At 68.3% G+C, this 57,671-nt stretch carries 41 protein-coding genes and 4 pseudogenes (1 of these 45 running past the window's edge); 24 read left to right on the top strand and 21 right to left on the bottom strand.

The genetic code is table 11. The features are described 5' to 3' along the window. The 4 genes from CcI156_RS16360 to CcI156_RS16345 form a co-directional block, all read left to right on the top strand. Positions 1-956, top strand: the 3' portion of a protein-coding gene (locus CcI156_RS16360) for a 3-hydroxyacyl-CoA dehydrogenase family protein (RefSeq protein ID WP_076806641.1). Its footprint begins 823 nt before the window's first position; the window shows 956 of its 1,779 coding nt (coding positions 824-1,779); its start codon lies beyond the left edge, outside the window; it ends in the stop codon at positions 954-956. A 40-nt stretch (positions 957-996) separates the two neighbouring features. Continuing rightward, positions 997-2,334 (top strand): crotonyl-CoA carboxylase/reductase, encoded by a 1,338-nt coding sequence (ccrA, locus tag CcI156_RS16355; protein WP_076806639.1) that lies wholly within the window; start codon positions 997-999, stop codon positions 2,332-2,334. Between the two features lie 291 nt (positions 2,335-2,625). Continuing rightward, positions 2,626-3,147, top strand: a complete 522-nt coding sequence (locus tag CcI156_RS16350) for a lipocalin-like domain-containing protein (RefSeq protein ID WP_076806636.1) — start codon at positions 2,626-2,628, stop codon at positions 3,145-3,147. A gap of 31 nt (positions 3,148-3,178) precedes the next feature. Further along, complete coding sequence (locus CcI156_RS16345; RefSeq protein WP_083718595.1) at positions 3,179-4,030, top strand: alpha/beta fold hydrolase; 852 nt, start codon at positions 3,179-3,181, stop codon at positions 4,028-4,030. Positions 4,031-5,325: 1,295 nt separating this feature from the next. Here the strand turns inward: CcI156_RS16345 and CcI156_RS16340 are convergent. From CcI156_RS16340 to CcI156_RS16330, 3 genes are all read right to left on the bottom strand, one after another. Further along, entirely contained in the window at positions 5,326-6,684 is a 1,359-nt protein-coding gene (locus tag CcI156_RS16340; protein WP_076806632.1) for a cation:proton antiporter, read from the bottom strand. Between the two features lie 158 nt (positions 6,685-6,842). Next, the gene (locus CcI156_RS16335) at positions 6,843-7,817 is read right to left on the bottom strand and encodes a RimK family alpha-L-glutamate ligase (RefSeq protein WP_076806630.1); all 975 of its coding nucleotides are present in this window, start codon (positions 7,815-7,817) and stop codon (positions 6,843-6,845) included. After that, complete coding sequence (locus tag CcI156_RS16330; RefSeq protein WP_076806628.1) at positions 7,814-9,904, bottom strand: NAD(P)/FAD-dependent oxidoreductase; 2,091 nt, start codon at positions 9,902-9,904, stop codon at positions 7,814-7,816. Before CcI156_RS16330 ends, CcI156_RS16335 begins: the two co-directional genes overlap by 4 nt. A 383-nt stretch (positions 9,905-10,287) precedes the next feature. On the opposite strand from CcI156_RS16330, the gene CcI156_RS26275 reads away from it, so the two are divergent. The 6 genes and pseudogenes from CcI156_RS26275 to CcI156_RS25760 all read left to right on the top strand — a co-directional run bounded on the left by CcI156_RS26275 (position 10,288) and on the right by CcI156_RS25760 (position 23,859). Beyond that, positions 10,288-12,726, top strand: coding sequence for a LuxR C-terminal-related transcriptional regulator (locus tag CcI156_RS26275; RefSeq protein WP_139341524.1), 2,439 nt, complete (start codon positions 10,288-10,290; stop codon positions 12,724-12,726). A 250-nt stretch (positions 12,727-12,976) separates the two neighbouring features. After that, complete coding sequence (locus tag CcI156_RS16320; protein ID WP_076806623.1) at positions 12,977-16,207, top strand: type I polyketide synthase; 3,231 nt, start codon at positions 12,977-12,979, stop codon at positions 16,205-16,207. A gap of 24 nt (positions 16,208-16,231) precedes the next feature. After that, positions 16,232-17,215 (top strand): 3-oxoacyl-ACP synthase III family protein, encoded by a 984-nt coding sequence (locus CcI156_RS16315; protein WP_254847468.1) that lies wholly within the window; start codon positions 16,232-16,234, stop codon positions 17,213-17,215. Positions 17,216-17,360: 145 nt separating this feature from the next. Next, a pseudogene (locus CcI156_RS27830) lies at positions 17,361-22,837 on the top strand (carboxyl transferase domain-containing protein). A 427-nt stretch (positions 22,838-23,264) separates the two neighbouring features. Continuing rightward, positions 23,265-23,702: a helix-turn-helix transcriptional regulator gene (locus CcI156_RS16300; RefSeq protein WP_076806620.1), complete on the top strand. Its 438-nt coding sequence runs from the start codon at positions 23,265-23,267 to the stop codon at positions 23,700-23,702. A 16-nt stretch (positions 23,703-23,718) separates the two neighbouring features. Further along, complete coding sequence (locus CcI156_RS25760) at positions 23,719-23,859, top strand: hypothetical protein (RefSeq protein ID WP_157902460.1); 141 nt, start codon at positions 23,719-23,721, stop codon at positions 23,857-23,859. Positions 23,860-24,044: 185 nt separating this feature from the next. On the opposite strand, the gene CcI156_RS16295 is transcribed toward CcI156_RS25760, so the two are convergent. Then, positions 24,045-25,121: a hypothetical protein gene (locus tag CcI156_RS16295; protein WP_139341523.1), complete on the bottom strand. Its 1,077-nt coding sequence runs from the start codon at positions 25,119-25,121 to the stop codon at positions 24,045-24,047. A 205-nt stretch (positions 25,122-25,326) separates the two neighbouring features. Between CcI156_RS16295 and CcI156_RS16290 the strand changes: the two genes are divergently transcribed. From CcI156_RS16290 to CcI156_RS25755, 3 genes are all read left to right on the top strand, one after another. Further along, complete coding sequence (locus tag CcI156_RS16290; RefSeq protein WP_076806618.1) at positions 25,327-25,638, top strand: hypothetical protein; 312 nt, start codon at positions 25,327-25,329, stop codon at positions 25,636-25,638. An 844-nt stretch (positions 25,639-26,482) separates the two neighbouring features. Beyond that, the gene (locus tag CcI156_RS16280) at positions 26,483-27,286 is read left to right on the top strand and encodes a metalloregulator ArsR/SmtB family transcription factor (RefSeq protein WP_011435437.1); all 804 of its coding nucleotides are present in this window, start codon (positions 26,483-26,485) and stop codon (positions 27,284-27,286) included. An 11-nt stretch (positions 27,287-27,297) separates the two neighbouring features. Further along, positions 27,298-27,453, top strand: coding sequence for a hypothetical protein (locus CcI156_RS25755; RefSeq protein WP_160323931.1), 156 nt, complete (start codon positions 27,298-27,300; stop codon positions 27,451-27,453). A 155-nt stretch (positions 27,454-27,608) separates the two neighbouring features. On the opposite strand, the gene CcI156_RS16275 is transcribed toward CcI156_RS25755, so the two are convergent. Continuing rightward, positions 27,609-29,084, bottom strand: coding sequence for a glycosyltransferase 87 family protein (locus tag CcI156_RS16275; RefSeq protein ID WP_076806612.1), 1,476 nt, complete (start codon positions 29,082-29,084; stop codon positions 27,609-27,611). A gap of 247 nt (positions 29,085-29,331) precedes the next feature. Between CcI156_RS16275 and CcI156_RS16270 the strand changes: the two genes are divergently transcribed. Together CcI156_RS16270 and CcI156_RS16265 are read left to right on the top strand one after the other, a co-directional pair. Continuing rightward, positions 29,332-30,480, top strand: coding sequence for a molybdopterin-dependent oxidoreductase (locus tag CcI156_RS16270; RefSeq protein ID WP_254847467.1), 1,149 nt, complete (start codon positions 29,332-29,334; stop codon positions 30,478-30,480). Beyond that, positions 30,477-30,962 carry a hypothetical protein gene (locus CcI156_RS16265; RefSeq protein ID WP_254847466.1) on the top strand — a complete coding sequence of 162 codons (486 nt, stop codon included), beginning with the start codon at positions 30,477-30,479 and terminating at the stop codon, positions 30,960-30,962. The genes CcI156_RS16270 and CcI156_RS16265 overlap by 4 nt, the downstream gene beginning before the upstream one ends. Here CcI156_RS16265 and CcI156_RS16260 read toward each other — a convergent pair. The 3 genes from CcI156_RS16260 to CcI156_RS16250 are packed head-to-tail and all read right to left on the bottom strand — an operon-like array spanning position 30,895 to position 33,013. Further along, positions 30,895-31,620 carry a methyltransferase domain-containing protein gene (locus tag CcI156_RS16260; protein ID WP_011435433.1) on the bottom strand — a complete coding sequence of 242 codons (726 nt, stop codon included), beginning with the start codon at positions 31,618-31,620 and terminating at the stop codon, positions 30,895-30,897. The genes CcI156_RS16265 and CcI156_RS16260 overlap by 68 nt on opposite strands. Beyond that, on the bottom strand, positions 31,614-32,321 hold the full coding sequence (locus CcI156_RS16255) for a DUF2064 domain-containing protein (protein ID WP_076806656.1): 708 nt from the start codon (positions 32,319-32,321) through the stop codon (positions 31,614-31,616). The genes CcI156_RS16260 and CcI156_RS16255 overlap by 7 nt, the downstream gene beginning before the upstream one ends. An 11-nt stretch (positions 32,322-32,332) precedes the next feature. Next, positions 32,333-33,013 carry a glycosyltransferase family 2 protein gene (locus CcI156_RS16250; protein WP_011435431.1) on the bottom strand — a complete coding sequence of 227 codons (681 nt, stop codon included), beginning with the start codon at positions 33,011-33,013 and terminating at the stop codon, positions 32,333-32,335. Positions 33,014-33,201: 188 nt separating this feature from the next. Between CcI156_RS16250 and CcI156_RS16245 the strand changes: the two genes are divergently transcribed. The 7 genes from CcI156_RS16245 (at position 33,202) to CcI156_RS16215 (ending at position 41,217) form a co-directional block, all read left to right on the top strand. Continuing rightward, entirely contained in the window at positions 33,202-33,987 is a 786-nt protein-coding gene (locus tag CcI156_RS16245) for a response regulator transcription factor (RefSeq protein ID WP_076806608.1), read from the top strand. Between the two features lie 64 nt (positions 33,988-34,051). Continuing rightward, complete coding sequence (locus CcI156_RS16240) at positions 34,052-35,191, top strand: sensor histidine kinase KdpD (RefSeq protein ID WP_011435429.1); 1,140 nt, start codon at positions 34,052-34,054, stop codon at positions 35,189-35,191. A gap of 105 nt (positions 35,192-35,296) precedes the next feature. Then, positions 35,297-36,340, top strand: coding sequence for an SDR family NAD(P)-dependent oxidoreductase (locus CcI156_RS16235; RefSeq protein WP_076806606.1), 1,044 nt, complete (start codon positions 35,297-35,299; stop codon positions 36,338-36,340). 650 nt (positions 36,341-36,990) lie between these two features. Beyond that, on the top strand, positions 36,991-38,493 hold the full coding sequence (locus CcI156_RS16230) for an NAD(P)/FAD-dependent oxidoreductase (protein WP_011435427.1): 1,503 nt from the start codon (positions 36,991-36,993) through the stop codon (positions 38,491-38,493). A gap of 183 nt (positions 38,494-38,676) precedes the next feature. Further along, entirely contained in the window at positions 38,677-39,195 is a 519-nt protein-coding gene (locus tag CcI156_RS16225; protein WP_011435426.1) for a DUF5666 domain-containing protein, read from the top strand. 824 nt (positions 39,196-40,019) lie between these two features. After that, on the top strand, positions 40,020-40,820 hold the full coding sequence (locus CcI156_RS16220; RefSeq protein ID WP_076806603.1) for a class I SAM-dependent methyltransferase: 801 nt from the start codon (positions 40,020-40,022) through the stop codon (positions 40,818-40,820). A 13-nt stretch (positions 40,821-40,833) separates the two neighbouring features. Next, entirely contained in the window at positions 40,834-41,217 is a 384-nt protein-coding gene (locus CcI156_RS16215) for a hypothetical protein (protein WP_076806601.1), read from the top strand. Positions 41,218-41,269: 52 nt separating this feature from the next. On the opposite strand, the gene CcI156_RS16210 is transcribed toward CcI156_RS16215, so the two are convergent. The 10 genes and pseudogenes from CcI156_RS16210 to CcI156_RS16175 form a co-directional block, all read right to left on the bottom strand. Next, the gene (locus CcI156_RS16210) at positions 41,270-41,821 is read right to left on the bottom strand and encodes an FHA domain-containing protein (protein ID WP_011435423.1); all 552 of its coding nucleotides are present in this window, start codon (positions 41,819-41,821) and stop codon (positions 41,270-41,272) included. A 60-nt stretch (positions 41,822-41,881) separates the two neighbouring features. Continuing rightward, complete coding sequence (locus CcI156_RS16205; protein WP_076806597.1) at positions 41,882-42,364, bottom strand: Rieske (2Fe-2S) protein; 483 nt, start codon at positions 42,362-42,364, stop codon at positions 41,882-41,884. A 22-nt stretch (positions 42,365-42,386) separates the two neighbouring features. After that, positions 42,387-42,959, bottom strand: coding sequence for a DUF6529 family protein (locus CcI156_RS16200; protein WP_076806595.1), 573 nt, complete (start codon positions 42,957-42,959; stop codon positions 42,387-42,389). Positions 42,960-43,130: 171 nt separating this feature from the next. Then, complete coding sequence (pepN, locus tag CcI156_RS16195; RefSeq protein WP_076806593.1) at positions 43,131-45,803, bottom strand: aminopeptidase N; 2,673 nt, start codon at positions 45,801-45,803, stop codon at positions 43,131-43,133. Between the two features lie 81 nt (positions 45,804-45,884). Next, complete coding sequence (locus CcI156_RS25750) at positions 45,885-46,070, bottom strand: hypothetical protein (protein ID WP_035730953.1); 186 nt, start codon at positions 46,068-46,070, stop codon at positions 45,885-45,887. Positions 46,071-46,110: 40 nt separating this feature from the next. After that, positions 46,111-46,248, bottom strand: a pseudogene (locus CcI156_RS27040) (DUF5996 family protein); the annotation flags it as partial. A gap of 53 nt (positions 46,249-46,301) precedes the next feature. Beyond that, the gene (locus tag CcI156_RS16185; protein WP_076806591.1) at positions 46,302-47,984 is read right to left on the bottom strand and encodes a glycosyltransferase family 39 protein; all 1,683 of its coding nucleotides are present in this window, start codon (positions 47,982-47,984) and stop codon (positions 46,302-46,304) included. Beyond that, positions 47,981-49,699 (bottom strand): glycosyltransferase family 2 protein, encoded by a 1,719-nt coding sequence (locus tag CcI156_RS16180; protein ID WP_254847464.1) that lies wholly within the window; start codon positions 49,697-49,699, stop codon positions 47,981-47,983. The genes CcI156_RS16185 and CcI156_RS16180 overlap by 4 nt, the downstream gene beginning before the upstream one ends. Positions 49,700-50,062: 363 nt before the next feature. Then, a complete protein-coding gene (locus tag CcI156_RS25745) occupies positions 50,063-50,239 on the bottom strand; it encodes a hypothetical protein (RefSeq protein WP_023841309.1) in 177 nt (58 codons plus the stop codon). Further along, a complete protein-coding gene (locus CcI156_RS16175) occupies positions 50,226-51,647 on the bottom strand; it encodes a glycosyltransferase family 2 protein (protein WP_023841310.1) in 1,422 nt (473 codons plus the stop codon). Before CcI156_RS16175 ends, CcI156_RS25745 begins: the two co-directional genes overlap by 14 nt. A gap of 551 nt (positions 51,648-52,198) precedes the next feature. Between CcI156_RS16175 and CcI156_RS16170 the strand changes: the two genes are divergently transcribed. Then, positions 52,199-52,888, top strand: a complete 690-nt coding sequence (locus CcI156_RS16170) for a hypothetical protein (protein ID WP_011435415.1) — start codon at positions 52,199-52,201, stop codon at positions 52,886-52,888. Between the two features lie 14 nt (positions 52,889-52,902). On the opposite strand, the gene CcI156_RS16165 is transcribed toward CcI156_RS16170, so the two are convergent. The 3 genes and pseudogenes from CcI156_RS16165 to CcI156_RS16160 all read right to left on the bottom strand — a co-directional run bounded on the left by CcI156_RS16165 (position 52,903) and on the right by CcI156_RS16160 (position 56,935). Further along, positions 52,903-55,923, bottom strand: coding sequence for an FAD-binding and (Fe-S)-binding domain-containing protein (locus CcI156_RS16165; protein WP_076806652.1), 3,021 nt, complete (start codon positions 55,921-55,923; stop codon positions 52,903-52,905). A gap of 170 nt (positions 55,924-56,093) precedes the next feature. Then, a pseudogene (locus tag CcI156_RS27825) lies at positions 56,094-56,225 on the bottom strand (IS30 family transposase); the annotation flags it as partial. Continuing rightward, positions 56,186-56,935: an IS5/IS1182 family transposase gene (locus tag CcI156_RS16160; protein ID WP_011435413.1), complete on the bottom strand. Its 750-nt coding sequence runs from the start codon at positions 56,933-56,935 to the stop codon at positions 56,186-56,188. The gene CcI156_RS16160 and the pseudogene CcI156_RS27825, both read right to left, overlap by 40 nt. Positions 56,936-57,143: 208 nt before the next feature. Between CcI156_RS16160 and CcI156_RS16155 the strand changes: the two are divergent. Beyond that, a pseudogene (locus CcI156_RS16155) lies at positions 57,144-57,443 on the top strand (IS5/IS1182 family transposase); the annotation flags it as partial. Between the last annotated feature and the right edge of the window lie 228 nt (positions 57,444-57,671).

Genomic DNA, 57,671 nt, shown 5'->3' with positions numbered 1-57,671 from the left:
TCGGCCGCAAGACCGGGCGGGGTTTCTACACCTATGCCGCCCCTTACTCCTCCGAGATCGTCGACAYGGTCGAACCACCCCAACTCGGCTTCTTCGCGGTCCCAGGACGGCCGGTGCACACGATCGGCGTGGTCGGCACCGGCACCATGGCCAGCGGAATCATCGAGGTCTGTGCCCACCATGGCTACAAGGTGGTGTTCCGTGCACGGAGCGAGAAGAAAATCGCCGCTGTCCGGACGAAGATCGAGCGGTCACTGGACAAAGCGGTCGAACGGGGAAAGATCTCATCGGACGAGCGTACTTCGACACTGGCACGGGTTCGAGCTTCGACCGATCTGTCCGTCCTCGCCGAGTGTGACCTCATCATCGAAGCGGTCGTTGAGGACTTGGACGTCAAACGGGCGCTGTTCGCTGAACTCGACACGGTTGCACGCCCGGGAGCGGTCCTCGCGACGACCACGTCCTCGCTGCCRGTGATCGAGTGTGCCACCGCCACGTCCCGCCCGCAGGATGTGGTCGGTATGCACTGGTTCAACCCAGCGAAGAAGATGCGCCTGGTCGAGATCGTGCCGACCATCGTAACCGCGGACGACGTGACCGCGACTGTCTTCGACGTGGCCAGGACGGCGGGCAAGTACCCGGTCCGGTGTGCCGACCGCGCCGGCTTCATCGTCAACACCCTACTGTTCCCATATCTCAATGACGCGGTGAAGATGCTKGAGTCCCATTACGTGGATATCGATGTGATCGATACAGCCATGAAGGTCGCCTGCGCACACCCGATGGGGCCGTTCGAACTCGCCGATGTCATCGGCCTGGACGTGACACTCGCCATCCAGCGCGCCCTGTACCGGGAGTTCCGCGAACCCGGGTACACCCCGACGCTCCTGCTGGAAGACCTCGTCAGGTCCGGATGTCTGGGGTACAAGACCGGGCGGGGTTTCCGGGTCTACTGAACATCTGCTCGATGYCGGCATCGTATAGGAGAGTTCGACCGTGAAAGAAATAAGGTCAGCTATTCTCGCCGGTGACACGCCCAAGGAGGCCTTTACATCCCTCCGGGTGCCGGAGACCTACCGGGGAGTGGTCGTCCGAAAGGAAGACGTCAACATTTTCAGTGGGCTCGCATCCCGCGACAAAGACCCCCGACRTTCACTGCACCTGGACGAGGTCGCGACACCGGAGATCGGCCCCGGTGAGGCGCTGGTCGCCGTGATGGCGTCCTCGATCAACTACAACACGGTGTGGACGTCGGTCTTCGAACCCCTGCCGACGTTCGGTTTCCTGGAGCGCTACGGCCGTCTCTCCCCGCTCAGCAAGCGACACGACCTGCCTTATCACGTCGTAGGGTCCGATCTCGCCGGTGTCGTGCTGCGCACTGGGCCGGGGGTACACGCCTGGTCGCCAGGTGACGAGGTGGTGGCCCACTGCCTGTCGGTCGAGCTGGAACGGCCGGAGGGCCACAACGACACGATACTGGATCCGGAGCAGCGCATCTGGGGTTTCGAGACCAACTTCGGTGGCCTCGCCGAACTGGCTCTGGTCAAGGCGAACCAGCTCATGCCGAAACCGGCGCATCTGAGCTGGGAGGAGGCCGCGGCATCGGGCCTGGTGAACTCCACCGCATACCGTCAGCTGGTGTCGCGCAACGGCGCGGACATGAAGCAGGGAGATATCGTGCTGATCTGGGGCGCGAGCGGGGGTCTGGGCTCCTACGCCACGCAGCTGGCGGTGCGCGGCGGTGCCATCCCAGTCTGCGTTGTCTCTTCTTCCGAGAAAGCCGAAATTGCCCACAGGATGGGCGCCGAGCTGGTGATCGACCGGACGTCGGAAGGCTACCGGTTCTGGACGGATGAGCACACCCAGAACCCGAAGGAATGGCAGCGCTTTGGCAAGAAGATCCGGCAGCTCACCGGCGGGGAGGATCCGGACATCGTTTTCGAGCATCCCGGACAGGAGACCTTCGGCGCCTCGGTCTATGTGRCCCGCCGCGGCGGAACGATCGTCACCTGCGCCTCCACCAGCGGCTTCGTCCACTCCTACGACAACCGCTATCTCTGGATGAATCTGAAAAAGATAGTGGGGTCGCATTTCGCGAACTACCGCGAGGCCTGGGAGGCCAACCGATTGATCACCAAGGGGCTGGTTCATCCGACCGTGTCACGGGTGTATCCACTGGACGAGACCGGCCAGGCCGTCTACGAGGTGCACCGCAACCTGCACCAGGGCAAGGTCGCGGTCCTGTGCCTCGCGCCGCAGGAGGGCCTCGGCGTGCGCGACAACGCGATACGGACCCGCCATCTGGAAGCGATCAACCGCTTCCGCGAGACGTGATCATGAATTTTGGATTTTCCGCGGGAATAGCGGAGGTCGGAATTCGCCAGCCWCCCCGGCCCTGCCGCCACCAAGACGGACGTGTACCGCGGTGTTGTTGCACGCGGCCTCCACCTCCTACGGATCGCGAGGATCATCGGCGGGGGATCACCCCCGCATCAGGGAAGGGGCTCCTGTACCGCCATCACCGGACGCTGAAGGGAGGGGATGTGGCGTGGCCTCCGAACTGTCGACCTCGGACTAGCAAGTCAACAATCTAAGCTAATCCAACATCAATGGAGGTTTGCCTTCATGAGCGGCGTAACCAGTTCGGATTTTTCGGACCACCTCGATACGCATGGACCTTTGCTAGTCGGAGCATGGAAGCTTGTCTCGTTCATCGTTACTGACCGCAATGGAATAATTCTCAGCATGCCCATGGGCACCCAACCGAGCGGTCTAGTGATCTACGCGGCCGACGGCCACATGTCCGCACACCTGCGCGACCCTCAGCGTCGCACCTCAAGCGCATCCGTCTCCGAATTCATGAATAGCTCGCAGGTCGACGCCGAATCGATCGCTATGAACCATCCCTACATCGGATACTGCGGAACCTATTGCCTAGAGGATGATCAAGTCATCCATCATGTGCAGGTGGCGTCTGTTCCCGAATGGATTGGAGGGAACCAGGTTCGCAATTTCGCGTTGAGAGAGAATGTGTTGACGCTGTGTTGTCCGGCGAAGTGGGACGGCTCTGGCATCCGGCTTCCGTACCTGACGTGGGAGCGGATCCGGCCCGCGGAATCGCCAGYTGGTGCGACCGTAGCACCATAGCGGCCACCGCTGACGAAGAAAAGAGCCTGCCATGACGGGCGCACACGCTGGCCGTGCCAATTTTGGCTGGCACGCACGATTCATTGATCTGCCTGCCGGCCGATTCAGCTATCGGGTCTGGAGTGAAGATCGAGATGAACGAATGCGGGTCGTGTTGCTGCATGCCAACGCGGGATCGGCTGCAAGCTGGTCTCGTGTCGGCCCCGCGCTGGGGGATAGGTACCAGGTGTTCGCGCTCGATCTGCGAGGACATGGTGCCAGTGTTCGAGCACCCATCGGGTCGTACGGCCTACGCAAGGCCGCTGATGATGTGGTGTCCTTCCTGACCGCCCTGGKGGTCGAGGAGCCGATGCTGGTCGGCCACTCGTGGGGAGCCGCCGTGGCCCTGGTCACCGCGACCGGTGCCGAGTCGGAGCAGCTTYCCCCGACGGTGTCGAGTCTTGTTCTTGAAGACCCCCCGGTGATGATGTCACCAAAGCTGYAGCGCGAACAGATCAACGATCTGATCAAGGCCATCGCACTGCCCGAAATAGAACTGCGGGAAATCCTCGCCATGGTTCATCCCAGCTGGCACCCCGATGATGTGGACAGTCTGCTGGAGGGTTTCCGGTACGCCGACCCTGCCATCGTCGAGAGCCTGGTGCGCGATGGATCCTGTACGGGCTCGCTACTCCCGCTCCTAGGTCAGCTCACTGTTCGGRCCCTTCTCATCCGCGCCAACCCGCTGCGGGGCGGACTGTGGTCCGACGAGGAATGGGCGCACGCACGCCGCATCCTGCCCGCCTGCTRCACCACCGTCGAGTTGCACAACGCATCACACGACGTGCACCGTAGCCAGTTCAACCAGTTCATCCAGGCCGTTCGCGAATTCGCAGAGATCTGAGAAGGTGTTTGAGATTGTCGGTCAGAAGGGGTTTGAGAATGGAGGTTGATAACGGTATGTGACCCGCCGGCGTGCGGGACGATGGCACCCAGACCCGCTGCCTGGACACGACGGCGAGCCGGGCCGCGTTCGGCCCGTCGGGCACCGCCGACGACCCGCCCCACCTACTTGTGCGCGCCGCGCTCATGACCACCTACGCGTCGCGAGCGACGCTCGGGGCCGCGATCGACGGCTCCCACGTCGGCGAGCAGACGCTGGCCGCCCGATCCTCGCCGAGCAGCCGGGGGTGTTCAACGCCCTGCGGACCTGCCTCGAACCGGAGTGGCAACGGTTCAACCAGCTTCCACAACTCGTCCGGGACCGGACGTAGAGCAAGCCGCTCTCCATCACATCCATGATCGTTTATCTACCGGGAACCGCCGCGTGAGACACGCTCTTAAAGTACTTCCATTGAGCTCACACCTGATCATCAATGGCACCAGCAAGGTTCGGAAGAGGCGGGCTGGTTTACCCGCCGAAGGTACTGATGTGATCACCGGAAGGACGCTTCAGGATCTTTTTGACCTCGCGGACGGGTGGAAAACCCGGCCTCTCGGGTAGGTGGAAAAGTTGCGCATAGGGCAGTAGACTACTGAATCATTATGGACACCATACATTCCTTCCAATCCCGATGGCCCCGGACGCCGAGGCACCGTGGCCGTCGAGCCATGGTGACGGTGCTTGGCGCCCTCGTCATCCCATCGACTCTGTTCCTCAGCGGTTGCGGCCAGAACTCCAAGCAGGACAACGGCGGCGCCGTACCCGTACCACGGGCCAGTATCGAGAGTCCGCAAAGTGCGACACCCCGGCCGGCGCCAGCCGGGGCCACCAGCCACGTTGCGGTCATAGCCCAGACAGCGGTCYCAACCCCTCCCGGAGGAAAATTCTAAGAACCTATTTTAGATCTTGCCCTAACCTCGGACGCATGCTGGGCGCCAGAGGATCGGACTCCGGCGCTCGGCGTGCCAACCGGTCGACAGCCCGCTTTATCGGGTCGGGATATGGGACCAGGGTAATTCCAAAACAGCTTCTTGGGTCGGGTGGCCCAGGGRATTCGCACTCCTGGGCTGGTAGGGGCAGGGCGACTCCGAAGGGTCAAAATCCTTCATCTGCCACGCAGTCGTTGGCCTGTCCGTGGTCTTCCCGACGGGCTGACGAGCGGGAGTGAGCCGGTCGGGTCGCGCGGGTCGAGCACACCCCGACCCCACCCACACCACACCCGATCGAGTTACGAAACAGCCTTTTGCAGRATGCGGTTATTTGACGTCCATGYCGGCGCTAGCGTCGGGCACCGGAATGTGCGCTTTCGGTGTCRCCGGGGGGTCCAGTCGCCGTAGTGTCTCGTCCGCGGTGTGCTCCACCCGTCRCATCGTGAGGTGCAGGATCGGCGGAGTTATCATGGTGGTGATGAGTGCCACGAGGACCACCACCGTGTAGGCCGCCGTGTTCAACACGCCGAGGCGCAGCCCCACTCMGGCGACGACCAGACCGATGACCCCGCGGGCGTTCAGCCCGGCGCCGAGCGCGAGGGCCTCCCAGTGGCCAAGCCGGCTGGCCCGGGCTCCGAGGTAGGCGCCGGCGAACTTGCCCGCGACGGCAAGCAGCAGGACCACCAGGCCGGCGGCGAGGACCGACAGGTCGGTGAGCTTGCCGAGATCGACCCGTAGCCCGGCGGTGGCGAAGAAGATCGGCGCCAGCACGGTGAGCACCACCGTCCGCAGCGGCGCGACCCGGTCGGGAGCGAAACCCCGGCTGGACCCGATGACGACGCCGGCGATGAACGCGCCGAAGATCGCCTCAAGCTTCAGTGCCTCCGTGGCCGCCGCCGCGGCCAGGATCAGTACGGTGACGACCACGATGTGGCCACCGCCGTCGCGCGCCGTGCTGGCGTATCGAAGTGCCCGTCGGACCGTCGGAGGACCGACCACCAGGGCGGCCAGCACGGTGCCGAGCACGCTGACCACCGGCACGGCGATGTCACTGCCACGCACGCCCGTGGTCGCCATCGCCGACACTATGGAGAGTGCGAACCACCCGGCCACGTCGTCGACTGCGGCCGCGGCCAGGGTGAGCTGGCCGACGTTGCGGTCCAACAGGTTCATGTCGATGAGGATCTTCGCGGCTACCGGGATCGCGCTGACCCCGAGCGCTACGCCGAGGAACACCGCGAACACCAGCCGATGGGCGCCGTCCGCGACGAGAGAGTCAGGCAGCAGTAGACCCGCCGAGACGCCGAGGCCCACCGGAACCAGCAGCCCGGCGAGGCCGACCCGGGCGGCGGCCAGACCCCGGCGCCGCACCATCTGGATGTCCATCTCTATGCCGATGAATCCGACCAGCAGAATCACGCCGAGCTGGCCGACGGCGTCGAGGAGATGGAACTGGTCGGCCCGTGCGGGCAACAGCCAGCCGGCGAAGCCAGGCGCGAGCGCGCCAAGCAGAGATGGCCCGAGGATCACGCCGGTGAGGAGTTCACCCACCACTGCCGGCATTCCCAGCCGCGTTGCCGCCCGCCCGAGGAGATAAGCTAGCCCGAGCAGGAAAGCGATCTGGAGCAGGAAAACGAGAAGCGCATGGGGCGACAGCGCGGCTACMGGACCGGATGCGTTGACCATCACTACTCCTGGGAAGGTCAGGCGGACGTCTAAACCGACGGTGACGCCGAGCACGAGCGAGAGTGGCAGGATGAGGTAAACCGCCGGTAGATCCGATGCGCTGCGTGCGTAACCGTTACTCCCCGGGGCCGGCGAGCGTTTCTCGGTAGGTCATCGGGTCAGCCGCCAACCGCCCGCGCGATGGTCTTTGCGTACGTGTCGTAGGCGTTGCCCTCGGTCAGGAGCAGACGGGGGATGACGAGCTCACATTCCAGTAGCCGCAGCACACGGTGTTCGTCCCGCAAGCCGTCAACCCGGCCGAAGATCAACGGTCCGTATCGGTTCTCTAGTGCTTCATATACACAGTACGCCCACTCACGCTCGGCTGGTGTCGGCTGGATCACTTCATTCCGGCCACCGAACCGTTCGTGTGCCCACCAGCCGCCGTCCCGGGCGACTCTTTTGCGGACCGCGTGGCTCAACTTTCCGCCTAGGAAGACGAAGGAGAGTTCACCGTGAGCCAGGATCGATGAAAGAAAGGGCTGGACACAGACGTGATGGGTGGACACCAAGTCACGGAGCAGTGTCTCGGGTTCCGTGTCGCGGCGTGGTGCCACGCCCGTCGCCGACGTTGCTTCGTGGCCGTGCCGGACGAAGTGCGTTGCTGAGGTGCTCGGCCCGCTCCGTGAGACCCGGAAGGTGYGCCAGGAGCCGGCCGAGACGGTTGGCTTGATGACGACATGGTCCCATCCGGTCTGGGTCATGAGCGTGTCAATCGTCACGTCCTCGCCCCGGGAAACCCACCGGGTCGGGATCACCGCGATGCCGTCCTGTTCGAGCTCTGAYAGGTACCGACGTTTGTCGAGCGTCCCGACGGCCACCCGCATCGAGTTCAGAATTGGAATCTTCCCGTCCAGCTCCAGATACAGTCTCCGGATCCTGTCAAGAAAGTCGGGCCGCTCGTGGAAGCCGCGGCACATTCGTAGGTTCACGCCGTCGAACGCTGTCCAGTCGACGGTGTGCACGTTGTCGAGATGGACCGCGACTGCCGTGACACCGTAATCAGCCAGGGCGGTAACGATCTGTGGGTACTCCGCGTGCGGCGAGTCCAAATGTAGATAAGCGATCGGTCGCCCAGTGGTAACGGCTTTCATTCATTCTTCCTTAGCAAGGCCTCGTGGTTAGCGAGTTCGCTGGCCGTCGCGCTGTCGCTGGGGCGGCGTACAAGCAGGCGCAGGCGTCGGATCGCCGTGTCCGCCCCGTCCCACAGATAGGCAGCGGAGAATCCGGCGAGCAGGGCGTACGGCCGCAGCCGGATCACCCATCGCAATCGGGTGTTGGCCGGCACGGGCAACCGGTCCAACCAGGTCGCGGTGCCCTCTGGTCGTAGTTCCGCGGGTTCCACCAGGTCATGAGCTGAAATATCTCGTCCGCGGTCCCCGCCGATCGCCAGCCACCACAGCTTAGRCAGCGGCGCGGTGACGTTCTGGACACTACGGACCGTTGGTAGCTTGACACCGTGATCCAGCCGCCACCGTGCGCGGGCCGCGAGGTTGGCCTGTAGCCGGCTCTGTATCCAATGCACGGTTTCCGGCGGCAACCACCGCCACAGCGGGGCCCGGGAGTAGAATAGCGTGGATTGCAGACGCCGCCGGACGCGGCGGTTCTTCGGGGTCTCCCGAGTGGTGTCGCCCTCGGTGTCGACGAGCCATCGGGTGAGCGCTGAACGGGTGCTGYCCACCGACCAGAACACCATCATATCAAGCACGTGGGACAACACGAAGAAGCGAGGATCCGCGATCGCGGCAGTGTACTTTTCGCGGACCATCGCGCKCAGCATGTGCCAGTCCTGGCGAGTGGCTCGGTTCACCCGCTCGATATACGCCCGGTCCAGGTTCCCGGAGCGGACGTCGTCCTGGACAATGTTGGCGAGATGCCAACTGGTCACCAACGCCAGCGCGATTCCCTGGCTGTAGTAGGCGTCGATGATGCTGCCCGCGTCGCCTACCATTGCATAGCGCTGCGGGCTGACGAACGTGTCGGTCCAGTGCTGGACGTTCCGGTAGGTCCGGAACTCAAGGAGTGACTCCGGTGCGATCACCTTGTCGAGGACGGGGTGCCGCCGGATGAGATTCCAGAACTGCTCCTGCGGAGTTCGGCCGGGTGGCGCCGACCGCTGGTCGAAAGTCGCGCCGACGCTGATCCGTTCCTTCGAGAGCCGGATGACCCAGATCCAGTAACCGGCCCCCCACAAATGTACGGTGTACAGGTCGCGTTGCGTATCGCGGCCGTTAGGGAAGGTATGCGTCCACTCGTCACCGAACAGGCCGTCGGTCACGCCCTCGAACTGGCCCCAGACCGCTGTCGTCTGAAATCCGTCAGTCAGTTCCCGCCGCTCCGCGGCATGTCCGCGGCCGCGGGCCAACAACCGGTTGCGTCCAGAACAGTCGACGACCCAGCGCGTTCGGATGATGTTGCTGTGCCCGGTTGTGYCGTCCARCCATTCCACCTGGTGCCAGTCCGCTCCCGGGGAGATCTGTATGTCGCTCACTCGGGCGGTGTCGACGAAAGTGATTCCAGCACGCCGTCGGACGGCCGCACACATCGAATCCTCCGCTTCGGGACGGACGATCTGCATGTCGAGGAACATGCAGCGGAACCACTTCTTGTCGGGCGCAAGATCGTAGAGATAATGCGGCGGATGCGGGTCGGCGTTGATGGCCMACTCGGTGGCGTCGTGGAAGTCTGATCTGTTCTCCGTGCCGTGGGAGAACCATACACCGAGTTTCGCGAATGATTCCTCGGTGATGAACTCATCCAGCTCGCCCACAGTGCGGAGAAAAGCACTTGTGAAGACTAGGAACGACTCTCCAACCTTGTAGCTGTGTTTCTTGTCGCGAAGGTTGTCGATCAGCGTTACTCGCAGGCCTCGTTTGGCAAGCTGAAGGGCGTTCGCCAGGCCTATGATGCCGGCACCGACTACCACGACATCAGTTTCGGAGGTCGTCTGCCGAATCACCGGCAAGCCCTTCGGTGAATGCGCTTTCTCGTTGGTCATCAAATCAGATCTTTGTCGAAGTTTCCGGGAAACGCGGTCGGCCTCGCCCACCGGCTGGATTTTCGCATCTGGTCTCGCGTGCTTAGTCTCGCATAAATTTACTTCGTCATAAGCGCACAGGACTGGTGTCGACGATACCAAGGGACTTTGTTGGCTAGCTCCGCAACCAGATCCGGCCGCCACGTTAACGATCTTCCTAACTGCCCTGCTTCGCAGGGTCTCCCCCAACTCTGGCGTCATCTCATTGCATGGAACACGGATGTACAACACCCGACTATTACAATTGATTGGCCTGTGGATGTGCCATTGCCCTGGCTGCCTACACCCGCTCCAGCCGGTCGGCTCCGGTCCCCGGCATCCCAAGGCTGCTGGCAGTGCAGTCTGCGTCCTCGGCATGGGTGCAGCCTGAGCGACGGACCGGTGTGCGGGGACGGGAGAACTACCTGTCTCACTACCTGTCCGCTCGCCTGCCCACCTGTCTGTCCCAGTTGTCCACCTGTCCGTCCCAGTTGTCCACTTATCCGACCAAGTTGTGTCCCCCCACAGGTAGCGGGACGGTGTTGTGTGTGTCCGGACGTGGAAGGTCGAACCTGCCGGCGGAACTAACCAGCTTCGTCGGTCGCAGACAGGAGCTGGCAGAGGCATTGCGGTTGCTGGCCGGCGCCCGGTTGCTCACGCTGACCGGGCCCGGGGGGGTCGGGAAGACCCGCCTCGCCCTTCGGYTCGCGGCGGACCGGCAGCGCGCGTTCCCCGACGGTGTCTGGATCGCCGAGTTGGCCGACCTCGACGACCCGTCACTGGTCGTCGACGCGGTCGCCGAGGCGATGGACCTGCAGTTCCTCTCCGGGCGATGGACCGCGGCGACGCTCGCCGCGCACCTTGCTCCGCGCAGGATCCTGYTCGTGCTCGACAACTGCGAGCACCTCGTGGACACGTGTGCCCGGCTCGTCAACACCCTGCTGCGCGCGGGCCCGGACCTGCGGGTCATCGCAACCAGCCGCCACCTGCTCGGGGTGGCGGGGGAACGGGTGCTGAAGGTGCCCCCGCTGAGAGTACCCCCGGTGCCGGCCCCGGGCGCGGACCAGTCCGCGTTGGCTGGCGGGCTCATCCAGTACGAGGCGGTGAGCCTGCTGGCGGAGCGCGCGGCGGCGGTACTGGGGGAATTCAGCCTCGACGAGGGCAACTGGCGGACCGTCGCGTCGCTGTGCCATCGCCTGGATGGCATCCCGCTGGCGATCGAACTGGCGGCTGCTCGGCTCCGGACGCTGTCCCTGGAGCAGATCCTCGATCGGCTCGACAACCGCTACGCCCTGTTGACGCGAGGCAACAGGGCCGGACCCCGCCGCCAGCAGACCCTGCGCGCGCTGATCGACTGGAGCTTCGGCCTGTGCAATCCCGAGGAGCAGCAGATGTGGGCGTGCCTGTCGGTGTTCGCCGACGGGTTCACCTTGGAGGCGGCTGAGCAGGTGGAGGGCGCCAGGTACCCGCCGGCAGTCGTGCTGGACGTGCTGAGCGGGCTGGTTGACAAGTCGATTCTGGTCCGTGACGACGACGAGGGGATGGTCCGGTTCCGGATGCTGGACACCATTCACCAGTACGGCCAGGACCGCCTGCGCGAGTCCGGTCGGGAACAGGACGTGCGCCGTCGGCATCTCGCCTACTACCGCCGGATGGCGGCCCTCGCCGACGCTCAGTGGTGCAGCCCGGCCCAACTGGACTGGATCCGGCGGATCCGGAACGAGCAAGCGAACCTACGGGTTGCGCTGGACCTCTGCCTCACCACACCGGGCCTGGCGGAGACCGCTCTGTCCATCATGGTGGCCTTGTGGCAATACTGGGCCGCCATCGGGCTACTCAGCGAGGCGCGCTTCTGGTTTGATCGGGGGCTGAGCAAGGCCACGGAGCCGGACGKGATCCGGGCCATCGGTCTGCAATCGGCCGCCCACGCCGCGTCCCTCCAGGGCGACATCACCGCGGCGGCGTCGCTGCTGGCCGAGGCTCGCGATCTGGCCGCCAGGCTGCACGAGCAGCGGGTGCTCGCACGCATCGCCTGCGTCGAGGGCAGGCTCGCCGCCATCAGCGGGGACACGTCGGCGGCGGTGGAGCGCAGTCAGGACGCCCGCCGCCGGTTCACTGACCTCGACGAGCCGCTCGGTCTCGCCCAATCACTGCTCTATCTCGGGCTGGCCCACGGAATCCGCGAGGAACRGGACGCGGCGGCGACCGTCTTCGCGGAATGYGTGGCGTTGACCGAGCGCTTCGGCGAATGCTGCTTCCGCTCGTTCGCTCTGTGCGGCCTCGGTCTGGCGGCCTGGCAGCTAGGCGAGTTRGAGCAGGCGATGGAGCACCATGCCGCGGCCATCTCCCTCAAATACGCGTTCCACGACCATGTCGGCATCGCCGTCGCGCTGGAGCAGCAGGCGTGGGTCATGGCCTCGGCCGGTCGGCACCACGAGTCCGCGGTCCTGCTCGGCGCGGCCGGGCGGATCTGGCGTGAGACCGGGGCGTCGATCGCCGTCTTCGGGCTCGCCTCGTTCCACCACCGATGCGAGGCGTCCCTGCGACGCGTCCTGGATCAACGGAAGCTCGAACGCGCCCTAGCGCAGGGCGCGGAACTCGACCTGGACGAGGCCGTCGCCGCGGCTACCCAGGGCACCGGGACTCCCGTCGCCCACCCCGTCGTTCCCGCCGGCGAGCCGGAGGTGCCCCTGACCCCTCGGGAGCGTCAGGTGGCGGACCTCGTCGCCCGCGGTCTGAGCAACAAGGAGATCGCGAGCTACCTGGTGATCGCCCAGCGCACGGCGGAAGGTCACGTCGAGCGCATTCTCGGCAAGCTCGGTTTCACCTCACGGGCCCAGATCGTCGCGTGGGTTAAGGACAGCAGCAGGAGCCCCCAGGAACGTACGTGTGAGCCGCAGCGACATGTTGGCGAGCGCGAGCGGAGCGCCTCCACCTCACCCCCGCCTCCTCATGGAGAGTCTGGAGGCGTACAACCTCACGGGTAGTCACGGGCCGCGACTTCGCTGGCGGCTGTGGATCATCTGACGGGGCCTCATCACAGATCTCATCAGAGCGCAGATCTCCGGACCGGGACACCAGGCACCTCCTCCTGCGTGGGCCCGGTCGAGGCCCGGCGTGTCCGCCCCGCCGACAACCACACCAAAGTGGAATATATATTAACCAAGTGGTTGATAAGCGACCGGATTGGGGTACTCTTCCTTCATCATCTCAACCGAGTCGCTGAGGAGCGTCCTCGTGTCGAAGCAGAGGAAGAGCGACGATCGACTGCCCCGGGTCTCCCCGGATCTTGCGGACCCGATCCGGCCCGTCCTGGTCGAACAGCTGACCAACAGTGACATCACGGTCACTACAACCGACGACTCCGCCAACGACGCTCCGGTCAAGAAGGCGGATCAGACCATCCGCGCGGATCCGAGTAAGGGTTCGGGTGAACGGACGCGGGATGYTGGGGGAAACACCTCCAGCGCGGTTGCGGTGATTGGGATCGGGTGCCGCCTTCCTGGCGGCGTTGGTTCCGCGGCGTCGCTGTGGGATTTCCTCCGCGACGGTCGTGATGCGGTCACCGATGTGCCATCAGAGCGATGGAGTGAGGCGTCGCGGGAAGCATCGCAGGCAGAGACCGATCGGAACGTGCTGTGGCGTGGCGGGTTTTTGTCGGAGGACGTCGGCGCCTTCGATCCAGAGGCCTTCGGTATCGACCCGACCGWGGCAGAGTTGATCGATCCTCAACATCGGCTGTTGCTGGAGGTCGTGCAGGAGGGGTTCGAGCACGCTGGATTGCCAACYGATGACCTGGTAGGGAGCAGCACTGCTGTGTTCGTCGGCATGTCCAACTTGGACCATATGCTCCACGCACATCAGCTCCCGAGCGGCGGSGGCCCCTACTTTGTGCCCGGTAACCAGGCCGGACCGGCATCCGGTCGGATATCGCACGTCTTCGGTTTGCGCGGTCCCAGCATGACCGTGGACACGTCGTGTTCGACAGGGTTGGCCACCGTGTACCTGGCATGTAACAGCCTTCGGCAGGACGAGTGTGACCTCGCGATCACTGGCGCGGTCAACCTGCTACTCAGCCCCCGAACGTTCCTGGCCTATAACGAGTTGGGAGTGCTATCTCCCACCGGGCGATGCTTCAGCTTTGACGAACGAGCGGACGGCTACGTTCGGGCCGAGGGCTGCGTGGTCCTCGTACTTAAACGTCTCGACGACGCGATGCGTGACCAGGACCGCGTGCTCGCCGTGCTACGGGGGGTGGCGGTCAATCATGACGGGAAGACGTCCCCGTTCACCGTTCCTTCCGAGCAAGCTCAGGAAGAGGTGTTCCGTACCGCCCTGAGTATTGCCGATGTCGACCCGGAAGAAATTGGAATGATCGAAGCGCACGGCACCGGAACMATCGTTGGCGACCCGATCGAGTTCCGTTCGCTGGCCGCCGTCTACGGACGGGGACGAGGCCGGTGTGCATTGGGTTCGGCTAAGACGAACTTCGGCCACGCCGAACCCGCCGCGGGCATGGTGGGGCTACTCAAAGCCATATTGGCGGTGTACCACGGTGAGGTCCCGGCGTCCCTGCATTTCCGACGGTGGAACCCCGCTATCAACCCGTCCGGCACCAGGTTGTTCGTTCCGACCGTAACGACACCATGGCCAGTCACCGGTGGTCCGCGCCTCGCGGCCGTGTCCTCCTACGGTGTGGGCGGGACCAACGCGCATGCCATCGTGGAGGAACCGCCGGATTCCAGCTCCCCGGTCGCGCCGAGGTCGTCCAGCAGCAGCGACGATTCCGTTCTCACGTTCCTGCTGTCGGAAGGATCAGAAACTGCGCTGCAGCATTCCGCGATCAGGCTCGCCGACTGGCTCATCCGCTCCGGCGCGACGACACCCTTGAAAGATATCGCGCACACGCTCGCGGTACGCCGCTCGCACGGCCCCGAGAGACTGGCGGTCGTCGCTCGCTCCCGGGACGATCTCGTCAACCGCCTACGCGCATATGCCGACGGGACACACCCCCGTCCTGAAGGCATGGTCAACGATTATGTCCACGCCGAGCACGCAACGGGACCGGTGTGGGTGTTCAGCGGCCACGGCTCGCAGTGGCCCGGTATGGGGCGAGACCTGTTCGCCACCGAACCCGTGTTTGCCGACACGATCGCGGCGCTCGACCCCCTGATTCGCGCCGAGTCGGGTTTCTCGCCGGAGGAGGTGCTGCGGGCCGGTGACGAGGTGACCCGAATCGACCAGGTACAGCCCTTGATTTTCGTGGTACAGGTCGCTCTGGCGCGCACCCTGCAATCCCACGGCATCCACCCCGCCGCCGTAGTAGGACACTCCATGGGTGAAATCGCCGCCGCCGTGATCGCGGAGGCGTTGACCGTGGAAGACGGCATCCGCRTCATCTGCCGTCGGTCTCGGCTGTGCGTTCCCATCGCCGAAGCCCGCGTTGCGGCGATGGCGGTCGTCGAACTGGATGCGGCCACGGTCCAGGCAGAGATCGACCATCTTCCCGACGTGGCTGTCGCGTTCTTCGCCGCACCCCGGTCCACCGTGATCGGCGGTACTCGAGTCGAAGTCGAACGCCTGGTCGAAAGCTGGACATCCCGCGACGTTCCCGCGCATATGATCAATGTCGATGTCGCCTCGCACTGTCCCCTGAYCCATCCAGTCGCCGACGCGTTGACCGCTGAGCTCAGCGATATACGGCCTAGGCAGCCGACGATCCGTTTCTATACCACGGTTCTGCCTGATCCGCGGCAGACACCCACATTCGATGCTGCCTACTGGGGTGAGAACATGCGCTGCCCGGTTCGGGCGGTGGATGCCACGACCGCCATCGTCAACGACGGACACCAGCTTTTCCAGGAGATCTCTCCACATCCGGTGGCAATCCACCCGCTTATTCTGACCCTCCAGGCGGCCGGGGCGCCGGAGGCCACGGTTGTACCGACTACCGATAACAGGCACGATCAGGCCACAGCCCTACGAACGAGCATCGCAGCGCTTCATTGCGCCGGGCTCGACATGAATTGGCGGCGGTGGCACGGCGATGGAGCCATCGCGGACGTGCCGCCTACGACGTGGGACAGACGCACCTATCTGATCAAGCTACTCAGGAACCTGGCGCCCCCGACCGACTCGGCCCGGTCAGCGCATACAGAGCCGACCGAGCAACGTCCGGACACTGGGACGGACGCCGACATCAGCGCCGAGATTTCACAGGCTACCAGAGATGAACGCCTCAAGATCATCAGAAAGATGATCTTTGAAATCTTGCGTGAGATCCTCAGCTTGCGAGCGCGTCGACTGAGCCCTAGTGCCGCCTTTTCGGAACTCGGTCTGAACTCCCTACGCGCCGTGGAATTCCGCGGACGAATCCAGCAAATATTCAAGGTCTCCATCTCGCTCGCCGCAATCCGGGAGCATCCCACAATCGCAGAATTCAGTGAGTATATCGCCGAACTTCTGTAGCCTCGACCCCTGAAAGGATTAATCGTGAACACAGCCATTCTGGGAACCGGGTCATACGTCCCAGAAAAAATTTTGACGAGTGAAGAAATGGAAGATCGCCTCGGTCTCGACCGTGGCAAGATCTTCGAGAAGACCGGCATCCGCGAACGCCGTGTGGCAGCACCGCACGAGGCCACCTCGGATCTGGCTGCCCACGCCGCACGACAGGCGCTCGCCGCGGCAGGCATGCAGGCCCGGGACATCGATCTGATCGTGCTTGCCACATCCACACCCGACCAGCCCATGCCMGCCACCGCATGCCACGTTCAAGCATCCATCGGCGCCACTCGAGCGTTCGCCTTCGATATTCAAGCGGTCTGCACCGGCTTCATCTACGCGCTGAAGTGCGCCGACTCCCTACTTGCCGCGGACCCGGATTACTCCACCGCCTTGGTTATTGGCRCCGACACCTATTCGCGCATTCTTGACTACACCGACTACCGCACCTCGACTCTTTTCGGAGACGGTGCTGGCGCGGTCGTCCTCGGCAAGGTACCTGACGGACAAGGCCTGTTGGCGAGCACCCTGTACTCGGACGGGCGCAACAAGGACTTGATCCAGATCCCAGGCGGAGGCAGTCGAATACCTCCGAGCCATCTCAGCATCGAGAAACATCAGCACTACTTCATGATGAACGGCCGGGAGGTTCGTCGCCTGGCAACCGAGAAGTTGGCAGCAGTCGTGACGGAACTGTGCACGACTGTGGGTATAACGCTGCCCGACGTTGATCTCATCGTGTCTCATCAGGCGAACGGCRTGATGCTGGCCGACCTGGCTGAGAACCTGGGGCTCGCCTCGGGAATGTTGCATCTCACCGTCGGCAAGTACGGCAACACCGGTGCCGCTTCCGTGCCGATCACACTGGATGACGCTGTACGGGCCAGTCGGCTCCAGCGGGACTCCCTGCTCCTTATCGTGGCTTTCGGCGGCGGCGCGACGTGGGGTGGAGTCGCCTTGCGCTGGGCGTAGGCCCGATATCAAGCAGTCGCCGATCCCGGCGCGGTCATCGCGACCGGCCGGACGCCATCCCCACATTCCGGTCAGTCACCAGTCGCGAGGACGAACCGKCCACCCGCCAGCCGAATGATGTGTCTTGAGCAGGAAGGACTCAGCCGTGTTCCGCTGCGTCGCCATCGTCAACCGTGGTGAGGCCGCGATGCGCCTCATCCGAGCCGTTCGGGAGATAGTCGCCGAGACCGCGACAGCGATCGAGACCGTCGCCCTGTACACCGACGTCGACCGCACCGCGACGTTCGTGCGCGAGGCCGACAGGGCCTACTGTCTTGGCCCGGCCGCCGCGCGTCCCTATCTCGATCTGAGGGTCCTAGAGCGCGCGCTGGTGGAGACTGGGGCCGACGCCGCGTGGGTCGGCTGGGGYTTCGTCGCGGAGGACCCGGCGTTCGAAGAGCTTTGCGAGAGGCTCGGGGTCACCTTCATCGGGCCCAGTTCCGAGGCCATGCGTAAGCTCGGCGACAAGATCGGCGCGAAGCGGATCGCCGAGGAGGTCGGCGTGCCGGTCGCGCCGTGGAGCCGCGGTCCGGTCGAGAGCCTGGACGCCGCCCTGGCAGCGGCTGCCAAGATCGGTTATCCGCTTATGCTCAAGGCAGCCGCGGGCGGCGGCGGTCGGGGCATCCGTGTGATCAGGGACGAGTCCGAGCTTGTCAACGCCTTCGAGCGCACCAGGCAAGAGGCCGCGCGGGCGTTCGGCATCGATGTCATGTTCCTGGAGCGCCTAATTACTGGGGCCCGGCACGTCGAGGTCCAGGTGATTGCCGACGGCCAGGGCACCGCGTGGGCGCTCGGCGTCCGTGACTGCTCGGTGCAGCGGCGCAACCAGAAGGTAATCGAGGAGTCGGCCTCGCCGGTGCTCAGCCCGGAGCAGGCGGCCAACCTCAAGGCCGCGGCCGAGCGGCTGATCGTCGCGGTCGGCTACCGGGGCGCGGCGACCGTCGAGTTCCTCTACCACCCMGGCGACAAGCAGGTCACGTTTCTCGAGGTCAACACCCGCCTGCAGGTCGAGCACCCGATCACCGAGGCCACAACCGGGTTCGACCTGGTCAAGGCCCAACTACACGTGGCCTCGGCCGGCCGGCTGCAGGGCGTGCGGCCGGTCGAGCGCGGACACGCCGTCGAGGCCCGGCTCAACGCGGAGGACCCCGACCGCGACTTCATGCCGTGCCCGGGCCACATCACGCGGCTGGAGCTGCCAGCCGGACCCGGCATCCGYGTCGACACTGGCTTCAGCGAGGGCGACACCATCCCGGCCGACTTCGACTCGATGATCGTGAAGATCATCGCCTACGGCCGCGATCGCGACGGGGCGCTGGGCCGGCTGCGCCGGGCGATTCAGGAGACCAAAGTGATCATCAATGGTGGTGTCACGAACAAGAGCTTCCTGCTGGACCTGCTCAACCGGCCCGAGGTGATCGACGCCAGCGCGGACACCGGCTGGATCGACCGCGTCGGGGACGGGCTTGTCTCGCACCGGCACTCCGCCGTGGCCCTGGTGGCAGCGGCCATCGACGCGTACGAGGAGAAGGAGCACGTCGAGCGGCAGCGGCTGCTGTTGACGGCGTTCGGCGGACGCCCGCAGGTGCAGCACGACAGCGCTCGGCCGCTGGACCTCAAGTTGCGCGACGTCGGCTACCGGGCGCGCGTGGCGCGGCGGGGCCCGTGCCGGTTCCACGTCAGCCTCGAAGCGGGCGCCGACGTCCGCACCGCTGACGTCAAGATTGACCGCTTCGATCGGCACACCGGGCAGATCGTCGTCAACGGTGCCCGGTACCGGCTACTCGCCGACATCCACGGGCCCGTCCACCTGATCGAGGTGGACGGCGTCACCCACCGGGTCAGCCGCGACGAGGGCGACGTCGTCCGCTCGCCCATGCCTGCCATGGTTATCGCCACGCCGCTGGAGGTTGGCGCCGAGATCGAGGCGGGCGCACAAATCCTGGTGCTGGAGAGCATGAAAATGGAGACGGTGCTGCAGGCGCCGTTCAAGGCGCGGGTGAGGGAATACTTCGTCTCCGTGGGCAGCCAGGTAGAGGCGGGTGCGCCGCTGCTGCGGCTGGAGCCGATCGCCGGCGCCGAGGTCGAGGACAGCCCGGCCGCCGCGGCGGCCGGGCTGGACCTGCCGACCGCGCCCGAGGAGGTCCCGGCGCGTGAGCGCACCGCGCGCGGCCTGGAGGATCTGCGCGCTTTGCTGCTGGGCTTCGACCTGCACGATGAGCGCCAGGTGCTCCACGACTACCTCGCCGCGCGTCGGGCGGCCACCGAGGAGGGCCACCAGCCGCTGGCCAAGGAGCTAGAGATCATCGAAATATTCGCCGACCTGGCCGAGCTGAGCCGGAACCGGCCTGCCCGCATGGACGTCGGCGATGAGGGCCACCTGCGCAACCCTCACGAGCACTTCCACACCTACCTGCGCAGCCTCGACGTCGAGCGGGCCGGGCTACCGGAGGCGTTCCAGGCCAAACTGGCCAAGGCGCTCGGGCATTACGACGTCACCGACCTGAAACGCTCCCCCGAGCTCGAGGCCGCGGTGTTCCGGATCTTCCTCGCCCGGCAGCCCGCCACCGCCAAGGTGGCCGCCAAGGTAGTTGCGGCGCTGCTGGAATCGTGGCGGTGGGAGCCGCCGCCGGACAAGTCCGTGCACAAACCGGTGCGTCTGGCGCTGGAGCGGCTGGTGGCCGCCACGAAGGGCCACTTCCCCGTGGTTGCCGACCTCGCGCTCGACGTGATGTTCGCCTGGTTCCAGCATCAGCAGTTGCTGCGCCGTGCCCAGGAGCGCATCCGTATCTTCGAGCACCTGCTCCACCTGGACGCCTACCCGGACGCGCCGGATCGCACCGAGCGCATCGCCGAGATGGTGCGCAGCACCGAGCCGCTGGTGCCGCTGCTGGGCCAGCGGCTGCTGCGCGGCGACCGGGATAACACGGTCATACTGGAAGTGCTGACCCGCCGGTACTACGGCAACAAGGACCTCACCCACATCCGCGCCACCGAGTACGCCGGCTACCGGTTCTGGGTGGCCGAGCGCGCGGGCTCCAGGCTCGTCTCCTGCGCAGTTGGCTTCGACGCGCTGGACGCGGCGCTGGGTGGGCTTGCGGAGCTGGCAGGCGGCGAGCGCTCCGTCGATGCTGACATCTACCTGTCCTGGGAGAACCAGCCGGCGGACTCCGACGTGATGGCGGCCGCGCTGGGCGAGGCCGCCAGCGCGCACCCGCTGCCGCCCCAGGTGCGTCGGCTCACCATCACCATCACCCCGGAGGCAGCCGCACGATGACCCACCACTTCACGTTCCGGCCGTCGGACGCCGGGATGGCCGAGGAACGGCTGATCCGCGGCCTGCACCCGTGCATCGCGCAGCGGATGCAGCTGGAGCGGCTGAGCAAATTCGACCTCACCCGGTTGCCGTCGTCAGACGAGGATGTGTACCTCTACCAGTGCGTGGCGCGGGAGAATCCGTCGGATAACCGCTTTGTCGCGTTCATCCAGGTACGCGACCTGTTTAGGGAGCACGATCATGATGGCCAGCTGGTCGCGTTGCCAGCGGCCGAGGACGCCGTGGCCGCCTGCGTCGACTCGATCCGCCGCGCGCGGTCGCGGCGACCGTCGGACAAGCGTTTCAACACCAACCGGATCGTGGTCTACGTCTGGCCGCCGAGCGACATCACCCGCACCGAGCTGGAGATGATCGCTGAGCGTGTGCTGCTGAWGACCGCGGACGCCGAGCTAGAGGAGATCCTGTTCATCGCCCAGCAGCGCAGCCCGCAGACCGGCGAGCTGTCTGAGATCGCCGTGTGTGTCTCCTTCAAGACCACGGGCGCCGAGCTGACCGTTGGCGAGCCTTCGGTCGAGCCGGTCGAGCCGATCGACGATTACCGGCTCAAGGTGCTACGCGCGAGCAACCGCAAGATGATGCACCCGTATGAACTGACCGACCTGCTCGGCGACTTCGTCGAGTACGACCTCGACGACAACTGCGCGCTGGTGCCGGTCGACCGGCCGAAGGGGCACAACACCGCGGCGATCGTCGTGGGTGTGGCCACCACCCCGACCAGGCTGCACCCGCAGGGTGTCACCAGGGTCGTACTGCTCAGCGACCCGACGAAGTCGCTCGGCGCACTGTCAGAGCCGGAGTGCCGCCGCGTGATCGCCGCACTGAACCTGGCCGAGCGGAGGCGGTTGCCGCTGGAATGGTACGCGCTGTCCTCCGGTGCCCGGATCTCCATGGAATCGGGCACGGAGAACATGGACTGGGTGGGCGCGGCACTCAAGCAGATCGTCGAGTTCACCCAGGCCGGCGGCGAGATCAACATCGTGGTCACGGGCATCACCGTCGGTGYGCAGCCGTACTGGAACGCCGAGGCGACGATGCTCATGCACACCAAGGGCATCCTGGTGATGATCCCGGACTCGACGATGGTGCTCACCGGCAAGCAGGCAGTGGATGTCTCCGGCGGCGTGTCGGCCGAGGACAACTTCGGCATTGGCGGCTACGACCGAGTGATGGGCCCGAACGGGCAGGGGCAGTATTGGGCGCCGAACCTGACCGCCGCCGTGGACATGCTGATGGCATACTACAACCACACATATGTCGCCCCCGGCGAGGATGGTCCGCGGCGAGCGGAGAYGAACGACCCCGTCGACCGCGACATCTCCGACTACCCTCACTCGGTGGCTGGCAGCGACTTCACCTCCGTCGGTGAGATCTTCTYCGCCGAGGCCAACCCGGACCGCAAGAAGCCCTTCGGCATCCGCCCTGTGATGGAGGCGCTGTCCGACCAGGACCACCCGGTGCTGGAACGCTGGAAGCACATGGAGAGCGCGGAGACCGCGGTGGTGTGGGACGTACACCTCGGCGGCATACCGGTATGCCTGATCGGCATCGAGTCGCGCGCTGTGCCGCGGCACGGTTTCCCGCCCACCGACGGCCCGGAAATCTATACTCCGGGCACGCTGTTCCCGCAGTCCTCGAAGAAGGTCGCACGGGCGATCAACGCGGCAAGCGGGAACCGGCCGCTGGTGGTGCTGGCGAACCTGTCGGGCTTCGACGGCTCGCCGGAGTCGATGCGCAAGCTGCAGCTGGAGTACGGCSCCGAGATCGGCCGCGCGATCGTGAACTTCCGCGGGCCCATTGTATTCTGCGTGATCTCGCGGTACCACGGTGGCGCGTTCGTGGTGTTCTCGAAGGCGCTGAACCCGAACATGACCGTGCTGGCGCTGGAGGGCTCGTTCGCCTCGGTTCTCGGCGGCGCTCCCGCCGCCGCGGTGGTATTCGCCCGCGAAGTCGACGCCCGCACCGCGGCCGACCCGCGGGTGCGCGGCCTGGAGGCCCGCGTCGCGGCTGCCACCGGCGCCGACCACACCGCGCTAACCGCGGAGCTCGACGAGCTCCGCGTCTCGGTCCACGCGGAGAAGCATCGCGAGATAGCCACGGAGTTCGACCGCCGGCACACTATCCAACGCGCGGTCGAGGTCGGCTCCGTCGACGCCGTCATCCCCCCCGCCGAATTGCGCCCGCGGGTCATCGAGGCCATCGAGGCATCAAAGCCCGTGGGCGCTGACCCCGAAAATGAGGTGAGGTGACGGCGCRCCGGGGCCCGGTGGCCGTCGAACGTGAGATCGAACGCGTTCAGAGCGGGGCGGTCCCAACCGATCGGTGCGGTCCCACCGCCCTGCYGACGCGTCTCGAACCGAGGGCAGCAATGCTTCCACCAGCTCCCATAGATCGTCCGGGACCAGTCGCACCGCGAGGCTGTTCTCCATTACATCCATGATCAGAGATGCACCCCGCGCACCCACACGAGACACGCTCTTATACGTCGCCATGACCACTTGATTCCGCCCTCAATGATCTGCCACTAACATATAGATGCTGACGCATCGACTCCTTGAGACCGCCCGGATAATCCGAATTATGTATTATCGCGGGCCGGGACTTCATCGATAATTTATCTTGATTGAGAAATTCGGATAATATTATTAATTGGATAAGCGATAGGATGAGCGATAGATGGATGAATTTTCTAGAATTTTCGCGGCCCTTGCAGACGCGACCCGTCGCAACATGGTCGAGCGACTTGTCAAAAATGACGCCACAGTAGGTGAGCTTGCCGARCCGTATGAGATAAGTCTCCAGGCGGTCTCCAGGCACCTCAAGGTGCTTCAGGAAGCCGGCTTGATCCGCCGTCCTGGAGGTTGCCACCRCAGCCCGGTGCGTCTCGAAGAGGATGCGCTCGGCCCAGCGGCCCGATGGATCCAGGAATTTTACAGCTCTCGCCTCAGATTCAAGGACGACGATATCGCCGGAAATCTCACAGKGGTAGCTAACCMGGAGAAATTAATAGCTGTCCGGGAAAAGGAGGCGCTGACCGCGCTGGAGACCGCGCTGGAGACCGCGCTGGAGACCGTCTTCGGCAGAGCTGCAAGCCTGCCCGAAAAAGCCCTATAGCGTAAGTTGATCAGCGGTGTGTGTCCGACAGATACCGGATCCGCCCGGACCCCGGGTCGGCATGCTGCGCTTCGCGGCCTTGGCGGTCGCGGTCATCGCCGAGGACAGTGGCGCGGAGCATCGGGACGTCGCCCAGCAACGGGTGCGTCTTTTCTGAAAGCGTCATTTGTGTCTGATTGGAGTCAAGACATCCTGCCATCGGCGAGTCCGGACCTTTACGGATGTTTCAGGCACTACCAGGTGTGATCGTCGCTGGTCAGCGGCTGGTTGACCGACCGAGGGAAGCACCGGCGGGGAGGGACTTCGTCGCCGGGATCGTCGACTGCCGTCCAGTTCGCGGGATCATGGGCGACGTTGGTGCCCTTGTCCCAGACAGGTCACGGAGGCCCTGCGGTGGCGGTTGCGGTGACGGTGGAGCGCGTCGGTGAGGACGGCGGCAGGGTCCCGCTGGACCCCGAGACCGCCGCTCTGCTCGCGGGTCCGATCGAGCGGTGCTCCTCGCTGATCGGCTGGGCGGTCGACGGCGCCGCCGCCCTGGATCACGGCGACCGGGAGAAGACGCTCGAGACGGACGGCCGCGAACTGCTGCGCACGCTGCTGGAGACCACGTTCGCCCTCGACGCCGCCCGCGAACAGCGCGTCAGCCACCTGGTGTCCGCGGCCGGGATCCGCCACGGCGGCGTCGAGAAGAGCCACGACCGGGGCGTGATCAGCGTCTTCGGCCCGGTCCGGGCGTCCCGGCTCGCCTACCGCAACCGGCGCGAGGCGAACCTCTACCCGGCCGACGCCCGCTGGGCGCTCGCCGACGACGCCTACTCGCTGGGGATCCGCGCCCTGGCGGCCTTCCACCTCGGGACCAGCGGCTACGGGCAGGCCCAGCAGGTCATCACCGCGAGGACCGGGGTCACCATCGGGCGCGCCCAACTCGCCCAGCTCGCCCACGACCTGGCCCGCTGGGTCAGCGACTTCTACGACCTGCGTGCCGCCACCGCGGGCGACCTCGCCGCCGGCGACGTGCTGATGACGCAGGCCGACGGCAAGGGCATCGCGCTGCGCCCCGAGCACCGCACCACCGCCAGGAGCGACGCCACCCATCCCGGGATCAAGAAGATGGCCGAGATCGTCGCCGTCACGACCTTCACTCCCGCCGTCCGCCAACCCGAGGACATCGCCGCCCCACCCGCCCGCCGCGCTGAACGCCCCGGACCCACCGCGCGCGACACGTGGGTCTCCGCGTCGATCACCGACGACATCCCCGCCGTGATCGGCCGGGCGTTCGACGAGGCCGACTGGCGCGACCCCCTGCACCTGCACCAGCGGATCTTCCTCGTCGACGGCAACAGGCAGCAGATCACCGCCATCGGCGAGCACGCGCGCACCCGCGGCCTGACCGTCCCGGTCATCATCGACTACATCCACGCCGCCGAATACGTCCGCAAGGCCGCCCGTCCAGCTCAACCGCGGGAAGACCCCCACCGAGGTCAGCGACTGGGGCGACGGGCAACTACTGCGCCTCCTGCACGGCCGCGCCAAGCCGGTCGCCGCCACCCTCGCCTCGCTCGCCGCGAAGCGGCGGAACAACCCGCGCACCCGCGACCAGGACCTCGCCGACGTCGACCGGGCCGTGACCTACCTGACCAACAACCACCAGCACATGCGCTACGACCAAGCCCTCGCCAACGGCTGGCCGATCGCCACCGGCCTCATCGAGGGCGCCTGCCGCCACATCATCGAAGACCGGTTCGGCCTGACCGGCGCCCGCTGGTCCCCCGACGGCGCCGAGGACATCCTCAAGCTCCGCGCCGTCGTCATCAAYGGCGACCTCAACACCTACCTGACCTACTACAAGCAGCKCTACCTCACCGAGCACCACCTCGCCCGCTACGACCCCGCCAGCATCCCCGACCTCGGACTCCACCCTGCACGACCGGAATGACCCGGAATCACCAACCTCTCAAAAAGACGCACCCCCCAGCAACTCCTGCGCAGAGCCGCCGAACTCCAAGAGTAAACGGCGCGGGGGCCGAGGACTCGTCGTAGGGCGGCTCGTCTCACCGCGGGCCGCCCGCGGCTGGGTCGAACCGGACTACAAGCAGGTCAAACACRAACTGGGCTGGGCCGACTTCCAGGTCCGCTCCGCCACCGCGATCGCCCGCCACTGGACCCTGGTGAACTGCGCGTTCAGCCTGTGCTGGCACGACACCCCCGCCAAGCCGCCCGCACCCAGCCCAGCCGGCGACAGCCCGCACCCGGTCCGTCCTGGCACACCGCCCCGATGCCCCACACCCCGCGAACTGATCGACACGCTCGCCGCCGGACACCAGCTCTGCCTCTACCTACCCCCGTAGATCACAGATCACGAACTGCCCATCACAACAAACCACCGCCAGTTGCCTCGATGATATGCTAACATCTATAGCTGTCGATGCACCGACCTCTTGAGGCCGCCCGGATAATTCGCATGGTCAAAACTGAGACAGAAGATCTCTGGCCGTCTGCGCTCGCTCGCTGGGATCCGCCACTTCTGTGCTCTGCACAGCTATCTTCGACAGCCCGCAAGAACGGCCTCGGCGCGCTCGACGCCCTCGCTCGTCTCACCACGGGCCGCCCGTCRCTGCCCGAAAACAGCCCAGCCCTCACCGCCGCCGCGCAACCATCCGTCACTGTCAATCAAGCGGCACCTCTGGCCAGTTACATCTGAATATGTATTATTCGCAGGCCGAGACGCCCGATTGATCTTGATTGAGAAATTTTGATAATGTTGTTGATTGGGTACGATTATGACTGAATATTCCAAAATTTTCGCGGCTCTTGCAGACGCGACCCGTCGTAACATGGTCGAGCGACTTGTCGAAAATGACGCCACAGTCGGTGAGCTCGCCAAGCCGTATGGGATAAGCCTCCAGGCGGTCTCCAGGCACCTCAAGGTGCTTCAGGAAGCCGGCTTGATCCGCCGCCCTGGAGGTGGCCACCGCAGCCCGGTACGTCTCGAAGAGGATGCGCTCGGCCCAGCGGCCCAGTGGATCGAGGAATTTTACAACTCTCGCCTCAGATCCAAGAACAACGATATCACCGGAGAGATCATAAGGACAGCTAACCCGGCCCCGGGAGAATTCGTAGTTGTCCGAGAATTCCCGTTCCCCCTAAGGCAGCTGCACCGTATCCGAACGGATCCTGAGCTGTACGTGCAATGGATTTCGCCGCCTGAGACGCAGGTCAGGATCATGTTCTGGGACCCCAGACCTGGTGGGCGTTGGCGCCTCCGTTTCATCGGGGACTCGAAGGTCGATATCTACGGCACCTTCCACGAGTACGACCCTGGCTGGATCGTGCAAATGTTTACAATTGGCAATAAAACCGACAATCTCGCAATCTCGAGCCAGCGGGCCAAGGATGTCGGCGGCGACGAAAGCAGGATGTCCTTCAAAGTGACGACCGACAATCTCGAGGTCTGGGCGGACTTCAGACGCCGCTGCTACCCCGAGACCGAAACCAACGCTTCCGATATCCACGGGGAGGTGGAGGCCGAGATCAAGGAAGCCTTCGGCAGAGCTGCAAGCCTGCCCGAAAGCGATGCAGCGTAAGTTGATCAGCGGTGTGTGTCCGACAGATACCGGATCCGCCCGGACCCCGGGTCGGCATGCTGCGCTTCGCGGCCTTGGCGGTCGCGGTCATCGCCGAGGACAGTGGCGCGGAGCATCGGGACGTCGCCCAGCAACTCCTGCGCAGAGCCGCCGAACTCCAAGAGTAAACGGCGCGGGGGCCGAGGGCTCGTCGTCTTCAGGGAAGGGCCTTCTCAATCCAGTCCCTGATCGTGGCGTGGCGGGAACCCAAGCGTCCCACACCCGCGCCGACCAAGCTCTGAGCAGGGCCTCGTACTCGCCGGCCTCGTCAACGAGCCCGCCATTACACCCTCACCTGCCCTTCAGTCCCTGCGCCCGGTGACGACTCGGGCCGGGGTTCGACGACGGATCGGGCCGCGGGTGCGGCAGCGCGCTCGTCGACCGCCAGCCGTCGGCCGGTCCACCGGCGCAGACCGGTCGCGGCGAGYACGACGCCACCACCGACGGCGTAGGAATACACCCGCAAAGTCCACGCGTCACCGGGCAGATCCGTGAACAGCGAGACGTAGACGGGGTGCGCGGCCGCGGCGACGGCGAGCCATTCCAGCCGCCCGGCGATGACGKCGAGCGCCGCCAGCAGCACCCCGTACCAGGGCTGGACCGGGGTCGCGACAAGGAACGCGGCACCGACCAGCCACAGCGCGGCCCGTTCGACGGGAACCCGCTGTGGATCGGTCCGCAGCACGGCGACCGTGACCGCCGCCAGCAGGGTGGCCGCTGCCGCCTTCGCTGCGGATCCGTCCAGGTGCAGCAGCCCGGCGAGCAGGAGAAAGCGGCTGCCCTCCCCGTAGCCCTCGACGTCGAGGTACTGCGGGAGGAAGCCCAGCGCCTGTGTGCCGACGGCGAGGATGTGCGGCAGGTAGGACAGCACGACCACCCCGGCGGCGGCTCCGACGAGCGTGACGGGCCGGCGCCGGGCCGCCGCGGGCAGCAGCAACGCCGGGTACAGCTTCACCGCTACCGCGCCGCCGAGCAGCGCCCCGGCAACCCCCGTCCGCAGCGGGCGGGACCGGGCGGTGAGGACCGCCAGAGCGCTGAGCGCCAGCACGGCCCCGAGGACGTCGACGTGCGCATCGGAACCGATCTCCAGGCCGGCGAGCGGCGAGAACGCATAGAAGGCCGCGTGGCGCGGATCGCGGCCTCGCGCCACCAGCATCCGCATCATCAGCCCGACCAGCGCCAGGGACATCAGCGAGGCGTAGAGCTGGAGTTTGTGTTCGCGTGGCGGCCCCGGCAGGACATGAACGGCGGTGAAGTACGCCTGCGCCACCGGCGGGTAGATGGTGTGGGCGCGCGGGTAGTTCAGCCGGATGCAGTGCGGGCCGCGCCCGATCGCCGCGCATCCGGCCGGATCCGGGAACAGCCAGCGATCGCGCAGCCGGGCCAGTTCCGGAGCGAGCGGGCCGTACCGGTAGGGGTCGATCCCGGCGGCCTGGACCCGACCGTCCCAGGCGTAGCGGTACAGGTCGTCGGARAGCTGCGGGCCGGTGGTGGCCGCTACGGCGTGGATGGMGACGATTCCGCCGAGCAGCATGGCGACGGCCAACCGGCGCGGGGCCGCGTGTACCAGCAGCGCGGCCGTGGCGACACCGAGCGCCCACCAGAGCATGACGGGGTAGAGCACCCCTGCCCGGCCAGGCAGGTATCCCGGCGCCGCAAGGACGGCGCACTGCGTCGCGAGCAGACCCGCGAGCCCGACACCCGCCCCGACCAGGGCCAGGGCGGGCCTGAGGCGTGGCGCGGCGCGGGTTCTGGGCATGGTCCCGAGACTGGCAGGCGCAGCGCCGGCGCGGGAACACCGCGCCGGGCCTTCCTCGTTCCGTAATGCCGGTCCTCGGTCGCGAGTGGTCCCGGCGACCTACCGTGCATTCGTGCGACAGTTGCCCCGCTGGTTGCCCCGCCGGTTACCTCGTCTGCTGACCGAAAAGCTGCCGGAACCACCCCCGGTCCTGCGGCGCGGCCCCCTGCGCGAAAACGCATTCCCCAGTCGGCTGCACGATCCACGGATGGCGGCTCTCCTCGGAGTCTGGCTCGGGATCGCCTTCGGAACATGCTTTCTGACCGGGCTGGTATCGCATTTCATGCAGCATCCGCCGTCCTGGCTGGAATGGCCTTCCCGACCCGCCTGGCTGTACCGGGTGACCCAGGGCCTGCACGTGACCACCGGACTCGCGAGCGTCCCACTGCTGCTGGCGAAGCTGTGGACGGTGTATCCGCTGTTGTGGGAATGGCCCCCGATCCGTTCCGTCGCCCATGCGGTGGAGCGGATGACGATCGTGCCGTTGATCGCAGGGGCGATCTTCCAGCTCAGCACGGGCATCGCGAACATCGCGCAGTGGTACCGGTTCCACTTCTTCTTCACCGTGACCCATTACTGGGTCGCCTGGATCACGATCGGCGCGCTGGTCCTCCACATCGTCGCGAAGCTCACCGTCATCCGGGCGAATGTGGGCCGTCGCCGCCATGAGCGCGCGCACCTGGCCGCCGCCACCATGGCCACCACCACCATGGCCACCACCACCATGGCCACCACCACCATGGCCGGCGCCGCCCCGGGGACGGGCGGTCTGACGCGGCGCGGCCTCGGCCTCGCGACGGGGACCGCCGCCGGGGTGATCGTGGCGACGACCGCCGGTCAGTCGGTTCCGGGCCTGGCCCGGCTGGACCTGCTCGCGCCGCGGCGGCCCGACATCGGCCCGCAGGGGCTCCCGGTGAACCGCACGGCGCGAGCCGCGCGGGTCACCTCCCTCGCCCGTGACCCCGGGTACCGGCTGGAGGTGGTCGGTCCGCGCCGGGTGGTGTACACCATCGAGGAGCTGCACGCGCTGCGTCGGTACAGCTCGAAGCTGCCGATCACCTGCGTCGAGGGATGGGCCGCGGACGCCACCTGGCACGGGCCGCGGCTGCGGGATCTACTGGACGCCGCCATGATCCCCGCCGACGCGACGGTCCGGGTCGAGTCCCTCGAGGCCCGCGGGGGCTACCGGGCAAGCGACGTCAACCMCTCGCACGCCCGGGACTCGTTGACCCTGCTCGCGACCGGAGTGAACGGCGCCGACCTCGACCTCGATCACGGTTATCCGGCCCGGCTCATCGCGCCGAACCGGCCCGGGGTCCTCCAGACGAAATGGGTACATCGGGTGGTGATGGTATGAACGCCGTCGTGCTGCGCGGTGTCGCGGTGGCGGCCGGGCTGGCCGCGATCGGTTACGGGGTCGACGGCGTGCTCACCCACCAGCAGGCCACCCGGCCGCCGAACACCGTGGTCTGGCTGATCGGCGGGGTCCTGGTCCATGACGCGTTGCTCGTGCCCGYGACGATGCTCGTCGGCTTCCTGCTCACCCGGTTGGTCCCACCGCCCTACCGGTCCGTCGCACAGGGCGCACTGCTGGTGAGTGCGGCGGTCGCCCTGTCGTCGCTACCGCTGTGGCGTGGCTACGGCGGGGACCCTGGGAACCCGACGGTGAACCCGCTGCCGTACGGACGCAACCTCGCGCTCGTTCTCGCAGTGGTCTGGGCCGGCGCGGCGGCCCTCATGGTGAGTCGGGCGGTCCGCGCCCGGCGGGGAATCATCCAGTCGGGAGACGCCGGCGCAGCGCGGCGAAGTGCCGACCGGCGTCGCACCAGGTCCGGGTGATCAGCAGTCCGGCGTCCGGCGCGATGCCGGTCAGATCGTCCCCGTCCACCAGGCACCAGGAGAAGGGCCGCGACACCCGGCCGGTCGCGTCCTCCAGCCGGACCCGCATCGGACCGGTCTGGGTGCCCGGCGGTTCGAGTTCGACGAGCACCCGGCCGGAGGGGGCGAGGAGTTCCCCGGCCCGGCGCAACAACCGGGTCGGGTCGCCGCCGATGCCGATGTTTCCGTCGGCAAGCAGCAGCGCGACCCATCGTCCCTCGGCAGGCACCCGGCCGAACACGTCCCGCCGTAGTGCCGGCACACCGGCCCGCCGGGTAAGGTGCACCGCGAACGGCGCGACGTCGATGCCGAGGGCCGGCACCCCGCGGGCCGCGAGCGCGGCCGCGAGCCGGCCGGGCCCGCAGCCGACGTCGAGGGTCGGGCCGCCGCAGTGACGCAACAACGACAGATCCCCGGGGGACAGCGCCCCGGTGGACCAGGTGGACCAGGTGGGCGGGGTCGACGCCGCCGGGGACAGGGTGCCACGCCAGCGGTTCACCGGCAGCGGGTCGCGTCGCCCGTCGGGACGGCGCATCCACAGCTGTCCACCGGCGGAGCGCAGTCCCGCCTCGTAGACGGTCGTCGGTCCCCACCGGCCGTCGGGGACGCCGGTCAACACGCGGTGGCCCGGCCGGCGGCGATGCGATCCCCGTGCGTGGCGCGCAGCGCCGCGGCGAAGCGTCCACCGGGCGCGAGCCGGGCGACCGCGTCGGCGTCGGCCATGGTGTCGACGTCACGCACCGTCGGCAGGGTTGTGACCGTCAGGCCGGCTTCGGACAGGCGGGCCCGCTGCCGTGCGCCGGTGTCCGGGCGCGAGGTCGGCACGCCAYGGAGAAGATCGCCGTCGGGGGTGGTCAGGCCGAGTGCCCACCATCCCCCGTCCGCGGCGGGACCGAACACCGCGTCGGTCGCGTGCAGCGCGTGGCAGGCGGAGGCGAGCAGGGCTGCGGTCACCTGGGGAGTGTCCATCCCGATGAGCAGGGTCGGCTCGGTGCCGGCGTCGAAGGCGGCGGCGAGCCGGACGTCGAACGGCCCCGACACCTGCGGCATCACTTCGATCGCGATTCGTCCGCCCGGGGTTCGTCCGCCCGGGGTTCGTCCGGCCGGGATTCGTGCGAACGAGGTCTCCAGCCATGGGCCGACCGCGCCGTCGAGGACGAGGACCGGGCGCAGTGCGTCGAACCCGGGCAGGCGAGTCAGCTCCTCAACCGCGGCCAGCGTGTCCGCGAGCGCGGCCGCCGCGACGGCCGCCGCCTGGTCCGGGCGCAGGGGCGGCGTGAGGCGGGTCTTGACCCGCCCAGGTACCGGCTCCTTCGCCATCACGAGCAGCCTCACCGGAGGCTCGCCAACAGGGCGGACATGTCCCGGGCCGTCCGGGCGGCGCCGAGCGGTGTCCCGGTCACCTTGGAGCGCCCGACCCGAGGSGTGTAGGCCACGTCGGTCTCGACTATCCGCCAACCGGCCTGGGCCGCCCGCAGCAGCAGTTCCAGCGGATAGCCGAACCGGCGGTCGGCGACGGGCAGTCGGAGCAGGTCCTCCCGGCGGGCCACCCGCATCGGGCCCAGATCATGGACGGGAACGCCGTGCCGGCGCAGCCGCCCGGCGACCACCGCGTTCCCGAGTCGGGCGTGCGGCGGCCAGGCCCGCATCGAGGTCGGGCGACGGCGACCGAGAACCAGATCGGCCCGGCCGGCCAGCAACTGCGTGACGAGACCGGGAAGCTCGGCGGGGTCGAGGGATGCGTCCGCGTCGCACACGCCGACCACGTCGGCGTCCGCAGCGAGCAGCCCGGCGTGCACGGCGGCGCCGTAGCCGCGCTCGGGCACGTCAACGACGACCGCCCCGCGTTCCAGCGCCACCTGGCGGGAGCCGTCGCGCGATCCGTTGTCCGCGACGATCGGCCGATAGTCGACGGGCATCCGGTCCAACACCCAAGGTAACGCCCCGGCCTCGTCCAGGCAGGGCAGGACGACGTCGACGGAGGCCCCGATCCCACTACGTTGCGTGAACATGATCGGGACTGTAGTGCCGTCCGCGCGTGATCAACCCTTACGAAACAAGGAATGCCCGGGTCCCGTCCGGCGGCTCGGCACGGACACGACGACGAGCACGACGAGCACGACGAAGCGGAGCATTACGAAGCGGAGACATCCGAACCGATCATGGCCGGGACGGCCGTCGCCTTACCTATCGTGGCTGGGTGGCCCGTGTGCTCGTCGTTGACGACGACGCCCTCGTCTCCGAGGTGGTTGACCGCTACCTGCGCAACGCCGGCTTCGACGTCGACCGCGCCGCGGACGGACCCACGGCCCTGCGGGTGGCCGAGACAACCCCACCGGACCTCGTCGTCCTCGACCTGATGCTGCCCGGTCTCGATGGCATCGAGGTGTTCCGCCGGCTCCGGGCGCACCGACCGGTACCAGTGATCATGCTGACCGCACGTGCCGACGAGTCGGATCGCATCACCGGTCTGGAGATCGGCGCCGACGACTACGTGACCAAGCCGTTCTCGCCGCGGGAGCTGACCCTGCGCGTGCAGTCGGTGCTGCGGCGGGCGAACGAGACGGTGCCGGGCGCGGAAGCCGGCGTCCTGCGGGCCGGCACCCTCGTCGTCGACGCGGCCGCGCGGACCGCCACCCGGCACGGGGTTCCGCTCGGGCTGACGGTGCGCGAGTTCGATCTGCTGGCCTTCCTGCTGCGCCGGCCCGGCCGGGCCTTCACCCGGGGCGAGCTGCTCGAACACGTGTGGGGATGGAGCTATGGCGACCCCTCGACGGTCACCGTGCACATCCGTCGACTGCGGGAGAAGATCGAGGATGATCCGACCGCGCCCCGGATGCTTGTCACGGTGTGGGGGGTCGGGTACCGCTACGATCCCGGCACCCMGCGCCCCGACAGCACCCCGCGCCCCGACAGCACCCCGCGCCCCGACAGCACCCCCACCGGACAGGTGGCGGCACCGGACGAGGGACGACACCGAGGATGAGACCCGAGGCGGTGCGGCGGGACGACGACCCCACGGGCGGGCTGCGAGCGAGAGCGAGGCCCCGATGAACGCCGACCTGGAGGTCATGGGGATCGCGCTCGGCTGTTCGACGGCGGCCGCGCTCACCGGCCTGCCGTTGCTGCGGGCGCTCCGGAGGCGGCCATTGTGGGCGACAGCAGCGTCATTGAGCGTGATACCGGTCGTCGCGGTGACGGTGGGGGTCGCCGGCACGGCACAGGCAATGTTCCTCTCCGATCATGACTTGCGGGTCGTGCTCATCGTGGTGGTCGTGTCGGCGGTGGTGGCGTCGGCATCCGCGGTGCGCCTGGGTGGCCCGGTCGTGGCGGCGATCGGGACGCTGACCCGGGCGACGGCGGCCCTGGGCGAGCCGGGCTATCACGGCGCCGACCGTGTTCCGACCGCCGAGCTCGGCGCGCTGGCGACGACCCTGGACGCGACCCATGTCCGCCTCGTCGAGGCGCGGGAACGGGAACGGGCACTGGAGGCAAGTCGCCGCGAGCTGGTGGCCTGGATCAGTCATGACCTGAGAACCCCGCTCGCGGGAATCCGGGCGACGGCCGAGGCCCTGCAGGACGGCCTGGTCACGGACGCCGAGACGACGGCCCGCTACCACCGGCTGATGCTCGCCGACGCCGAGCGGCTGACCGGCATGGTCGACGACCTGTTCGAACTGGCCCGGCTGCAGGCCGGTGCGCTGCGGCTGAGCCTGGAGAAGGTGCGCGTCGCCGACGTCGTCTCGGACGCGATCGCCGCGGTGGACCCGATCGCGCGGGCCAAGGGAGTCGTCGTCAACGGGCGGGCCGACCACGCCGGGTACGTTGACGCCGACGCGGCCGAGGTGGGGCGCGTGCTGACCAATCTCCTCGTCAACGCCATCAGGCACACCCCCGACGACGGAACGGTGGAGATCACCGCTACCGCGGACGCCGACCGGGCGGTCTTCGCCGTGGCGGACCGGTGCGGCGGCATCCCGCAGGAGGAGCTGCCCCGCGTGTTCGACCTCGGATTCCGGGGCGAGTCGGCCCGGACCCCCGGTGGTGACGACCATCCGCACCAGCCACGGATGCGGTCGGGGATCGGCCTCGCGATCGTCCGTGGCATCGTCGAGGCGCACGGGGGCGACGTCACCGTGCACAACCATCGGGAGGGCTGCCGCTTCGTCGTCGCGCTCCCCACGTCCTGACGTCCGGACGCCGCCCGGGGTTGCGACGGCACGGGCCGGGCCGGGCTGGAGACGTTCCGTGGTTCGTAAGATCCGGCGCGTCCCGGCACCGTTAGCGTCAGCGTCATGCGGGTTCTCGTCACCGGTGGCGCCGGCTTCATCGGTTCTCACGTTGTTGACGCGCTGGTCGCGGCGGGCGACGAGGTCAGGATCCTCGACGCCCTGCTTCCGGCGGTGCACCGGACGAAGCCCCAGGTCAACAACGCCGCCGAGATGATCGTTGGGGACGTGACCGATCGGGACCAGGTCGCCGAGGCACTGAGCGGGATCGATGTCGTATGCCACCAGGCCGCCATGGTGGGTCTGGGGGTTGAYCTGGACGACCTTCCGGCGTATGCCACGAACAACGATCTCGGCACCGCGGTCCTGCTCGCGGCGATGGCCCGCGCCGGGGTGGGGCGACTGGTCCTGGCGAGCTCCATGGTGGTCTACGGCGAGGGTGGTTACCGCTGCCCGACGGACGGACCAGTGCGCCCCGGACCACGGCAGGCCGCCGAGCTGGACGCGGGCCGTTTCGAGCCGCCGTGCCCACGGTGCCACCGGCCGCTCGCGCCCATCGTGGTCCACGAGGACGCCCCCCTGGATCCCCGCAACGCGTACGCGGCGACCAAGGTCGCCCAGGAGCATCTCGCGGCGGCGTGGGCGGCGGAAACCGGCGGAACCGCCGTGGCACTGCGCTACCACAACGTCTACGGTCCGCGGATGCCCCGGGACACCCCCTACGCCGGCGTCGCGTCGATCTTCCGCAGTGCGCTGGAACACGGGCGGGCCCCGCGGGTCTTCGAGGACGGCCGGCAGCTGAGGGATTTCGTGCACGTCCACGACGTCGCGCGGGCTAACCTGCTGGCGTCCGGCCAGCCGCAGGCACCTGGCCGGCTGGTTCCCCTCAACATCGGCTCCGGTGATCCCCACACCGTCGGGGACATGGCGGACGCGCTGRCTCGTGCCTTCGGCGGTCCGAGGCCCGTCGTGACCGGCACCTCCCGGGTCGGYGACGTCCGCCATATCGCAGCCTCCTCGGCCCGAGCAGGCGATCTTCTCGGCTACCGGCCGCGGGTCGACTTCGCCGAGGGGATGCGGGCCTTTGCCCATGATCCGCTGCGGGACTGAGATTCTCCCCGGGTCCGCAATCCTCCCCGGGCCCGCTCGGGGCAGACCCACGAAGGACTAATCCCCGCCGACCATCTTCATGAGATCGAAGATGCATCCRCCGAACACGCTGCCCGTGAACGCTGCCCGTGAACGTGCAGGACGCGAACGTCACGTCAAAGAACGAGCACCGAATGAAGGTGCAGGTGGTGAAAGCAGTGTCCGAATAGACTGATGCGCTAAACCGGACCCCCGGAAAGTGCACTCGGTCAAATCCACCGCACGAAGAAAACATGATCATAGCTCTGGCCAGACCGATCCCCGCCGTCGGGGCCCAGGGACCGGGTGGTCGTCCGCGTCCGCGGGGCCGGTTCGCCGTATTTCCGTTCGGCCCTGCGCCGCCGCCTTCCGGTCAGACACGATCTTCAGTGCCCACCCATGGTCGCACTCCGAACTGGGCGTATCACTCGACGAGGCATCAATCGCCCACGAATTGTGTTGCATGCCACATGTCCCGTCGATGCTATCCGGCGACAGGAGGTGACGATAAACACGATCCCATCTCGGATATACGGCGGAAAATAGTAGCCGGGGGCCGGCACCATCAGGTATATGGTCTTCGCGGCGCCAAGGGGCACCGCCGGAGTCAAGAGGCTGAGCGGAGAAGGATCGTGACCACGGACAGCGCCCAGACAGGGCAGGCCGGCGAACCGGAACGGCTCGAGGAGCGAAGCACCTCCCCGCACCGAGTAGTGATCATCGGGTCTGGCTTCGGAGGTCTGTTCACCGCGCAGGCCCTCCGCAAAGCACCGGTCGAGGTCACTCTCGTCGCGAAGACGACGCACCATCTGTTCCAGCCGCTGCTCTACCAGGTGGCGACGGGTATCCTGTCCGAGGGCGAGATCGCCCCGACCACCCGTGAGGTACTGAGCCGGCAGGACAACGCGCAGGTCGTCCTCGGCGAGGTGACCACCATCGACGTGAACGCAAGAACGGTCACGTCCCAGTTGCTGGGTCGCACGACCGTGCACCACTACGACAGCCTCGTCGTCGCCGCGGGCGCGGGCCAGTCGTACTTTGGCAACGACCATTTCGCCACGCACGCCCCGGGCATGAAGAGCATCGACGACGCGCTCGAGCTGCGCGGCCGGATCTTCGGGATGTTCGAGCTCGCCGAGGCGTCCACCGATCCCGCGGACGTGGAGCGGTTGCTGACCTTTGTCGTCGTCGGGGCGGGCCCCACCGGCGTGGAGATGGCCGGGCAGATCGCGGAACTCTCGCGCCGGACCCTGCGGCGGGACTTCCGCAGCATCGACCCCGCCAAGGCCCGAGTCATCCTGCTGGACGCCGCACCCGCCGTCCTGCCGCCGTTCGGCGAGCGGCTCGGCGCGAAGGCGGCCGACAAGCTGACCAAGATCGGCGTCGATGTGCAGCTGGGCGCCAAGGTCGTCAATGTCGACGCGACCGGCATCGACGTCGAGGACAGCGACGGCACCCGCCGGCGCATCGACTCGGTCTGCAAGGTCTGGGCCGCCGGCGTTGCCGCGAGCCCGCTGGGCCGACAGCTCGCCGAGCAGACCGGTGCGGGGCTCGACCGCGCCGGCCGCATCGAGGTGCTGCCCGACCTGACCCTGCCGGGTCATCCGGAGGTGTTCGTCATCGGGGACATGGCGAGCCTCAACCGGCTGCCCGGCGTGGCGCAGGTCGCGATCCAGGGCGGCCGGCACGCCGCCAAGGAGATCCAGGCCTGGGTCGCCGGCAAGCAGACGGGCCGGCCGTTCGAATACCATGACAAGGGCAGCATGGCCACCATCTCGCGGTTCAGCGCGGTGGCGAGCATTGGCAAGGTGCAGTTCAGCGGCTTCTTCGCCTGGCTCGTCTGGCTGGCCGTGCACCTCGTCTACATCATCGGGTTCAAGCACCGGCTGACCACCCTGCTTCACTGGACGGTGAGCTTCATCGGCCGGGGCCGGTCGGAACGTACCGTCACCGAGCAGCAGATCTTCGCCCGGGTCGCGGTCCAACGCCTCGGAACGGACTTCGCGCCCTCCCTGCCCCCGCACGCGAGTCAGGAGGCGCCGTCCTGGACGGGGGCCCGGACGATCGTGCCGATGCAGCCGCAGGCCAAGGGCGAGGGCAAGGGCGAGGACAGCCGGCAACCGTCCCGGGTCTAGCGCGTAGCGCGGATCCGGCCTTCCACGTGGTTCGCACCACGCTCGCATGTTGCTCACATCTCGCTGTCGCATCGTGGGCTCCGACCGCGTGCCGCCGTGGCGCGCGGCGCCCGGCCGATCGCCGCCGCTCAGGGCCGACGACCGGTTCGCGGCGTAGTGACGCGACGCGGAAGGACGACACAGATGCGCAGCTTCCTGACCGGACGATGGGGTGCTGGGGTCGCCGCAGCGGGTCTGCTTGGGCTCGGGTTGGGGGTCGGGCTCGGGTTCGGCGGGACAGCCGCATCCGCTGCCTCGGACCGGACTGCCAGCGCAGCAGCCACCCCAGCCGACCACACGTTCCTGGGCGACCATCCGCGACTCGCCGAGGCCCGGCTGCGTTCCCACGACGGGCTGCGTCCCCATGGCGGCATCTGGGCCGGCGGCGGCGTACACGGTGAGGCAACGGTCAAAACCGGCAAGGGCTTCCAGGTAGTGGCGGGGCAACGCGGGAAGGTGACCGCGGTGAGCCCCACCTCCCTGACGGTCACCAGTGAGGACGGCTACGTCGGCACCTATGTGATCAACGCCGATACCCGGTTGCGGATCGACGGGGACGCCGCGAAGGTCTCCGACCTCCACCCGGGGGCGACGGTCCGGGTGGGCGCGACGGTCAAGGACGGCACCCGCACGGCGGTGGTCGTCGCCCAGCCCCAGGACTGACCTACCGCCGAGGGCCTATCCCGGCATCGAAGATCACCTGGGGGACGCCTGTCAGCGTGACGGCGGCGTCCCCCCTCCGCCATCCGGCTCGTCCGCAGGAAGCTCCGGACAGCCCTCGCGTTCGAGGTCCGCGGCGCGGACCATGCGACACCGCGGGCACGGTGTCCCCGGCCGCGCCATCGTCTTCAGCCCCTGGCGGGGACGCCGTCCCCGATGTTCCGGACACCGCAGGTACAAGAAGTCGGCCTGAACGGGCATCGATTTCTTCATGGCAGGGGAACCTTTCCGGTTCCACCGCATTCCCGACACTTGATGTTGGCGTCACCGTCGAAAAGACCGTCCTCGTCCGATTCCGCCTGCGGGCGCGTCTGATACTGCGTGCCGTTGCAGGACGAGCAGGTCATCAGGCCTAGGCTGAGCCGCTCGTCGGGCGGCCGAAAATACCGACTGGATCTTTTTCGTTGTCTCGCCACGCGATCAAGGGTGCACGCTCCATCACAGCCTGTCCAGACGCATCCACCACCAGGGCGTCATCCGGGAGACAGGCGCACCGTACTCATCCCATCCATCACTCGTCCGGCTACTTTGCCTACATTTTGACCCCCGGGCCGGCGCCATGGTGAGCGGCGGGAGCGACTGGACGACCGCGACCTCGTCGAAGCGGCCGTGTGCCTCGCCAACGGCGAGCGCAGGAGCGCTCCTGCTGGTCTCATACGATGACCGACTGATTCGTCGAGGCAGGCAGGCCGTCGTGCCGCGGTGGYCTGTCCCGGCACCGCGATCGGCGCGCAGTCCGTGGCCACCCGGAGAAGGACGAGGGATGGATGATCAATAATGCTGCCCACGTACGGACCAACCGTGCCCGCTGGAACGAGATCTCTGACGACTACCAGCGACTGAACGCCCCGCAGATCCGCCGGCAGGTGTTCACCGGCGACATCTCCTGGGGGCTATGGGCCGTTCCGGAATCACGGCTCGGCGTGCTCGGTGAGGTCACCRGACGGGACATCCTGGAGATGGGCTGCGGGGGCGGCCAGTGGTCGAGCGCGCTGGTCCGGCGGGGGGGCCGACCGATCGGCTTGGACCTCTCCGAACGGCAGCTGCACCACAGCAGACAGCTCGCCGCGGAGACCGGGCTGTCCTTCCCCCTGATCCAGGCGAGTGCTGAGGCGGTGCCCTTCGCCGACGACTCGTTCGACATCGTCTTCGCCGACCACGGCGCCTTCTCCTTCGCGGACCCCTTCCGGGCCGTGCCGGAAGCCGCACGCGTGCTGCGCCCCGGCGGCCTGCTCGCCTTCAGCCACGTCAGCCCGATCTACGAGATCACCGTGGCGCCGGGCCGGGACGCCCCTGGCAGTCGCCTGACCYGCGACTACTTCGGGCTGCGTTTGCTGGCCGAGGCCGACGGCCTGGTCAGCGCCAACCTTCCCTACGGCACCTGGATCAGGCTCTTCCGGGACAACGACCTCGTCATCGAAGATCTTCTGGAACCCCGCCCGGCACCGCCGGCATCCGACAGTCACAGCGAGGAACCGGCACCCGCCCAGCCCGAACGCGGCGACAAGGCATGGGCGCGCCGCTGGCCCTCCGAATGCATCTGGCGGCTACGCAAGCCGACGCGGTGAAGGCATCGGCCTCGTGACGACCACGCTGACTGGCGACGCCGCCMCGCACGCCGCTCTGCTGACGGGCATGGCGGATCTCGCCCGCCGGCTCCGACCGGGCGGCCGGGAGACTCCCGTCGTGCTGTCGCACCACGGTGAACGGCTGATCGTGCGCCACGGTGACGTCGTGCTCAAGGCCCACCCGCCCGGATCCGGCCCACAGCCGCCCGCGGCCCGGCTCCGGCTCGTGGCCACATCCTGCTGTCCCCGCTGCCGTCCCCGCTACCCCAGCCGTCCCCGCTACCCCAGCCGTCCCCGCTACCCCAGCCGTCCCCGCTACCCCAGCCGTCCCCGCTACCCCACGCCACCCCTACCGGTCTGGACGGGCTTGCCGTCCGGGTCCACGACCGATGGGTGAGTGCCTGGCCGCGATGGGTGAGTGCCTGGCCGGCCGGAGGGCCGGCCGGAGCTCAGGACAGCGCGAGCAACGCGCCGAGGGTGAAGCCGACCGCGGCGAGCCACACGAGGGTGGGCAGAGCGCGCAGCCAGCTCGCCACGGGCGAGTGGCCGGCGTGACGCTGGGCCGGAACCTGGGCGGAGTCCGCCCCCGCCGGGACGGGGCTGGGATCGATGCGGCCCTGGCCGCCCTGGCCGGCCAGCATGGTCGCCAGATTCCCGACGTCCGGGTCGTCGGGCGCGGCGGGCGGGCGCCGCGGCGTGGGACTGACCGGGGCCAGGACGACCGTCGGCCCGTTCGCCGCGCCGAGGTGCACCTGCACCTCGCCGTCGTTCAGGGCGATGCTGCCGGTCCGGGCGCCGTCCACCCAGATGCCGTTGGAACTGACGTCCCGGGCGAGCCACCCGGCATCGCCGCGGGGCTCCAGCAGGACGTGACGCCGAGACACCCGGCCGTCCGCGATGACGACATCGCAGTCACGGCCCCGGCCGACGACGTGACTGCGGTCGGCGGACAGCACGCTCTGGCCGGACGGGACGGTGATCCGCAGCCCTGTCGGGTCCACTGTTTCTCCTCCTGGGAGGATCCGGCTCCTGCCGAGATCCGGGCGATCGGGGCGCGGGGGTCAGGCGGGGAAGATCGCGTTGTCGCGGACGGTGACGGCGACCGGCGGCAGCGGCTGTTTCGCCGGCCCCGCGACGGGTTCCCCGGTACGGGTGTCGAAGGCGCTGCCGTGGCACGGGCAGAGGATGCGGCCCTTCGCGATCGCGTTCACCGAGCAGCCCTGATGGGTGCAGACGGTGGAGAAACCCTGGATCGTGCCGGCGGCATTCCTCGTGAGCACCAGGCCGGCGTCGCCGAGGATGAGACCGCCGTCGGCAGGCACCTCGTCGACCMGGGCGAGGGGCGCCGCGCCGCCGGCCTGGCCACCGCCGTTACCCGCGCCCGAACCGTCGCCACCCGCGCGGGTCCCGCCCGCGGTTGCCTGCCGTGGTTTCGGATCGGCCGCGTCGCTGCTGCTGGCGACGACATACCCGACGGCACCCGCGGCGACGGTGACCGCGATGCCGGGGACCACGAGGCGCCGCGTCGGTGCTTCCTGCGTCATGACTTTTTCCTCGGGATCCTGTTCAGACGTGCGGAATACCGGACCGGGTGAAAAACCACAGTGAAGCCGTCAACCAGATTGCGACCAGGGAAACGAGAACCGTCGAGCCGAGGACGGGCAGTACCCACCCCGGTAACCCGCTAGTCCGTAGGCTGATCATCTTTGCCRCGTAGGCCCCGTAAAAGGCGCAACCCAGGAGGCTGTGGAGAAGCACCCGGGTGCCATCGCTGGCAAAGCCCAGCGCCCAGATGCAGTGGAAGGCCACCGGCAGGGTGAGGACGAACGCGGTCGTCCCGCTCCATCGGTGCAGCGGACCGGCCCAGCTCGGCGCCGGGCCCGCGCCGGGCAGCCGTCCCCACATCCACAGTGCCGTGGCCAGCTGAACGAATAGCAGAACGGCGGCGGCCGTCGTCAGCCACGCCTTCATCGGCAGCATRCCAGAGAAACCGAGGGTGAACAGCGGCCGCCCGGCCGGTTCGTGAACCCTCGCGTACACACCGGTCGACACCGCGACGGCGGCACCGACCAACAAAGTAACGCCTAATGCCRCACCCGCACTCGTCTGCCGTTCGGCCCKGTCCGTGCCGGCTGCCATACCGCCCCCCGTCCCCTGAGACACCCTTGCTGCGCGAACTATGCCGGAAAGAGCGCGGGCGCGTCCAGAGCCGTCGGCGAGATGACATCGTCAGTGGAATGACGATGCCGCCGGCCGGATAACGGGTGGGTTGGAGCAGGGCCGGCGTCAGGGCCGGAGACGGGCCCGGCGTCAGGGGCGGAGACGGGCCCGCACCGCTCGGCGGAGTTCGTCGGTCGCGTCGACGACGACGCGGCGCAGGAGCGGGTCGAGACGGTCGCGGGCCAGCAGGGCGTCCGCCTCCCGCACCGTCCCCACGGACACGGCGAACTGCGGATAGGCGTGGGTGGCGATCTGCCGGGCGGCGTGCGGGGATCGCCGGGCCGCCATCGCCGGCATCTGCTCGAAGTAGCGGGAGACGTACCCGTCGGTGAGATCCGCCTGCTCGGGCTGCCAGAAACCCTCGGCCGTCGCGGCGACCAGCCGGGCGGACATCGTGTCGTCGTCCACGATCATCCGCCAGGCCCGGGCTTTCGCCTCGGGATCGGCAACGGCGGCGCGGGCCCGCGCCGCATGCTCGGCGGCCCGGGCGCTGCGATCACGCCGGCTCTCGGCCGCGATCTCCCCCTCCCCGGCCCGCCCGAGTACGACCAGCCGGTGCAGCAGAGTCCAGCGTAGTTCCGGGTCGATGACCAGTCCGGCCGGCACGTCCGTCCCGGCGAGCCACGCCGCCAGCGTTCCCGCCTGCGCCGGTCCGCTACACCCGATGACCCCGCGGGCGGCGGAGAGCTGATGACCGCCTCCCGGTGCTGCGGCCGCGAAGGCCCGCGCGCAGGCGGCGTGGAGCGCCTGCGCCGCCGCCGGTCGCGCCGACGGCGCGAGATAGCGGTTCAGCACGGTGGCCCGGGCGAAACGCAGGGCGTCCTCGAAGACGGCGATCTCGGTCTCCCGGGGCAGCGCACCCGCGGCGAGCGTCAGATAGTCGGCGGCGGGCCATTCGGCGTCCCGGGTCGCGTCGGCCGCGGCCGCCCAGATGATCGCCCTGGCAAGCGGATCGGCCGTCCGCGGCAGGACAGTGGGCAAAGCGGCGAGGTCGGCCGGGACGAAACGGATCTTGGCGTAGGTCAGGTCGCCGTCGTTGACCAGCAGCAGGCGTCCCGCCTCGCTCCCGACCAGTGACGCGATCCCGGTGCGCCCGCCCGGCGCCRCCGGATCGATGTCCACCTCCACCCGGCGGAGCAGCACGATCGGCCCGGTCGGCTCCGTCGGATTGGTCGGCTCCGTCGGATTGGTCGGCTCCATCGGCTCGGTCTGCTCCGCCGGGCCGTAGACGCCGATGCCGATGCGGTGCGGACGCAGCGTCGGGTGCGTCGGCGGTGCCGTCTGGACCACTGCGACCTGGGCGAGGCGGCCGTCGGAGCCGATCGTGATCTCGGGGCGCAGCGTGTTGACCTGTGCGTGGCGCAGCCACACCTCGGCCCAGCCGGCGAGGTCCCGGCCGCTCGCCGTGGTCAGCGCGGCGAGCAGGTCGGCCAGGGACGCGTTGGCGAAGGCGTGCTGGGCGAAGTACGTCCGCAGCCCGGTCAGGAAGGCGCCGTCGCCCACCCAGGCGACCAGCTGCCGCAGGGCCGACGCTCCCTTGGCGTAGGAGATGCCGTCAAAGTTCAGCAGGGCGAGTGCGGTGTCGGGGACGTCGGCCGGGGCCACCGGGTGCGTCGACGGCCGCTGGTCGGCGGCGTAGCCCCAGCTCTTGCGACCGACGGCGAAGCTGGTCCACGCCCCGGTGAACCGCGTCGCCTCGGCGGTCACCCGATAGCCCATGTACTCGGCGAACGACTCGTTCAGCCACAGGTCGTCCCACCAGCGCATGGTGACCAGATCACCGAACCACATGTGGGCCATCTCGTGGGCGATGACGACGGCACGCAGCTCCCGTTCGGCCTCGGTCACCGCCGAGCGGAACACGAACTCGTCCCGGAAGGTCACGCACCMCGGGTTTTCCATCGCGCCGGCATTGAACTCGGGCACGAACGCCTGATCGTAGGTCCCGAACGGGTACCGGCTCGCGAACAGCTCGTGGTAGCGGTCCAGGCAGGCCCGGGTGACGCCGAAGATCTCCGCCGCGTCGGCGTCGAGGTACGGCGCGAGTGAGCGGCGGCAGAGCAGCCCGAGCGGGATGCCGTCGTGGAAGTCCTCGACGAGGTGGTACGGCCCCGCGACCACCGTCACGAAGTAGGTCGCCAGGGGTGCCGTCTCGGTGAACTCCCACCGCCCCGGCGAGGCCTGCTTCCCGGCACCGTTCGCCCGCACCGTCCAGTCGGGGGGTGCGGCCACGCTCAGGCGCACCGGCGCCTTGAGATCGGGCTGGTCGAAGCAGGCGAACATCCGCTGGGCGTCGTCGAGGAAGGTCTGCGCATACAGGTAGACCTCGCCGTCCTCCGGGTCGGTGAACCGGTGCAGCCCCTCGCCGGTGTTCGAGTACCTCATCGTGGCCGTCACCACGAGCTCGTTCGTCGCGTGCAGCGTCGCGAGGGGGAGCCGGTTGCCGTCGACGGCGGAGGGGTCCAGCGGCTGGCCGTTGAGCCACAGTTGCTGGATGGATACCGGTTTGAGCTCGACGAACGTCGCCGGTGCCGGTTCGCCGTCCGCCGACGAGCCGGCCGTGGCGAGGGAGCCGTCCGTGGCGAGGGAGCCGTCCGTGGCGAGGGAGCCGTCCGTGGGGGGACGGAGGCTGAAGCGCACCCTGGTCGTCGAGCCGAACTCCGTCGACGTGCGAGCCGCGGTCAGGTCRAGCTCGATCTCGTAGCCATCGACGCGGRCCAGGCCGGCGCGGGCGAGGRCTTCGTCCCGGGTGAGGCTGTGCATACGGCGAACCTATGAGATGCCTCGCCGCCCGTCCGACGTGGACCTGGTCACCCCCCGATCTTGCCGGGTGGCCCGTCGATGTCAGTGCCCGGAGGCGAGGACAGGGTCGGTGACGCCGTGGGGGCAGGCGAACCGCTCGATGTCCCTACCCGCCCGGTAGGCCCCGGCCCGGTAGGCGCTGTCGTCGAAGTCGAGAACGCCGGCCCGCCGGTCCGGGCCGCGCTCGAGGGCCGCGAGCGGGAGGACGGCACGGATGCGGATGGTCAAGGCGGATCTTGATGCCGAGCGCCGCCAGCGCGTCGAAGGTGCGGCGGTAGAACGACGCTACCGACTGCGCGACCAGGGGAAATGAGATCCTCTCGCCGTCCAGGCGCTGGACGACCAGCTCATGACCGACGAAGTCGAAGTCGATGGTGAAGATCGGGTTTCCGTCGACCTGGCCCATCGGACGCGTCGTCAGTCCACGGCCGGTCAGCTGGAGGGGAAGATGTCACGGGTTCAGCACCGGTCAGGCCGGCCGCGGCAGTCCGGGACGATGACCCGGCGAATCTCGATCTCTCCATCGCCGAACGACTTGAGGACCACCGAGTGCCGGAGCGCCTCGGCGACGAGCGGGACCTCAGCGAGCACCGAGTCGGGGGGCTTGCCCATCATCAGGTAGTCGACATCACGCCAGCCGTGGGGGAACCGGCCGCGCACCTGAGGGTCGAGGTCCAGCTTGTAGAACCACACCGGCAGCGGCCGGCGCCCGGCGATCGTGAGGTCGGTCCAGGCGATGTCGTCGGTGATRACGATGCCCTCCGGGGGAACGTTCGCGAGGAACCATCGGGTCGCCTCCCGGCTCGGGGCACTCGCGTCCTGGGTGAGCGCGGTGCGAATTTTCGGTGTCCAGTCCGGGATCACCGTCGCGGCGGCCACGGACAGGGCCACCAGGACCACGAGGCAGCGCAGGCCATTGACGATCATGGCCGCGGTCGCCCCCACCCCCGCCCCGGGCCCCGACCCCGGCCCGGCATGACGCGGCGGACCGCGTCGCGGCCGTGCTCCACTCGGCAGGACGGCGTCGAGCAACCCTGCCACGCACAACGCGGCGAACGGGAGCATCGCGGTGACGTAGGGGTTGGGCAGGTAGCCGTTGCGGAAGACGAAGGCAAACTGCAGCAGCAGTAGTCCGGCGACGACCCRCAGCCGCCGCAGGGCGAGCAGGGGAAMCGCGGCCGCAATACCGGCGAGGACCAGGTAGGGATCGAGATCGAGCCAGGACCGCACGACATGGTAGGTGTCACTGCCGGTGTCGAGCACGCTGCCGCTCGGGGCCCGGTCGAACAGCTGCCATCTGATCGCCCATTCCAGCGAGACGTGGCCGGGCCCCTCGAACAGCTCGTTCTTCGCGGCCGCATACAGGATGTAGATGCCGCACACGCCGATCAGGCAGCCCATGAAGTTGCGCCGCACGAATCGCCAGTTACGAGGATCACGATTCTGCCGGAGCAGTACGTACAACCCCGGGAGGAAGAGCAGGACGGTTTCCTTCGACCAGAACGCGAAGGCCATGAAGATCCCGGCGAACGCCGCCGCCGCGACACTGCGTCGCGGCGACGCCGCGCACACCAGGGCGGCGAGCAGCCACATCACGGCGATGTTGTCGAGGAACGCCATCCGCTGATACCACAGGGCGAGCGGTGAAAGCGAGAAGACGAGCAGGGCCAGGCCGGCGAAGAACCGTCGTAGGCCGAGGAGCCGGCCGAACCGGTACAGCAGCACGCAGCTCACCAGATGCACGCCGAACATGAGCTCGCGGGCCGCGGTGACCGCCGTCGGCGCCCGGTTGAAACCATCAGTGATCTTCGTGTAGATGGCAATCAACAGCCATCCGCCGAACGGATGGTCATACCAGTACGTGTAATGCGCGATCCGGTTCCAGTACTGCATCGAATAAGCCTGGGCGGCATACGTGCCCTCGTCGTCGGTGACGCGGCCCGGCCAGCCGTCGAAATTGTAACCGTGCAGCACCGCCACCACCGTCAGGAGCACGGCGAGCAGGAGCAGGCTGCGGCGGCGGACGCCGACCCAGCCGACCAGTCGGCCGGTGAGCTCCCCGGCCCGGGCTGCGATCCAGGTCACGGCGGTCTGCGGGCCGAGCGGTCGGGGGTACGGGTTCGCGGCGTCGGGTGCGGTCACGACRCCGCCTCCAGCTCGAAGCGGCCGGAGCCGGTGCTGTGGTGGGCCCCGGAGTGGGAGGTCTTCTCCCACTCGACCCGGCCACGCAGCAACCGGGCCGTGGCGCGCACCGCGGCGGCGGAGAGCGCGAGCTGGTACAGCGGGGCGCAGAGCACGAGCCGCACGCTGTCCCAGCGACGCAGATCGAGCCCGTACGCCTCGGCGAACTCGCGGAACGCCGCCTGCTCGGAGAAAACCGTCATGACGGTCGCACCGAACGGAAGCCAGAAGACGATGACCAGACCGGTCGGCGCCGCCAGAAACAACGTGAGGACCAGCGACACCGGCAGCAGGACGCCGGCGAGTGCCTGGAAGAACGGCATCGTGAGCATCTCCACCGCCATGATGCGCTGACGTGCTCCCGGCAGCGCCCGCCAGTCCCCCTTGAAGAGGACCTGCATGAACCCCATCATCCAGCGGGTGCGCTGGATGATGAGTTTCGTGAGGCTTTCCGGGGTCTCCTCCCGGGTCGTCAGATCCGGATGGTAGAAGACCGCGGTCGGGATTCCGGCGGCCGAAGCCCGCACCCCGAGGTCACAGTCCTCGGTGAGGCAGGAGACGTCCCACCCACCGAGCCTTTCCAGCACCGTTCGCCGAATGAACACCGTGTTGCCGCCGAGTGGGATGAAACGCGCGCGCGCCTGGAAACGCAGCCGCGACATGAACCAGATGTAGTATTCGAGGCAGTTGCGGGCCCGCCACCAGGAGGTGCCCGCGTCCAACCAGTGGAGGAACGCCCGTATCGGTGAGTGGTCCGCGGCGCGCCGCCACGCCGTGGCACGCGCGTTCATGAGCTGCACGCCGCCCTGAAAGATGCCGACGTCGGCGTGGCGCAGGGCCAGCGTGTTCACGTAACGCAGGAGTCCCCCGGCGAGCAGGGACTCCGCGTCGACGACGCCGACCAGGTCGCCGGTGCAGTGCCGGCGGGCGTCCTCCAGGGACAGGGGTTTACTACGCCGGCTGCCTTCGGGCGCGACGACCCGCACGTTGGAATGCCGGCCGGCGATCTCCTCGGCGACCCGTCGGGTCTCCTGGTCGACCTCGTCATACGACACCATCACGACCAGTTCCACCAGGTCGCCGGGGTAGTCGCCGGCAAGGATCTGGGTCAGGGTCCGCCCGAGCACCGGCTCGTCGCGGGCGGGGACGATGAGGGAGAAGCGGTTGCGGGGCGCGAGGTTGCCGGTCAGGTCCACGTGATGCACCCGCTCGGGACGCTGCCAGCTGTACTGGCCGCGCACGAGGGTCAGGCTGGCGACCAGCAGCATCAGCAACGAGACGATCGTCCATGCGGCGAGTAGCACGACGTGGTGATGCTCGGCCGCACGCACCCCCAGCGTCACCGCGAGGGGCACGCTGACCAGCGCCCACACCCAGCGCCGCCGGCGGCTGGCGCCGGGGATCGACCCGCGGGTCCGCGCCCGGAGCCGACCGGACAGGACCAGGCCGCCGGTCACCGCCGCCACCGCGCCCAGTACCACGGCGAACGGCTGGCCCAGGCGCGGACCGCCGTACGAGACCAGCCTGATGTCCGGCGAACCGGCGAACATGTAGACGTACCAGCCGCCCGACTCGCACGCGAGCCGGGCGAGCCACGGGATCCGCCGGCCCCGGCCACCCCGGCCGAACATCCGAGGCAGGACGACCGCGAGTGCGCCGGGCAAGAGGTAAGACATGCTCCCGTCCAGACCGACCAACGCGGACAACACGAGGGCCGACGTGGTGTGCAGGGCGGCCCCCCACCCCGCGGCCCACCACCCCGCGGCCGCTACCATCCACAGCCGAGGTGAGCGTCGGGGCACGCGGGGATCTCGGTGCGCATGGGCATGCCGACGCGCGCCGCGGGGGAGCGCCCGCGCACGCGGGACTTCGGAATCAGAATCGGATGTCACCTGTACCTGCCTGAAAGGGGTGGGCACGGAGCACCGCGGGCGGGCGACACCGCGGCGGGTCCGGTCCCCGGCCTGGATGGAAGGTCAGTTCGCCGCGACGAGCTTCGGGAGGTCGGCCACGTACTCGGCGACCGTGGTGTCGGCGAATTAGCTCCTCGCCATTCCCTTGTAGTTCGTCGTCGGCGTGGAATACGCCAAGGTGCCGCCGGCAAGCATGATCCGCCTGTCGGGGAGCTGCGCATGCCCGGAACAGAACAGCCGGATGAGGACCCCACCGGCGCCGAGGTGTACGCCGTCACCGGCGGGTGGGCTACGAAACCGCACCGGACACCCCGTCCTCCGACGGCCTTCCGTGGGACGGCGACACCGCCCGCTCAGACACCGCCCGCTCAGACACCGCCCGCTCAGACACCGCCCGCTCAGACACCGCCCGCTCAGACACCGCCCGTCGCCGGTACACCAGCCGATCCACCACCAGGTATCGGACGATCACCGCGGCGGCCAGGGACATCAGGGTCGAGATGCCGACGCCGAGATGCCATCGCCCGACCAGCACCGCGAGCAGTGGCAGCCGAATGACCAGATCGAGATTGTTGATGAGCGCGAACGCCGGATAGCGACGCAGCCGGGAACCCGTCTCCCGATCCCAGACCAGGAGCTCGCAGCCGAGGAAGTTCCAGCCGACGGCGATCTGGGTCGCGACGATCGCCGCGACCAGGTAGTGCAAGCCGACGTGGTGAAGCACGGCGGTGCCAAGCAGGTTCGGCACCGTCCCGGACGCCCCGACCAGGGCGAACCGCGCGGGCTTCGGAACCCGCAACGCGAACAGCCGCCGGGCGAAGCGGGCGCCTTCGGTCAGCGAGGCGTTGGAGGTCCCGGCGTGCCGCTCGGCGAAGGCGTACCCGATCTCGCGGACGCGCAGCCGTCCGGACGCGACGAGCAGCTCCAGCAGGATCTTGTAGCCGTCCGGTCGCAGGCCGGCCCGGTCCACGACGGCGACCCGTACCAGGAAGAAGCCGCTCATCACGTCCGAGACGCCGCGCAGCCGACGGGGGAAGACCCACCGACACAACCGGTTCGACCCCGTCGAGACCAGGTGCCGCATGCTTCCAGCGAGCCCCGATGCGCTGCCGCCGGACACGTACCGGCTGCCGATCACCACATCGGCGGCATGTTCCACGGCGGTGCCGAGCAGCGCCGGGATGGTCTCCGGCGGATGCTGGAGGTCCCCATCGATGATCACCGCATAGGGCGCGGCACAGAGCGCGAAGCCCTCGCTGACCGCGCCCCCCAGCCCGCCGACCCGCTGGGCCGGGGTCCGGTGGTGCACCCGTACCGGTAACCGCACCGAGGGGCGGACGCGCGCGATGACCTCGGGCGTTCCGTCGTCGGAGTCGTCAACGAAGATTACTTCTCCGGACAGGCCGTGCAGCGCCTCGTCGAGGCGCCGCAGCAGCGGTTCGACGTTGCGCGCCTCGTTGCGGGTGGGTATCACGACCGACACCTGTGGCCCGACGTCCAGCCGGGAACCGACCGGTTCCGCGGCCGAACCGCCCGTCCGCTCGGGACGCTCCAGCGGGTGGCGGGGATGCGGCAGAACGGGCAGACGGAGCAGGCCCGTGCGGTCGTCCGGTCTGCCCGCCGGCCCGGTCCGGCTCCCCTGCTCGGTCCTACTCGCTTGATCGGTCCTACTCGCTTGATCGGTCCTGCCCCCCTGATCGGTCGAGGTCATCGGATCCCCCCGGGGCCACAGACCCGCGAAACGCGAGTCAACGCCGAGATAATCCCGATCCGTCGAATTCCGGACAATACAGCGCAACATTCACGCGGCCACATTCCTGTGGTGATCATAACGAATTTCCCCCAGAGGCAGCGGAACAAGAGAAGCCTCGGATCGAGCCATCTACCGGCACCCCATGCCCGATCCGGGCCCTACGGTCATAAGGCCGGGCGAAAAATTACCGCAGGTCGTCAGCCGGCGGGGGCGGGTGACCACCAGGAACACTCCGAGACACGGCCTCCCCGCTAAGCCGGGTGCGCCGTGCCACACCGCACTCCACCGGCATGCTTTCTGACACTTCCGGGCAACCCGGTTGGCCGGTACCGTCCGGCCCTATAATTCAGAAATCACCGATCAACATCCCCGCATAGGGCCACAAGTCCCGGCCCCACGGAGCGGTACATCGCGACAACACGTGGAACCACCCCGGCCGGGTTGACGACAGTCACGACCGCAGAACCCCGCGCCCATAGACTTCCCAGCCATAAACCCCAGGGAGCACGGTGTCAGACCAGCCTCGCAAGAGCAGAGCGGACAGGGGGCACGTTCGCCTCAACCAACGGGATCTCCACGCCCTCGAATGGATCTTCGATATGCGGGCCGCCTTCGAGTCGGACATCTCGGAGATTCTCGGCCCGGAACACCCGATCTCCAAGAACGCGGCCCGCGCCGTCGTGAAGCGCTGGGAGAACGCCGGAGTCGCCTCCGCCGATCCCGTACTCGCCGGCCAGGGCCGGCTCGTACGGCTCACCGCCGAGGGCACCCGGCTGGTCAGTTCGATGGAGCTGGAATCCGACGGGGCGGCGACGAGCGCGGCGGGGGCCGTGCGCCACGCCATGGTCGCCCGCGCCCGGCTGCGGATCGAGAACGCCGGGGTGGGCGGGTCGCGGGTGCTGGCCTGGATCAGCGAGCGACAGTGGCGGCACGAAAACGAGGCCGCCCTGCACACCGGGTCGCACGTTCCCGACGGATTCGTCCGCCTCGATGGCGGGATGACGGGAGTCGTGCAGGTCGGCCATACCCGGGTGGAGGTCGCCCGGCTCCGGCCACTGATCGCGAAGCTCGCCCGTCACCATCCCGTCGTCGTACTCGCCGTTCCCCGGGGAGAGCTGGCCGGCAACCCGGCCGGCCCCGCCGCGGTCACCGACGACGGCGACGGCCTGCCGGCGACGGTCTTCACCGTGGAGATCTGACTTCGCTTCTGACGTCACTGTGGAGATCTGAGCCCGGCGAGACGCTCGGCGAGCAACTCGGCGAGATGCCGCCCGCGCCGGGCGGCGACGTGTTCGGCCTGGGTCCGGCAGGAGAATCCGTCGGCGAGCAGCACGGTGCCCGCGGGAGCCGAGGCGATCGCCGGGCCCAGGGTACGGGCAGCGATCGCCATCGACACGTCGTAGTGCCCGGCCTCCATACCGAAGTTGCCGGCCAGGCCGCAGCAGCCAGCGAGGACGTCGACGTCCGCGCCGGCCGCCGCCAGCAGGCCGCGGTCGGCGGCGAATCCCATGACCGCGTGCTGGTGGCAGTGCGGCTGGGCAAGGACGCGCACCCCGTCGAGACGCGGCGGAGTCCAGCCGATGGTGTCGGCGAGCAGCTCGGCGAGGGTACGCACCGCACCGGCGACCAGCGCGGCTGCGGGGTCGCCCGCGAGCAGCTCGACGAGGTCGCCGCGCAGCACCGCCGTGCAAGACGGTTCCAGGCCGACGATCGGCGTCCCGGCCCGGGCGTACGGCGCGAGGCAGTCGACGGTCGCTCGCAACCGGTGGCGCGCACCGTCGAGCTGGCCGGTGGTGATCCAGGTGAGACCACAGCACGCGGGGCCCGGCGGCACGATCACCCGGTAGCCGGCGTCCGCCAGAACTGCCACGGCGGCCCGGCCGACTTCGGGGGAGAACGCCTCCGTGAACGTGTCGATCCACAGCACCACCTCCCGGCTGTGGGCCTCGCGCCGGTGGATCGCCCGCCCGTCGGCCGCTTGCCCGTCAGCCGGCCGCCCGTCAGCCAAGTACCCGTCGGCCGGGTACCCGTTTCCCAGGTCCGAGCCGCTTCCCAGGTCCGAGCCGCCGTGCTCGCGCCACCAGCGGCTGAACGGTTGCCTGGCGAAGGCCGGCACCTCGCGGCGCGCGTCCATGCCCCCCATCCGCAGCAGCAGCCGTCGCACCGCCGGTCCGGCCAGCACCGCGTTGACCAGGCGTGGYGCCCGCCCGGCGACCCGGGCCCATCGGGGCAACCAGCCGAGCACGTAATGGCTGACCGGCCGGAGTCGATGCCGGTAGGCGCGGAACAGCACCTCGGACTTGTACGTCGCCATGTCCACCCCGGCCGCGCAGTCGCGCGCGCACGCCTTGCACGACAGGCACAGGTCGAGCACCTCGGCCACCTCCGGGGCCCGGGCGCCCCCGGCACCTCCGCGGACCAGCGAGCCGTTCGCCATCTCCTGCAGCACCCTGGCCCGGCCGCGGGTGGAATCCTTCTCGTCGCGCGTCGCGAGGTACGACGGGCACATGAAGCCGCCGGCCGCCGGCGTGTCGGCCCGGCAGGTGCCCAGCCCGACGCAGCGGTGGACGGCCCGCCCGAACTCCCCCGCGTCGGCGGTGAAGGCGAATCCGCCGATAGTGGGCAGCGGGCGAGCCGCCGGCAGGCGCAGGTCGGCGTCGATCGGCCTCGGCCGGACCAGCACAMCCGGGTTGAGAAGATCGTCCGGGTCGAACAGGGCCTTGAAACCGGCGAAGACGCCGAGCGCGGCCGGCGAGTACATCCTGGCCAGCAGCTCACCGCGGGCCCGGCCGTCCCCGTGCTCACCGGATATCGAGCCGCCGTAGGAGGCGACCAGGTCGGCGGCCTCGGTCAGGAACGGGCGCAGGCGCCCCGGGGCCTCCGCCAACGGTAGATCAATCCGGATGTGCACGCAGCCGTCCCCGAAGTGTCCGTACGGCACCCCGTCGATCCGGTGCGCGCGCAGCAGGTCTTCGAAGTCACGCAGGTAGGCTCCCAGGCGCTGCGGCGGCACGGCCGCGTCCTCCCAGCCGGGCCAGGCTGGTTCCCCCGCCGCGCTCCGCCCGGCGAGACCCGCGCCGTCCTCGCGGATCCGCCAGAGGGCGCGGGTCTGCGGGCCGGTGGGCAGCACCCGGGTGGCCCTCGTGCCCGCGGCGGTCGCCAACGCCCAGCCGGCCGCGAGCGCCTCCGCCGGGCTCGCCCCACCGACCTCGACGAACAGCCAGCCGGTGCCGGCGGGAAGCTCCGGTACGGCCCGCGGTCCCCGGTGCCGGCGCACGATGTCGACCAGGCGCGCGTCCATGCCCTCCACCGCCAGCGGAGCGTGCGGGAACAGCAGCGGCACGGCGTCCGCGGCGGCCGGCATGTCCGGATAGCCCAGCACGACCATCGCGGTCGCGGCCGGCCGGGGGACGAGGCGGACGGTCGCCCCGAGCACGACCACACAGGTGCCCTCGGAGCCCACCAGGGCCTTCGCCAGGTCGCCGCCGCGTTCGGGCAGCAGGTGCTCCAGCGAGTAGCCGGAGACCTGGCGGGGGAACCTGCCGAGTTCGGTGCGCAGGACCGCCAGGTTGGCCCGGACGAGGTCGTCGAGCCCGGGGACTGCCGGATACCCGGGGACTGCCGGATACCCAGAGCCACCCGATCGCCCGGAGCCACCCGGGCCGACCCGTAGTCGACGTCCCGTGCCGTCGAGCACGTCGAGATCGACGATGTTGTCGGCGGTCCGGCCGTAGGCGATCGCCCGTGCGCCGCAGGCGTTGTTGCCGATCATGCCGCCGATGGTGCAGCGGGCATGGGTGKAGGGATCCGGACCGAATCGCAGCCCGTGCCGGCCGGCCGCCTCCTGGAGGCTGTCCAGGATGACCCCGGGCTGCACGCTCGCGGTGCGGGCGGCCGGGTCCAGGGAGATGATGCGGTGCAGGTGGCGGCTGAGATCCATCACCACCCCGGGGCCCACGGCGTTGCCCGCGATGGAGGTGCCCGCGCCCCGGGTGGTCAGCGGGGTCGCGGTGGACCGGCAAACTGCCGCGATCGCCAGGATGTCCCCGACCTCCCGGGGGAACACCACAACCGCGGGCGGCACCCGGTAGTTCGAGGCGTCGGAGGAGTACTCGGCCCGGCGCCGGGCCGAGGCGTCGACCATGGGCCGGACCACTCGATCATGATCTACACCGGTGCCGGCGACCATCGATCCGGCCGTGGTCGGTCGCTCCCCGAGCGCCGCCCGCAGCATCTGGACCAGCTCCGCCCGGTCCCCGGCCCCTGTTCCGGCCCCGGCCCGATCCCCGGGACGCCGAAACTGTCGGCGAAACCGTTGGACCCGCACGCGACGCTGCTCCCGCTGCACCCCACCATCCTCGCCACGGGCCGGGCCGGCCGCACCGGATCGACCTGCCACTGTGGATCTTCAATGAGATCGCCCTCCCGGAACCCGGGCACGGCACGGTCGGTGGCCTCCTTCGGCCGCTCACTGAGCCTTTTCAAAGTTAGCTTTCCTAAATCTCTTCCTCGGTGAGAATGAATGCGGCGAGGGCGAACTTCCCGACACGGCGGGGACAGCCGCGGAAGCGGTCGAAGATGTGCCAGTTCTTCAGGATCGCGAAGCCGCGCTCGCCTCTGGCGCGGGTGGCGGCGTGGGCACGGTTGATCTCCTTTAGCTGATCGGACAGGTCGCCGCCGGGTGGCTTCTTGTACGGAACGAGGAGGTGGTCTCCTTCGCCGCCGACATATCCCTTGTCGGCGAAGAGGTGGAGCTCCGAGCGGTCGATCACGTGGAGGATGTCGTGCATGCGGGCGGCGGTGAGGTCGTGGACGCTGCCGGGAAGCCCCTCGGAGATCCAGATCATCCTGCCGTAGGGGTCGGTGAGGCCCTGVAGGTTGATGCCGTGGTACTTGTGCTTGCCCGAGTAGTACAGCTTGTTGTGTGCCCGGACACGGGTGGTGCGCACGACCGTTCCGTCGAGGATGAGGAAGTTGCTCTGCGTCCACGCGAACGTCCACACCGCCGCGAGGCGGCTACGGCCGCGGGTGGCCAGCAGATCGACGGCCTCGCGCACGTAGTTGTAGACCGTCCCGACACTGACGCCGAAGCCTTCGGCGAGTCGCTCGTAGGTGTCGCCGTTGCGTAGGTGCGCGAGCACGAGGAGTGCCTGCCCGTGTGGGGACAGCTTGCGCCACGTCTGGCGCTGAGCGCGGTCGTCGGCCAGCAATGTCGAGGCCCAGGAACGAGCGGAAGCGCAGGCCATACGACCTAAGCCGCACAAGCTGGCGGTGAAAACGCGGTTGCACGACGCGGTCAATGAGCCTTTCCCGGCAACGGGTCGTCGCACTGGGTAGCCGTAACGGACTGTGATGGTCTGGCGGGTGGGGTCGGGCCGGGAGACAAGGCGGCGCGGGGTCTCGGTAGGAAGTGTCCTTCCACAGATCACTTCACCGAAGGACCCCGCGTCCCGCATGAGTTTCACATACACCGCCGAGCTRCCCTTCGGCGATCACACCGTCTTCCGCCTGGCCGGACTGTTGGTCGCGGAGCGTCAGCGTCGTGGTACCCGTAACGGCAYTCGCACGCTGTCCGCGCTGGAGCAGGCCGTGATGGCCCTGCGCTGGTTCTGTGACGGCACGCGGACCCGCCCGCCCCTCAACGATCATGGAGTGTCCCGCTCAGTGGGCTACCGCTACCTGCACGAGGGCGTCGCCGTGCTGGCCTGGCAGGCCCCTAATGGGACATACCGGGCAGCCGTGAGGCAGGCTCGGTTCCGGTAGCCGCCAGCAGGTGAGCACTCGAGGSCCCTGGACGCWGGACGAGTCCTAAGGTCAGACCGTGCCCCTGYCGGTGGTCGRGAGAGCGGACCACAGATGGGATGTCGTGCCCGCTGATCGTGGCGTGAGCACTTGACCATTAGGGCGTGGTGGATCTCCTGGAGGCTGCCGGACCTGGTGCCGAGAGACGGGAGACCCGGATGCTGTTCGTCGGTGACGACT

Origin of the sequence: Frankia sp. CcI156, assembly GCF_001983015.1 — a bacterium.
Lineage (GTDB): Bacteria > Actinomycetota > Actinomycetes > Frankiales > Frankiaceae > Frankia > Frankia casuarinae.
The sequence above is the reverse complement of the archived record's forward strand: the minus strand, read 5'-3'. Positions and strand labels throughout refer to the sequence as shown.

Coding starts and splice junctions, on each gene's coding strand:
- CcI156_RS16225 (WP_011435426.1), top strand. CDS start 38,677: ATGCGCAGCTTCCTGACCGGACGATGGGGTGCTGGGGTCGCCGCAGCG.
- CcI156_RS16175 (WP_023841310.1), bottom strand. CDS start 51,647: ATGACCTCGACCGATCAGGGGGGCAGGACCGATCAAGCGAGTAGGACC.
- CcI156_RS16240 (WP_011435429.1), top strand. CDS start 34,052: ATGAACGCCGACCTGGAGGTCATGGGGATCGCGCTCGGCTGTTCGACG.
- CcI156_RS16280 (WP_011435437.1), top strand. CDS start 26,483: ATGACTGAATATTCCAAAATTTTCGCGGCTCTTGCAGACGCGACCCGT.